This is a genomic window from Saezia sanguinis (assembly GCF_003991585.1).
Lineage (GTDB): Bacteria > Pseudomonadota > Gammaproteobacteria > Burkholderiales > Burkholderiaceae_C > Saezia > Saezia sanguinis.
This window is the reverse complement of sequence record NZ_PQSP01000006.1, coordinates 55,867-113,537: the sequence shown is the minus strand read 5'-3', so window position 1 is coordinate 113,537 and position 57,671 is coordinate 55,867. Positions and strand designations below refer to the sequence as shown.

The window sequence follows — 57,671 nt, the reverse complement described above, 5'->3', positions numbered from 1 at the left end:
AGCGCCATCCAGATGGAGGACATGTAACTCAGGGTGGTGGCGGTGGCCAGCGGCAGGATCGCGATACCGTAAAACCAGCAGGTCATCGACATGGTGCCGATGAAGGAGCGCCACATCTGCATGCCCAGATAGGGCGTTTTCATGGCGGTGATGCCGTGCCCGTGTGCAATCTGCTGGTAGATCAGCAGACATGCCACACCGATAAAACCGCGAAATGAAATGATCTCAAAATTGCTGTAATAGCGTGAAGCCATTTTCACGCACAGCACCATGACAGAAAATAAGAACACCGACATGATCATCAGGAACGCCGGGCTTCGAATGATGCCGATCAGCAGATTCGGGCTGTCAGTGGCAGCTGCTTGCTCTGATGCTGTCGGGAGCACCGTATTGTCATTGGCCGCGCTGGCCTGCGGGGTGCTGGCTGAGTCTGGGAGGCCGTGGGACGAGGCTGGTAGGTCAGCCTCCGGATCGCTGGCGGCATTGCTGTTTTCTGCCGTCGCAATGGATGCATCGACTGATGCATCCACCGTGTTGCTGGAAATGTGTTGGTTCATTCTGCCGCCAGTCTGGGAGTCTGCTGTTGTGCCGGCTCTTTCATGATTTTGCGATACCACAGATGGAACTGTTCCATGCCATTTTCCATCGGGTTCTGGTAAGGGCCTACTTCACTGACGCCGCGCTCCATCAGTGCACGGCGGCCAATGTCCATGCGCTCGCCGATTTCATCGTCTTCGATGCATGTTTCCATATAAGCCGCGCGTTCGGCTTCAATAAAGTCACGCTCAAAAGCGGCGATTTCTTCCGGGTAGTAGAACTCCACGGTGTTGAGGGTTTTCTGCGTACCCATTGGGTACAGGTTGGAAACCACCAGCACATGCGGGTACCATTCGATCATCAGCGTTGGGTAGTACAGCAGCCAGATAGCCCCATGGGGTGGGACTTCAGGCAAGCCGGCGTTGCGGCGGTAGTTGCGTACCACTTCCTGCCACTTTTTGTAGACAGCAGAGCCGGATTTGGTCAGCCCGTTGGCAATACCCACGCGCTGCACCGAATATTCTTCACCATACTCCCAGGTCAGGTCGTCACAGGTGACGAAATTGCCCAGGCCCGGGTGAAACGGCCCGACATGGTAGTCTTCCAGGTAGACTTCAATAAAGGTTTTCCAGTTGTAGTTGCAGACGTGCTGTTCCACATGGTCCAGCACATAGCCGGAGAAGTCCAGGTCGGCGCGTGGGCCGAGCTTTTCAAAGTCTTTGGAAATGTTGCGGCCATGGTTTTCAAACAGCAGGCCATTCCACTCACTGACCGGGAAACGCTGCAGGTTCATGCAGGGGTTCTGGTCAAAGTGCGGTGCACCAATCAACTGCCCATCGGTTTTGTAGGTCCAGCGGTGCAGCGGGCAGACAATGTTTTCACCAGTGGTGCCGCGGCCCCTGAGCATGATGGCCTGGCGATGCCGGCAGACGTTGGAAATCAGTTCAATGCCATTTTTGTTGTGAACCAGCGCCCGGCCTTCGTTTTCCTGCGGCAATGCATAATAATTTCCTACCTCCGGAACGGCAAGGCGGTGTCCCAGGTACAGCGGTGTGTGCTGAAAGATAAGCTCCATTTCTTTTTGATAGAGTTCTTCGCTGAAGTAACTGGAAACTGGCAGCTGCGGGCCAGGGCCGTCTTGATGGAGATAAGTTTTCAGATCCGACATGATTCCTGAGGTATCCCTTTAAAAAAGACATCAGGCTACCGGCCGATATGGCGTAGCGTGGGTGGCTAAAGAGAGCCGTACTCCTGTTGATGTAGGGTGAGGCGAATGATAAAAATACCCTGACTTCTATCTAGAGCATAAGTAGGTAGCAGACAGGGGCATATGGCAAAAGCGCCATACTCCTTATTTTACCCCGATCTTGCTGGTATTCGCCCATCATAAGGGTAAAATGTGGAAAGTTTGAAGAAAATCTGAATCATATAGGTAACAGTATCATGGCATCTCCCCGCAAAGCGGCCGCGCGGCCGGTTCCGGATAATTTTGAAAATGCGCTGGATGAGCTTGAGCAACTGGTGGCGCGCATGGAATCAGGCGAGCTGGCACTGGATGCGCTGCTGGAAAATTACCAGCGCGGTGCGCAACTGATTTCTTTTTGCCGTGACAAGCTCAAAACGGTTGAACAGCAGGTGCAGGTGCTCGAAGGCGGTGAGTTGAAGCCGCTCATCTCCGGGGATGCACAGTGAGTGGTGTTCAGACGCCATATGCTGTAAACGCCGAAGGTCAGCAGCAGACCTTTGACTATGAGCGCTGGGCAGCGCAGCAGCTTGAACGGATTGAGGCAGCGCTTGACCAGCATGTCAGCGCCAGCGCGCCGGCAGAGCTGGGGCAGGCGATGCGTTATGCAGCCTTGAATGGGGGCAAGCGGTTGCGCCCGCTGCTGGTGCTGGCAACCGCGCAGGCGGTGGGGGCTCAGGAAACGCCGGCAGCGCTCAGAGCGGCCTGCGCCGTTGAGCTGATTCATGCCTATTCGCTGGTGCATGATGATTTGCCCTGCATGGATAATGATGTGCTGCGCCGCGGGCAGCCTACCGTGCATGTGAAGTTTGGTGAGGCGCTGGCATTGTTGGCCGGCGATGCGTTGCAGGCACTGGCTTTTGAGGTGCTGACCCCGGCCGATGAAACACAGCTTCCGCTGGTGGCTCAGGCGCGGCTGGTGGCCGTATTGGCGCGTGCGGCAGGTGCCATGGGCATGGCTGGCGGGCAGGCGATTGATCTCACGCACGTCGGGCTGAGTATGGATGAGCAGCACCTGCAGGAGATGCATCAGCTCAAGACCGGTGCATTGCTCAGCGGTTGCATATCGCTGGGAATGGCATGCAGTACACAAAGCGTCAGCCGGCAGGCACGCGATGCGCTGAACACATATGGGCATGCGCTGGGGCTGGCGTTTCAGGTGGTTGATGATATTTTGGACGCAACAGCCGAGAGTGCGGTGATTGGTAAAACGGCCGGTAAAGATGCGCAGGCAGGCAAACCGACTTATGTATCGTTACTGGGATTGGCTGCGGCCAGGCAGCGGGCGCAGGCGCTGTATACGCAGGCCAGGCAGGCACTGTTGCACAGCGGGCTGACGCAGATTGCCCCGTTGCAGGCATTGGCCGACAAAATGGTGGCCAGGAGTTATTAGTGTGAGTGACTTATTGAATCAAATCCAAAGCCCGGCCGATTTACGCCAGCTCAGTTTAGAGCAGTTGCCCCAGGTGGCAGATGAGTTAAGGGCTTATGTGCTGGAAAGCGTGGCACAGACCGGCGGGCATCTTTCGTCCAACCTGGGCACCATTGAACTGACGGTTGCGTTGCACTATGTGTTCAATACGCCTGAAGACCGGCTGGTGTGGGATGTTGGCCACCAGACATATGCCCACAAGGTTCTGACCGGGCGGCGCGACCGCATGCCAACGCTGCGGCAATACCAGGGGATGAGCGGTTTTCCCAAACGGGATGAAAGTGAGTATGACACATTCGGTGTGGGGCACTCCTCCACATCGGTGTCGGCTGCGCTGGGCATGGCGCTGGCAGCACGCCAGAAGGGTGAGCGCCGGCATACGGTGGCGATCATTGGTGATGGCTCCATGAGTGCCGGCATGGCATTTGAGGCCATGAACAATGCCGGCGTCAGCGATGCTGATCTGCTGGTGATTCTCAATGACAATGAGATGTCCATTTCTCCGCCAGTGGGGGCTCTGAACCGGCATCTGGCCAAGCTGATCAGTATCTACAATACCGCTAAAGATACCGCGAAAAGCGTCTTGGGGCCGATGCCTGTGCTGCTGGAAATGGTCAAGCGTCTGGAGGAGCATGCCAAAGGCGTGCTGGTGCCCGGAACCCTGTTTGAAGAACTCGGGTTTAACTATGTGGGGCCGATTGATGGGCACGATCTGGAGTCTTTGGTACATGCGCTGGAGCGCATCCGCAATGCCAAAGGGCCGCAGTTTCTGCATGTGATCACCAAAAAAGGCTGTGGTTATAAACTGGCCGAAGCAGACCCCATTGCCTACCATGGGCCGGGCAAGTTTGACGTGGCCAAAGGCCTGCAAAAAGGGCCTGCATCCAGCGGCAAAACATTCACGCAGATATTTGGCGACTGGGTTTGCGACATGGCCGAGCAGGATGAACGGCTGGTTGCCATTACACCGGCCATGCGGGAAGGTTCTGGCCTGGTGGAATTTGAGCGCCGCTTTCCGCGCCGTTATTATGATGTTGGTATTGCAGAGCAGCATGCGGTGACTTTTGCAGCCGGTTTGGCATGTGAAGGGCTTAAGCCGGTGGTTGCGATTTATTCCACATTTTTGCAGCGGGCCTATGACCAGTTGATTCACGATGTAGCTTTGCAGAATCTGCCGGTGGTGTTTGCGGTGGATCGGGCCGGCATTGTGGGGGCCGATGGCGCCACACACATGGGTTTGTTTGATATTGCCTATCTGCGCTGCATTCCCAATATGGGCATACTGACGCCGGCGGATGAAAATGAATGCCGCCGTTTGTTGAGTACGGCATATGCGCAGCCCGGCCCGGTGGCGGTGCGTTATCCGCGTGGCAATGGCGCAGGCGTGGCAATCGAGCCGGGGTTGGAGCCGCTGCCGTATGGCAAAGGTGAAATCCGGCGCGAGGGGAAGAACGTGGCGATTCTGGCATTTGGTACGTTGCTGTACCCGGCGCTGGAGGCCGCGGAGCAACTGGATGCAACGGTTGTGAACATGCGCAGCGTTAAACCATTGGATATCGAATTGCTGGAGCAGATTGCGCGCGCGCATGAAACGATTGTGACCATTGAAGAAGGCTGTATTGCGGGTGGTGCCGGCAGTGCTGTGATGGAGGCATTGCAGCGGCTTAAGCTGGCGCGCCCTGTGCTGCAATTGGGTCTGCCGGACCAGTTTATTGAGCATGGAGATTCTCAAAAATTGAAAAATATGCATGGCCTGGATGCGGCTGGAATTGCCAGGTCGGTTCAGGCATTTCTGGCCTGAATGCGGCGCATGTAGGCTGGGTAAATTGCTGTGTTGACAGGAGGTCGGCAGGCAGTATGGGTAGGCTTCTATTAGAATCTGCTGATTCGATTTGATTTTGAAAGGGACATGATGTCAGATGCTTCAGAAGGAGATGGGCAAAGTGCTGCCTTGGTCGCCATTGGTGCAATGGCTGCTGTAGCGATTGGTATTGCATTGTGGATTGGTATTGCGCAGCCTCATAAAACAGCGGCTGTGACAACGGCATCATCATCGCCGGCCACAGTTGCGCAGCAAGCTGCAGGAAATCATAATGCGTCTCTTGCATCGCCTGAGAGCTCGGTAGAAGCTGTGGCTGCTGAACAGGTTGCCAGCGTGACCATCGTCAATGGCAATGTGCATTTTTATTTTGCACCGGGTAAAGCTGATCTGGCCGATGGCGCCAAGGCGGCGCTGGCAGATGCTGTGGCCGCAGCCAAGCGTGGCCGGTTTCTGGTGATTTCAGGCTTCCATGATCCGACAGGCGATCCGGCTGCCAATGAAGAACTGGCAAAACAGCGGGCGCTGAATGTCAGGGCAGCACTGGTTGCCATGGGTGTCCCGCAGGCGCAGTTGTATTTGTTGCGTCCAACTGAAACGACCGGAGATGGTTCGTACGCACAGGCACGCCGGGTGGAGGTTGTGATTGTGGAGAAGGCAGATTTCTCTGCGGATGCTTTGCTGGAGGTTGTGCAACAGCCCGAGGAGTCTGGCAGCGCCAATTGATGACCGGATAACCGTTGTAAGGCCAGACGCAATCGCGTTTGATGCACAGGCTGTAATTGCTGTAATTAATGACAGGCCGCTCTGATACCGTCAGAGCGGCTTTTGGTTTTCTGGTTTTCGTAAAGGCTGTAGACATACGGTAGGTTCTTTTGCAAACGGGCTTTTTAAGAGCCCGTTTTTTTATGCCTGCGTCAAGCCGGCGTGTGTCTGCCAACATGATGAGAAGGCCTGCAAATAGGGCTGACACGGTGTTTTCATGCGTATTTCAGCCTATCGCTTGGTGTCAAATGACAACACCAGGCCCTTTTTGATACCCCGAAAGTGTGAACTTTCGCACAGAGATGCCAAGAAACGAGTGCCATGCGGTTTTTAAAGCAGGGAATAAAAACTATATTTAATGCATAAAACCAGAATTACGATAAGAAAAAAAAGATCAGTAGCTACTCACTCGGGCTTTACTAGCTATACAGGATAACAAGCGATGAACTCAACCTACCGGATTGTATGGAACCGTGCTCTGTCTCAATTTGTTGTTGCTTCGGAGCTGGCTAAAAGCCAGACCCAAGGAGGCAGCACAACACGCCTGATTCTTAAGACAAGGCGAAAAGAGCATGCGCCAGCCGTGGCTGTGCAGAAAACACCCAGCCGGATGTGGCAAGCCTGCCTTGCTTTTTTAGGAACGTTCGCGCTGACAGCGCCGATTCAGGCGCAGACAACGGTCAATATCCAAAACATGACGCCCGATGGCTCCAGCTATGGCTATCAGTACACGGTACCGACAGACGGAACACCGCTGACAATCACCGGCAATCTCAATGGTGTCATTGTTCCTGGTGGTTTTGCGTCTTCCGGATCGCCCAGTTCAGGTGATTTGCAGATCCAGGACAAGTTTGAGTGGACCAATGCGCCGCCTGCCGATGTGACCGATTATTTCCAGAAAATCGGCACACCGTCTCAGAACGAAGTGGTTAATGTGTTTGACCCCAAAACCGGCGGGGTGCTTGCAATCCCGACTTATGACTCTGACGCATTGGAAAACGGCGGCTATTTCAAGGACTTTTCAACCGAGCAGTTACCGGTTTTTAACCCGGATGTCGATTTGGTGAACAGTTCCATTTACATTGGTACCGGGCTGGGCCAGGTCACGTCAGCCGGCGGACAGATCAATGTGGATTTGGGCGATGACACCAAGAATGTGCGGGAAGCAGACAACACCATTTCGATGTCGGCCAAACAATCGACATTGCTGTATGCAGATGGTACGGCCGGCAATGACAGCAGCATTGTCTGGCAGTCTGACAACTACATTGACTTCAAAGTAACGCCCGTTATTGCCACGGAAGTGCAGGGCGGCTCTGCCGAACTGTTGCAGTTTCAGGATGTCACGACCACCGAGTACAGTTGGGTGGATCCTAATGACCACAGCTTAGGGGTGCAGTCAACATCTAAAACGTTTACCATTTCCAACCCGACCGAACTGGCTGCCTATAACAACTGGTTGCAGGACCAGTTTCAGTATTGGGTGGTTTCCGCTGCGGATGGCGGGCTGGCCTTGTCTGAAAACCAGGTGAAAAGCCAGTATCGCACGCAACTGGATGCCGCGTATGGCGACTCCAGCACAGTGTCGTGGTCCTACAAGGTATGGGATGATGGCGCGGCGCACGATAACAAAGCCACCGAAGGCATCGGTGAACTGCACGCGATACATGTGACCGGCTCCAACGCCAGCGGACAGATCGAATCGGATGCGCGGCTGGCTGTTTCCGGCAGTTCCGGCGGGGCCCTGTATGCAGGCAGCGGCGCAACACTGGTGAATGACGGGCAGCTCGATCATTGGCGCACATCCATATATACCAATGTTTCGCAGGGCATGGTCATGGTGGATTCCACCGGTATCAATAACGGGGTGCTGAATTCGGGCCTGTTTGTTGACAAAGACGGGCGCCAGGATGTCACGAACTGGGGCTCTTTTGGCATGCATGGTGCCGGTGACAGCGTTGTGGTGAACAATGGTGTGATCAACCAGGCCTTGACGACCAATGACTATTCGTCTCCAACCGGTGTTTCGGATGGTATTGATTCAGAGCCTTTGCCTGAAGACGGCTGGGTGCTGGGCCGCGGCATGTGGATAGAAGGAAACTCACAGGGCTACAACTCTGGCTCCATCAACCTGGTGGATGGCCGGGATGGTTCGGGTAACTCCTTCGGAGACGGAACGGCCTATGGCGTCATTGTGACGGGCAACGGGTCGTTTACCAATGAGGATACCGGCCAGATTTATATTGGTCGCGAAGCGCAGTCAAGCATTGATGAAGATACGGCCGATGTCAATATGGGCGGCGGCGCAAATCTGTCTGCCGGGGTTTATGTTGAAACCGCAGGCAATGTGCAAAATAAAGGCGACATTACATTAGGCACGGGCGTGCGCAACGCCGCTGGGATTTTGGTGGTGGACTCCAGTGGCGATGTCAGCAACAGCGGCACCATCAACATCAATGGTGATCAGGCCGGGCGTGTCAATTATGGTATGACGGTCAGAAACTCCGGGGCGTCTGGCTCTACCATAGAAAATACCGGGCAGATCAATGTTTCCGGCAAAAATAATGTGGGCCTGCATGTGCTGAGCAGTACGGCTGATGCAGAAGTGACGACAACCAGCACAGGGGCCATTACGGTGATTGACGGGCAGGACCCGTCTACCGGCTACCGGAACTATGCGGTGGTGGTTGAGGGCAGCCTGGCTGATACGTATCGGGCTACGGCCAATATTCAATCGAACATTATTCTGGATGGGCAGGGCGCTATTGGCATTTATGTGCAAAACCATGGAACGGTTAATGTAGCAGCGCAGTCCAGCCCGGTCATCAATAATACCGATCAGATCGGTTATCTGCTTTCTGGCGTCGGGGCTAAAGCCAATATTGAAACCATCACAACGGCGGATAATGGCCATGCACGTACCACGCTGTTTCGCGTCGCTGATGGTGCGGAGTTTGACGGTACCAATGGCGATTCTGGCCTGCCGATGGAAATGACGGTTACCGGACAGGATTCCATCGCGATTGTGGGTTCCGGCAGCTCCTCTGTGATCGATACGGGGAATGCAACGCTGAATGTCGGCGGAGAAAACTCCATTGGCGTGCGCATTGAGGGCGGTGCCGTTGGTCATATTGATGCCGATACCGTGATTAATCTGACCGGCTCTGGCGCTACCGCCGGTGTGGTGGATGGGCAGAAATACAATGTGGTGAACCAGAAGCAGGGTGTCTATTACACCAATCTGGACTCGAGCGGACGCATCACTTCCTCAGCCGATGATGTTGTTGCCTATGTGGCAAGAACCTATGGGACGATCACGCTCAACAGCGACGCCACAGTGAACCTGCAAGGCACAGACAATACGGGTGTGCGCATTGAAGACTACGGGCAACTGATCAATAACGCCGATGAAGCTTTGTATGTGGCTCACGGTGTCGGGGTTCAGGCTACCGGCAGCAATGCGGTTATCGGCAAGCTCGGGCATGTTCAGACCGACGATGGCACGGCTGCAGTTCAACTGCTAGATGGCGCAGGCCTGGTGGCAGATGGCAGCGATGGTATTGTTGCCGATGGTACTGCCGATGGCATTTTGCTGGATACGGGCGCTGCCGGGCTGACCGCGACAGACCTGACCGTGGATGTTCGAGGCAGCGGGACAGGGGTTGAAAATAAAGCGGAAACCTCTTTGATCACGCTGACCGGTGTTACCATCAATGCGCATGATGGCGCAGGGATTCGCACGGCAGTGGATCTGAACTCTGGCAACTCGGGCAATACCATCAATGTCACAGGTGCCGGTACCGGCTATGTGCTGGATAACTATGATACGAGCGCATCGCAACTGAGTTCAAGCTTCCTGTTCAGTGATGGTTATACCGTCAATGTAGGCAACGCCAGTGGCACCGCAACCGGTTCCGGCGTATATGCCAACACCACAGGCGCAGTGCAGACCGACGGGGTGATCAATGTGCTCGATAGCACCGGTGGTTCTGCGCTGATTGCGCGGGACGCGCAAAGTATCCTGAATACAGGCGAGATACGCTCTGCCAGCGTAGCCGGTCTGGCGGTAGTGGATGCCAGCGGCTCGAACGACAAAATCATTCAAAATGATTATGTGCTTGAAGCGGCTGATGCAACGCAGAGGGTCATTCAGTCTGGTGCAGGAAATGACCTGGTGAACCTGATTACTGCTGGGGCCTCCACGGTCGGGGTGATCAATACCGGGGCGGGCGAAGACGCTTTCCGGTGGACCGCCGGATCATTCCGCGGTGCCGTGGAATTTGAAGGCACGGGCGGGAACAACTTTGCGCTGATCCAGCAGGGAGATCTGGGCGGTGTTTCACACATCATGACACCGGCAGCAGACGGTAATGTGCTGCAGCTTTCCGGTGTATCGGGGGCCAATGCCAAAGTCGGCACTTTGCCCGCAGATGATTTGTCACGTGGCACCAATATCGGCTCAGGCTGGAATGTGATCAATGTGCTTGACAGCAGTGACGTTCGCATTGTGGGTGATCTGCAGATGGCCGGAACCGCACCGGTGCTTCAGGTGCTGAGCGATTCGGTGGCGCGCGTCGGTGGTCATGACCTGAGCAGCGGCAGCCTGGGAAATCAAAACGTTTATCTGGGAGACCGTACGTCAGCCTTAATCGGTACGGGGACGCTGGTGTTTGACAATGTCAGTGGCAGCCAGACGTATGGCGGTGTTATTTCCGGCGATGGCAACGTGTTGCGTGATGCTGGTGGCACAACCGTGCTGACCAATCAGAACCTGTACACCGGCTCCACCACGATCCGTTCCGGCGCTACATTGCAAGGCGGCATGGCATTTGCCTTCAGTGCGGCATCTAACCATACGGTGGATGCAGGGGCAACGCTGGATACGGGCGGACACAATCAGCAGGTGGCTGACCTGGTGAACGCTGGCACGGTTACACTTGCCAGCCGGAGTGCAGACAGCTACCTGATCGCCAATAATTATGTGGGCCAGAACGGCACCATGAAGCTTTCTCTGGATGGGATGAAGCAGGTGGCCGACAAGCTGGTGATTGACGGCGGCACCGCCAGCGGTCAGACCACATTGGTGGTACAGCCGATCAACTCAGGCGGGTTTGCAACCACGGGGGATGGCATCATTGTGGTGGAAGCGCTCAACGGTGCACAAACCACCGCACAGACCACCAAGGATGCTTTCAACCTGCAACGTGAATACGTGCTGGCCGGTGCATATGAATACCGTCTGTATGCCGGTGATGCACAGGGCCAGGGGGAAAACTGGTATCTGCGCTCCGAGTTCCGGCCTGATGTGCCTTTGTACTCCGCTTTGCCCAACGTGTTGCGGGGTGATACGCTGATGATGCTGGGAACACTGCATCAGCGCATGGGGGACGAAGTTCATGATGGCCGTGCAGGATCGACGTTGTCGGTTGATGGCCCCCGTCTGTGGACGCGCGTTCTGGGCCGTTCCGGCGATATTGAACAGCACAGCGATGTTTATTCACGTGCCAGCGTCAGTTCCAAAGGTTTCCAGGGCGGTGTTGACCTGATGACCAATGAGAGCTGGAACCTCGGTGTGTATGCCGGCATGCTGGACAACAAGGCCGGGGTGGATACATCGTCTGATTTCGGCTGGATCAAGGCTGGGGATATCAAGGCGCAATCCTATTTCTTTGGCGGCTACGGAACCTATACCGCTGAAAACGGGTTTTACGCCGATGGCGTGCTGCAGGTCGGCTGGCATGATGTCAAGCTTGATCCCTCGCAGGACAATGCATTCCGCAAGGCCAGTTTTGATGCCAAGAGCATCACGGCTTCGCTGGAAGTGGGGCGGCCATTTACCATCGGTGACAGCCGGGCGTTCATTGAGCCACAGGCACAACTGATTTACATGCACACCAGCATTGATGACAGTACCACCGGCCTGACCACGCAGGTCAGCATGGATACCAAAGATGCCGTTATCGGCCGGGTGGGCGCGCGGATCGTTTTACCCACGAAAACCTCGTGGGGCGACTTTACGCCATATGCCCGCTTTAACCTGTGGCATACCTTCTCGGGCAGCGACTATGTGACGTTTACCGATACCCTGTCGAACCGGTTTGGCTCATCGGTCAGCTATACCAGCCCTGAACTGGCTTTGGGCTTTACGCTGGATATCACATCCAGTCTGCGGCTGTATGGTGAAATCGGCCACCAGTTCAGAGCAGGTTCGGGTGAAACGCGGATCAAGTCGATGAACTCAGGGTCGCTGGGGTTGAAGTTCATCTTCTAACTTAGGGGACGTGCCTGAAAAGCGTTTGGGCACAAGTAGTCACCAAGGCAAAGGCAGAGCATCCAAGCCAATACCAATAGGCAAGGGTGCTCTGTTTTGTTTGCGGTATTTTGCAGTATTACAGGTCTTCGGTCTGCGTGTCCGCGCCCTGTTCACTATCGGGCATAGGGGCCATGTCACCCAGTACGATGGTATAGCTCAGCGATGCAGGTGCCGGCAGCCCTTCTTGGCGTTTTCGGAACAGGACTGCACGTGCCAATACCACAGTGGTAATCGGAATCGTAATGGCCAGCATGACGACAATCAGCCAGGCATATAAAGCCGGACGCGCCTGCGTGGCGGTAAAAAAGATCAGCACCGCAATACAAACACACCAGGCCCCCAGTGTAAAAACAATGGCTGTAGGGTGCATGCGCAGGTAAAAATTATCAAACCGCAGCAACCCCAAAGCGCCCAGTATGGTGAAAACAGCGCTGATCAGCAGCGGGCAGGCAACGGCAATTTGAATCCACAGAGGTATAACGATTTCCTGGCTCATTCGATCACCTCGCCGCGCAACAGGAATTTGGCCATGGCCGTGGAGCTGACAAAACCAAAAATGGCAATCAGCAATGCCACTTCAAAATACATGGCGCTGCTGTAACGAATGCCTAACACCAGAATCACCAGCATGGCAATGTTATAGATGAAGTCTGCCGCCAAAATCCGGTCCTGCGATGAAGGGCCGACAAACAGCCGGAACAGGCTGATTACCATGGCTGCGGCGTAACAGCCCAGTGTGATGTGAACGACCCAGCTCAAAAATTCAGGAAGAACAATCGACGTCATTGAAATATCTCCATTAACGGCTTTTCATAGCGGTTTTTGAAACGGATGATTTCAGCCTGCGGATTTTTTAAATCAAAAACATGAATCAGTACGGCACTGCGGTCCAGCGCCAGTTCAGACCAGATGGTGCCGGGAATAACGGTGCAAATGGCCGCCAGGGCAGTGAGCCCGTTGGGATCACTCAATTCAAGCGGCACCCGGATAAAGTCTCCGGAAGGTTTTCTTTTTCCGAATTTTGCAGCCGCTGTGGCGACCACGATGTTGGAGACAATCACGTCATAGCCTACCGTCAGAAACAGTTTCAATGCCACCAGCGGGTGTTGGATGGTAATCGGTGTGGGGCGCAAAGAGGCAGTGAAAACCGGCACAAACCAGCCCAGAATAATCGCCAGTGCAATATGGCCCCGGCTCAGCGAGTGGTTCAATACCAGCCACATCAGTGCCAGCGCAACGGAAAGCCAGGGGGCCGGGAACAGGGTGTGAATAACCTTTTTCATGGCGCAACCTCCGCAGCAGGCGTTGCTGGCGCCGTCAGGCGCTCCTGATTGGTTGGGCTGGGAATCGGCCGGGTGGACATGACCGCCCGAATGTAATCTGCAGGCTGGTACAGTGCGGCAGATGTCGCATAGGTATAGCGCAGGCTGATCTCTGCACGCATGGTCAGCAGCACACACGCAGCAAGCAAAATCACAATGGGAATGCTTTCGATGATACGCAGGCGTGGCGCAGTGCGGTTAACCGGAGACCAGAAGTAGCGGATACCGGCACGGGAAAAGCTGATCAATGCGAACAGGCCTGAGACGATAATCAGCGCCAGCGCCACCCAGCGGACACTGTCCGTGGCGATCACATTCAGGCTGCCGGCTCCTGACGGATTGATCAGGGCATTGAGCATGGCAAACTTGGCAATGAACCCGGCCAAGGGTGGCAGGCCGGCAATCAGCAATGCACAGCAGGCAAAAGTGACACCTAAAAATGCAATGGCTGCAGGGATAGCCCGGCCAATGATGGCCTCTTCACGTTCATCGAGGTTGGCATTCTGCTTTTCTTCCAGCTCAAGCTCTGCCAAGTTAAAGACCAGGCGGTCCTCTTCGTCTTCCGCTGCGCGCTGTTCAGCATCTTCTGGGGAGCGGGAGCGTTCAATGAGCTCTGCAATCAAAAAGAATGCAGCCACAGCCAGCGTAGAGCCGGGCAAATAATACAGTGCAGCGCTGGTCAGCGACAACTGTCCAAAGCTGATGGCCATCATGATGGTGCCCGAAGAAACCAGCGTGGCATAAGCCGCCAGGCGGGACGGGCGTATAGTGGAAAGAATACCGACCATGCCGAAAACCAATGTCATCATGCCGCCATAGGTCAGCCAGGTACTGCCAAACCACTGATCCTCCCCAACAGCCGGGGATGAGAAAAACAGCGAGGACAGCCGCAAAATCACATACAGGCCGACCTTGGTCAAAATAGCGAAGACCGCGCTGGACGGTGCGCTGGCGCTGCTGTATGCCGATACCAGCCAGAAGTTCAATGGCCACATCGCAGCCTTGGCCAGAAAAGCCACCGCCAGAACACCGAAACCAATATACAGCAGCTCGTGCCCTGCACGGTTGACCACCTGCAGGCGCTGGGCAATTTCGGCAAAGCTGAGGGTGCCGGTGACGTTGTAAATCAGTGCCACACCAATCAGAAAGAAAAAGGATGCGACCAGGTTGATGGCAATGTAGTGCAGCCCGGCGCGTACCCTGTTGGGGCCTGATCCATGCAGAACCAGGCCATAAGAGGCAGCCAGCAGGATTTCAAAAAATACGAACAGGTTAAACAGGTCGGCAGTTAAAAAAGCGCCATTGATGCCCATGAGCTGTACTTGAAACAGCGTCTGGAAATGCACACCGGCACGGTCCCAGCGGGCAACGGCATACAGTGCCGTACTCAGGCCGATGATGCTGGCAACCAGCAGCATCATGGCGGAAAAACGGTCTACCAGCAATGAAATGCCAAAGGGGACATCCCAGTTGGATGGCAGATACACGCCATAAGCGCTGGAGGCATCGCGCTCTTTGACCCAGTAAACCAGCGCGCAGGCAACCAGCACGTTGAGCAGGCAGGCCAGAATGTTGATGAATGAACGGGCGCTTCTGTGCTTTTCGCGTACAGCCACCAGTACGGCTGCCGTGAACATCGGCAACAGTATCGGGGCCACAATCAGGTGTGGCATGCTGTACTCAAGCCATGCAATCATTGGCTGCGCTCCTGTGTTTTGTCGCGCTGTTCAGGTTCTTGCAGTGTATCGGTTCCATCCACATGGTCGTTGCCGTTGAAGCCGCGGGCTGCCATCAGGACAACCAGGAAAAGAGCGGTGGTGGCAAATCCGATCACAATGGCGGTCAGCACGAGCGCCTGTGGAATCGGGTCGGTATAGTATTCCAGCGTTTGCGGTACATCTTCCAGTAGCACCGGTGCACGGTTCAGAATCAGGCGCCCGGAACTGAATAAGAACAAATTGACGGCATATGAAATCAGCGACAGCCCGATAATGACCTGATAGGTACGCGGGCGCAGGATCAGCCAGACGCCCGAAGCGGTTAGCATGCCAATGGCCAGGGACAGGGTGATTTCCATCAGGCGGTTTCCTTCAGTTCAGAGTCGGGTGTGGCCAGCATGCTGTCTGGCACCAGTTTGCTGTCCGTGCTTTCCGCGTCACGGGCCAGGCGTTCTTCCACCTCGGTTTCGCGTGCCCGGCGACCACGCACAGACTGGTGAGACAACGCCGTCAGGATCAAAATGGTGGCACCAATCACCAGCAGATAGACACCAATGTCAAAAAACATCGCGCTGGGCACATGAATATCGCCAATCAGTGGAATATGGAAATGCGGGGCATGTGTGGTCAGGAAAGGATAGCCGACCGCAATGGCTCCCAAACCTGTCAGCAACGCCAGCAGAATGCCCAAACTGATCAACTGCTGGGGATAGAGTTTCATCCGTGCTTCCACCCACTGGGTGCCTGCAATCATGTACTGCATGATGAAAGCTGCCGCAAAAATCAAACCACCAATGAAACCGCCGCCGGGTTCGTTGTGGCCGCGCAGCAGGAAGTACACGGATACCACCGTGGCAATCGGCAATACCAGTCGCACCAGAACCGCAGGAACCATCAGGTAGCCCAATGCGGTATCCTTGGCCTGGGCCGGGTTCTCTACATCCGATGAAATATCTGCAGGGGCCGTGCTTTGCTGTGCCGGAATGTATGTGCTTTCTTTGGCGGGCCGGAAGCGCCGCAGCAGCGCATATACGGTCAAAGCCACAATGCCCAGCACCACAATTTCTCCCATGGTGTCAAAGCCGCGGAAATCAACCAGCATGACATTGACGACGTTGGTGCCGCCTCCTTCAGGCAACGCATGTTGCAAGAAGAAATTGGCAGCCAGCGGATCACTGGAAGAGTGCGTCATCATGGCAAACGCCAGAACTGTCACGCATGCACCAACCAGCAAAGAAACAATCAGGTCGCGGGTTCGCCTGGCACGAACAAAAATGTTGCTCATGTGGTCGGGGTCAGCCACCTGCTTGGGCAGCCAGCGTAACCCCAGCAAAATCAGAATGGTTGTGACCACTTCCACGGTTAACTGGGTCAATGCCAGGTCTGGTGCGGAAAACCAGACAAATGTCAGACAGGTAACCAGCCCGGTCATGCCGAGCATAGCCAGCGATGCCAGGCGATGGAATTTGGCTTGCCAGGCAGCCCCCAGTGCACACGAGACGCCCACCACCCACAGCATGGCAAAGACAAATGAAAACGGCTGCTGCTCCCGCTCACCCAAAGTCAGGCGCAAGCCTTCCCCGTTGATCCAAAGAGGCGACAGGCCGGCGGCCAGCACCACAAACAGCATCAGGGCAATTTGGGCCTGCAGCCTTTTGGTACTGAGCATCAGCGTCATTTGTTTGCCCATGTAAGTCAGCGATGCCAGCAACCTGGTAAATAAGCGCTGTCCGTTCACCCATCCGATCAGGGGAACACCGGCAAACACCCCCAGTTTGATTTGCCGGTGCAATATCAGGTAGAAATAAATACCGCCTGCCATCGCGACCAGGCTCATGGTCAATGGGACATTGAAACCATGCCAGATGGCCAGGCTGTAGGCTGGCAGTGTGCCCCCGACCACCGGTGCGGCCGCCGTTGCCAGAACCGGCCCGATCGACAGCGAAGGTGCAATACCGATGATCAGACACAGACACACCAGGAATTCAATCGGCACACGCATCCAGCGGGTAGGTTCATGCGGCTCATGCGGCAGCCCCATGGGGGCCGGACCAAAAAATACGTCAACGGTAAAGCGCAAGGAATATGCCACGCTGAAAACGCTGGCCACGGTGGCAATGAGCGGCATGCCCCATGACAGCCAGGGCGAGGCGTCCAGGTAAGCCGTTTCGGCAAAAAACATTTCTTTGGACAGAAAACCGTTGAGCAGCGGCACACCTGCCATGGCCGCGCTGGCAACCAGCGAAAGCGCACCGGTAATCGGCATGGCTTTGATCAGGCCGTTGAGTTTACGCATATCGCGTGTACCGGTTTCATGGTCGATGATGCCGGCTGCCATGAACAAAGAGGCTTTGAAAATGGCGTGGTTGATGGTATGAAATACCGCCGCAACAGCAGCCATGTTGCTGTTAAGGCCCAGCAGCAGCGTGATCAGGCCCAGGTGGGAAATGGTGGAGTATGCCAGCAAGCCTTTCAGGTCATTTTGGAATGTGGCGGCATAGCCTCCCAGCAGCAGCGTGAATGCCCCGGTGCCAGCCACCAGCCAGAACCATTCATCCGTGCCGGAAAGTACCGGCCACAGGCGCGCCATCAGGTAAATTCCGGCTTTGACCATGGTGGCTGAGTGCAGGTAGGCCGATACAGGCGTGGGCGCGGCCATGGCACGGGGCAGCCAGAACTGGAATGGAAACTGGGCGCTCTTGGTGAATGCACCCAGCAGGATCAGCACCAGCATGGGTGTATAAAGAGGATGTTTGCGTATGATGTTACCGGCGGCCAGCACCGTATCCATATCAAAGCTGCCAACAATCTGCCCCAGAATCAGAACACCTGCCAGCAGGCAGAAGCCCCCCAGCCCGGTCACAGTCAGTGCCATGCGGGCACCGTTGCGGGCGTCACGCCGGTGGTACCAGTAACCAATCAGCAGAAATGAAAACAGACTGGTGAGCTCCCAGAACAACACCAGCTGAATCAGGTTGCCGGACAGCACAACCCCGGACATGGCACCCATGAAAGCCAGGAAGAAAGAGAAAAAACGCGCCACCGGGTCTTGTGGTGACATGTAGTAGCGGGCATACAATGTCACCAAAGCGCCAATGCCAAAAATCAGCATGGCAAACAGCCAGGTGAAGCCATCCATCCGGAATGTCAGGTTGATGCCAAGTGAGGGAATCCAGAGGATTTCCTGCCGCAACACCGTTCCTGAAGACACGTCAGGGAAAAACAGAGCCACCTGCACCACGCATATCAGCGCAATCATCCCGGACAGGAATGCTTCCATATTGCGGGAATTGGTTGGCAGCAACGCTGCAACCAGACTTCCAGCAAACGGGAGGATAATGAGGGTGGCCAGGGAGGTTAGCATAACCCTATGATTCTAAAAGAAAAAGAGGTCTATTTGTCGAGGTTTTATGAAAAGACCTTAAAAACCTGCGCGCAATATTCAGTATTGTAGGCTCAGCGGGGCAGGAAATGCAGTGCAAACCGGAATTTTACGAAAGCGAGGCCTGGCAGCGGGTTGCCGGTATTTTTTGAAATGAATGTGGGGCATGTTTTTATTTGAGTTCAGATAGCCGCATGTTATTTTGAGTTAAAAACAGTTAGCCGCTGAGCCGCAAAGGGATTCTGGTTATGGACAACAGAAATTGGATTCAGCGGTAACAGATGAGAGTCAATTTGTACAGTCTATCATGCGTGTGGTTGCGATCCAACAAGTGCGCATATTTTATGGGCCCTGAACATGTATTGGCACTGTATGGTTATGACGTGATCAGTTTGCCACTCAGGGCCTTGATCAAAACCGTCAGATTGCTGCGCATCATGCCGATGTAGCTGTCGGCTGCCGTGCCTGGTGCTGAAAGCGCATCGGAATACAGTGTGCCGCCAACGGCCGCGCCTGTTTCCTGTGCAATGCGCTGAATCATTTTAGGGTTGCTGACATTTTCCAGAAATACGGCACAAACCTGCTGTGATCGGATCTGCTCGATCAGCCGTGCGATATCGGCAGCCGAAGGTTCTGTACTGGTGGAAAACCCCATGGGTGAAATCAGCGTCAGTCCATAGGCTTGTGCAAAGTAGCCTAAAGAATCGTGTGTGGTGACCAGCGTGCGGTGTGTGGGCGATAAGGTTGCCAGTGCATCGCGAATATCACGCTCCAACTGATGCAGCTCTTTGATGTAGTTCTGGGCGCGTTGCGCATAAATGGCAGCATGTGCAGGGTCGGCTTGGCTCAGTGCGGCTTCAATGTTACGAACATAGATGATCGCATTGGCCACGTTCTGCCATGCATGCGGATCAAACTCCCCATGGTCGTGCGCATCGTGGTCATGGTCATGGTCATGATCGTCATGGTTGTGAGCGTGGGCATCGTCATGTTCGTCATTCAACCTGCGCGGTATTACGCCCTGGGAGACAACGACTTCCGTTCCGGCAAAGCCCGCAGCATTTCGCAGGCGGGGCAGCCAGGGCTCGAACCCCAGGCCGTTGACAAACAGGATATCGGCCTGAGACAACAGGCGTGCATCCTGTGCGGTGGGTTCGTACATGTGGGCGTCGCTGTCGGGTTTAACCAGGGTGCTGATCTGCACCTGCTCGCCGCCAATCTGTTGCACCAGATCTGACAGGATAGAAAAACTGGCAACCACTTTCAACGGCTCGGCATGTGCTTTTGTCAACGGCGCCATGACCAGAACAGACAGGCAGAGCAGCAGTATCAGGCGCAAGCGTAAAGAAAGTGTATGCATATGAGTTTCCTTGCAAAAATTAACGGCGAGGGCATCAACACGCCCTCATGTCTTGAAACCATGGTTTTATGTTTGGCCTGGTTGTATTTTTGGTGGCCGTATCAGCAAACCACTGTGCAACCCCAGGAACATGGAAATAATGTAAATACCGCCCAGCGTCAGCACGATGGCAGGGGAAGCCGGGGTTGCAAAATGGTAAGAAATCAGCAGCCCGATATAGCCTGCTGCCACGCCTGCAGCGGCAGCAACCAGCATCTGTTTGGCAACGGTGGCCGCCCAGAAGCGTGCCGCAGCAGCAGGCAGCACCATGAAGGCAACAGCCATTAACGTGCCCAGGGTGTGAAAGCCGCCGACCAGATTCAGCACCAGCAACAGCAAAAATGCACCATAGGCCAGGGCATTCCACCACCCTTTGGTGATTAAAAAGTTCGGGTCAAAACTCTGAATGATCAGAGGGCGGTACAACAATGCCAGCAGCAGCAGTGAAAGCGTCGCAATGCCTGCGGCCAGAAACAAGGTAGCGTTATCCAGTGATAAAACGGTACCGAACAGGACATGCAGCAGGTCGACACTGGTACCGCGCAGCGAGATGATCAGCACGCCCAGTGCCAGTGAAATCAGGTAAAACGTCGCAAAGCTGGCATCTTCTTTCAGAACTGTGTAGCGGGTGACCACACCGGCCAGGCAGGCAACCAGCAAACCGGCGGCAATGCCGCCAATCGTCATGGCAGGCAGCGACAGGCCGAACAGCAGATAACCCACTGCAGCGCCGGGCAAAATGGCGTGCGACATGGCGTCTCCCATCAGGCTCATGCGGCGCAGCAACAACAGCACACCCAGCGGGCTGCTGCCCAGGCTGAGTGCGACACAGCCGGTAAGCGCCCGGCGCATGAAACTGAAGTCGGCAAAGGGGGAAACCAACCATTCCAGCATGTTCATGCATGCTCCTGTATGCCGGTTTTATTTTTGGCGCCGGGATGTGCCGCTGCATATGTGTTGAGGCAGGTGGCGGCATCGCCCTGGCGCAGAATGCTTTGCTGCCCCAGTAACCATACGTTGGGGAATTGCTGGCGCACCAGTTCCAGGTCATGCAAAACCACCAGCAGGGTTGCTCCCTGGCGGTGCCAATGGTGCAGCAGGCGCATCAGGTCGCGCATGGTGAACTCATCAATGCCGGTAAACGGTTCGTCAAGCAAAAAAAGCTGGGCTTCCTGTAAGACCAGTTGGGCAAAACGGATGCGTTGAAATTGCCCGCCGGAAAGCTCTCCAATCAGTTTGTCTGCACTTTCCCGCATGCCCACGGCTTCCAATGCGATAAGGATGCGTGTTTCCAGTTCGGCGCTGATGGCTTTGAATGCGCCTGCTTTTTTCCACAGGCCGGATGCGACAAAGTCAAAAACAGAAATCGGAAAGCTGCGATCGATTTCACTGACCTGCGCCAGATACGCCACATTGTGTATGTCCGGCGCAATGGTAATTTGCCCCGTGAGCGGCTTGATCAGGCCTGCAACGGCTTTGAGCAGCGTCGATTTTCCGCACCCGTTGGCACCAACCACCGCCGTGAGTGTGCCGTGATCAATGTGGGCGTTGATACGGCTGAGCACCGGCTGTTGCCGGTAAGCCAGTGTCACGTCGTTGAGAACCATTGCGGTGGTTGCTTGGGTCATGATTCAGGGCAGTGCTCAGGTTCGGACCGACCAGTAAACCATCAGCCATAAAAATGCAGCGCCTGTGGCGGCAAGCAGTAAACGCTGCCAGGCCGCAGCACAAAATACGGTGGTTCTTCTGGAGATACGCGAATGCCGGCTCATATGATTGGGAGGAGTAATTTTTGATATTCAGTTTTAATATTCAGCCAAAGCGCTTGTCAGGGGCATGCTGCACATGCTGGCAGAATTCCCTGCTGTTCTGGTGCTTATTCTAATTGATAATAAAATATCAATATCAATTAAAGGGAAATCAAAAAGTCGGGTATTGGATGTTCAGGAGAATCAGCCATTGGGGGATACCTGCGGTGCATGACTCCTGAAGCCGGAACGAAGCCAGAACAAAGAGATGTATAGGAAACGATGAGAATGGAGCAGAAACGCTCAACCAAACAACGCACAGCCATGCTGGCGGTGCTGCAGGATGCTAAAAGGCCGCTGACGCCGCAGGAAGTGCTTATGCTCGCGCAGCAGGATGTTCCGGCTCTTGGCATTGCCACGGTATACCGCAACTTGAAAGTGCTGATCGAAGAAGGCAGCATCCGCATGGTTGAACTGCCGGGTGAAGCGGCGCGCTATGAAGCCATTCACCATGAACATGACGACCATCACCACCATTTTTTATGTACCCAGTGTACACGTGCTTTTGACGTGCATGGTTGTGCAGAAGACTTTGCCAGCCTGCTGCCCCCTGGTTTTAAGGTGAAAAGCCATGAGATCACTTTGTACGGTTTGTGTGCAGACTGTGTCAAAGCAGAAAAAAAGAAAAAGCATTAAAACAGAATTGTATTGAAAGATTAGGGTTGCAAAAATGAAAAAAATTGTGGTGCTGACCGGGGCCGGTATTTCTGCTGAGTCGGGGATCGCAACATTCCGTGCCAGTGACGGTTTATGGGAAAAACACCGGGTTGAAGACGTGGCAACGCCGCAGGCATATCAGCGCGATCCGCAACTGGTGCAGACTTTTTACAATGCCAGGCGGCGCCAGCTTTTGGACGCCGAGGTGAAGCCCAATGCGGCGCACCTGGTGCTGGCCAGGCTGGAGCAGGAATTTAACGGTGATTTTTTGCTGGTAACACAGAATGTGGATAACCTGCATGAGCGGGCCGGAACAAAAAATCTGATTCACATGCACGGCGAACTGCAAAAGGTGCGCTGCGTACGCTCCGGCCAGGTGGTTGAGTGGACTGGTGATGTCACAAAAGAAGATGGCTGCACATGCTGCCAGCCGTCACAGCGCCTGCGTCCCCATATTGTCTGGTTTGGCGAAATGCCCTTGCTGATGGATGAAATCTACGAGGCGCTCATGTACGCGGATTGCTTTATTTCCATCGGCACTTCCGGGCATGTATACCCGGCGGCCGGCTTTGTGCAGGTGGCCAATGAAGCCGGGGCGCAGACGGTTGAACTGAACCTGGAACCCAGCCAGGGTGAGAGCCTGTTTCAAACCCGGATTTATGGGCCTGCGACGGAAGTGGTGCCGCAGTTTGTGGAAACGTTGTTGCGCAAACTTTGATAAAACTTTGATGGTAGCGGCCTGTTGCAGATGCATGCAGGCTTTTGCAGCCGCAACTGCTTCATCTGCAGGCCAGCGCTGACGCAGATTGCTATGCTTTGCGTTGACGCAAAACGCTTACGCTTTCTCCGCCTATGCCCCAGTTGTCTTGGTTGACTTCGTCAATGGTCACAATGGTGGTGGCCGGGTTTTTATTCAATACATTAGCAAGCAGTTGCGTAACACCTTTGATCAATTCGGCTTTTTGTTCAGTTGAAGGGGCTTCGGTGCCGCCGGTAACTTTGATGTTGACGTAAGGCATCAATCATTTCTCCTTGATCAGTTACAAATTAATAGAATGTGGGGCTTGAAATTCACTGGCGTTGCATCATGTCGTGAATGGCCAGCAGCGTAGCGGCCAGAAACAGGATAAATGCAGCCAGAATGAATGCCGGTGCGAATCCGTGGCTGTTAACGGTGACCCCGGCAACTATGGGGCCCAGAATTTGCCCAACGCCGTATACGGTTGTGAGCATGGCGATGGTGTAGGCGCTTGAACTGGTACGCACAACCACGCCGTACTGTAATGACAGTGCGGTAATGCCCATGAATGTTCCGCCCAGCAAAAGGCCACCAGTCAAAATCACCACAGGATGATTGGAGAATACCGGCAAGAGTACACCTAGACCTTGCAGTAAAAAAGCCAGAACCAGCATGCGCAGATAACTTTTCTGTGCCGTATAGCGCCATAAAGGGGTGCTGAGGGCGGCCGCGCATCCGGTAACGATCCATGCGGCATTAGCCAGTTCTGCCGAATGGGTGCGGGTCTGTGTCAGGCTGACTAGAAATGTTGTGCCGATGATGTAACCAAAGCCTTCTAAAAAGTAAGTCAGCAGCAAGACAGGGTATGTCCATTGCGTTGCAGGGGTTCGGTTGTTTGCAGGCATTGCTTTTGCAGCATACGCAGGAGCTGCAGATGGTGGATTGAAGCGGGGCCGCAGACACAGCAGGGCTGCGCATGCGAGGGGAATACACAGAATAGCCAGCCCGATCCATGTACCATCTGAACCAAACAGGGCCTCAAACGGGCGCACTGCAATGGCGCTGAGTACAATGCCAATGCCCACGCCGCTGTACATCAGGCCAGACAGGGAGGGACGCCCAATTGTGATCAATGCATCTAAAACAAGGGCTGAACACAGTACAAAACAAGCCCCAGAAGCAAATCCGGCGATCAGGCGGGTGGTGTACCAAAGCAAAGAACCGTGTACCAGTCCCATGGCTGCGGTGCTGAGAATGCTGAGCAGCAGAAAGAACTGCAGCTTGGCGTATTGGCTCTGGCCTGCTGTTTCTTTGCGCATAGCCAGCACCCCGGCCAGATAGCCTGCGTAATTCCATGCAGCCATGGAGGCAGTGGCTTTTTCACCCAATGCATGTGCATGCATCATGCTTGGCAGCAATGCTGTGTATGCAAAGCGGCCAACACCCATGGCAATGACCAAAACGGCTAATCCGCCTAAGGCAGGCAGTAATCCTGTGTTGTATAAGCGTTTTATCATGCAGGCGGTTGGTATGTCTTGGATAAAGGGAATGAATTGTCGTTGGCAGGCTTTATTTTTTACCAGATCATAAGTAGAATATATATTCTGTACAAATGAATATATTTGAAAATAATATTCAATTTATAAGAATATATGGAGATTGCAGATCTTAAAACATTGATTGCTGTGGTGGAAAAAGGCGGAATCACGCGTGCGGCAGAGGCTTTGCATCGTGTGCCCTCCGGCATAACGACGCGAATACGCCAGCTTGAGGAAACGTTAGGCGTCAAGCTGTTTTTGCGCGAAGGTAAGCGCTTACTGCCGACGGCGCAAGGACAAATACTATATCGCGATGCTTTGCGGGTTGTGGCACTGATGCAAGAGGCGGAAAACCGGGTTAGAGATGTTCAGCCGGGGGGTCGGTTTCGGGTGGGAGCCATGGAAAGTACGGCAGCAGCCAGACTCCCCGAGCCTTTGTCTGTGTTGTACGCCCGGTATCCCCTCCTGGAGCTTGATCTTTGTACGGGTACCAGCCTGTTGCTGTATGAGATGTTACTGGCCAATGAGCTGGATGCGGTTCTGGTGGCTGATGCACCGGCGGATGCCAGGCTGGATCGGCAAAATGTGTTTACTGAGGAACTGGTGCTGGTGGCTCCTGCGGGGCATCCACCGATTCATGTGCCTCAAGATATTCAGAAAAAAAACGTTTTGGCCTTTAAGGAGGGGTGTTCGTATCGCCGTCGCCTGAATGATTGGTTTGCTATGCATGGTGCGGCGCCTGAACGTATTGCCGAGCTGGCCTCTTACCATGCGATTTTAGGTGGCATTGCCGCAGGTATGGGGGTGGGTGTAATGCCCGCACAGTTGTTGAATATGTTTCCTGACCGCAACGCATTGACGGTACACCGGCTAAATGCGCCCTTCAGTCGGGCGGTGACGGAACTGGTTTGGAGAAAAAATTTATTTTCAGCTAATATCTTGGCGCTTCAAACCTGTTTGCTGCCAGCGGAAACCCTAAGTTCAGTCTGAATGACATCCTATCATTTCCGGGATGACCACTGATCAAAATACATAAAATCATGGCTGGCAAGATAAAGGGATGGGCTTTTTGAATTTTGACTTAGAAAGATGTTTTTAACGGGGAGATACAGGAAGCCTGTTTTTCTTATTTCTTCGAGGATCAGTATATATACATAATCAGAGAATAGAATTTGATCCATATTTTTGCCAGTAAAGAGAGAGCAACCAGGCAAACAGGCAGCAATTGGCGATCACGGTGATCCAGAAGATGACCTGGAACGACAGCTTGCTGGATTTGTGCCGGAACAGGCGCTGTGCAATCAAGGCACCAGGCCAGCCGCCAAGCAGCGCCATCAAATGCAGGGTGTTTTCCTCGGTTCTCCAGCGGTCTTTCACCGCGGCCCGTTTGTCCCGGGCGTAGGTGATAAAGGCCAGTGAACTGAACAGGACATATGGGATGAGAAAAATAGTTGGCAGTTTGCCAAAATAATACATTCCAGCCAGTGTTGCCAGGAAGGCTGCAGCGATTAAAACAAGTGTCAACGAAAAGCGGCGGGAGCGTCTTTTTTGACGCGATGCGGCATTTTCTACAAAAGTAACGTTATAGGCCTGGGGACGTCCGTTGTCGTCTACACCGGATTCGTAGAATACCCGGTCATCTTGAGCCGGCCTTTTGCTGCGGTCGATAAATGCAGTGACATGGACAAATACTTGTTTACCACCTGAATCGGGTGTGATGAAGCCAAAACCCTGTTCATCTTTCCATTGGGTAATGCTGCCTTGTGCGCGTAAATTCATTTTCAATTTACTTTTGTCATGTTGAAGGTTGTGACCCAATCATGCCATGGCACAAACTTAACATGATTGCACCGGCCATTTTAGCTGGGCGGAAGTCATGCAATACGGTATACCCGATAAAAAATGGTCTGGCTCTGTTTTGAAACAACAGCCAGGCCATAACAGGGGAGGTTATTTGTTCAGCAGAATGGATGTGATAACGCCAGTGGCTGCGGCAATCAGGATGAAATCACCGCCGATTTGTACCCAGTGATGATTGCGGGGTGGCTGGCTCAGCCCGTATGCTTTCCAGTCATCTACCCGATAAGAGTAACCGCGATATTGCTGCGGTATGCGCTCACCCTGTCTGAAATCCATCGCGGGCCGTGATTCTGCATGTGGCCTGTTGTGGTTCTGTGCCTGTGCAGCAGGCCTGCCGGGTTGTTGCTGGTTTGGCCGGGCGTTAGTATTGTTGGGGCGTGAGTCTGCCTGGGGCCCTGCATGACCCTGATTGCGCGATGGGCCGTTTTGGGGCTGCTGTTGTTGTGATGGTGCGGGCTGTCTGTTTCTTTCATGTGATGCGGGTTGCGCGAAAGCGATTGAGCTGCCCAGAATGGAAAGTGCGGCCAAATGGCAGACGATGGTTTTCATTTTCATTTGCTAACTCCTTTTGATGCGGATAATGCATCATTCATTTTATATAGCTAAACCACATTTGTTTTTTGAAAACATGGGGCCAGTTTACGTGCCGGATGTGTATGGTTTATTTTGTTTTGTAAAGATTTGTATGCTTGCAGCACTCAGCCGCACAACAGACACAGCATGCAAAGGAGGGGCAGTTTTTTGAGAAATAAAAAGAGATACCTGTTTGCAGCGCAATGGCTGTGGCCGCTTGGTCAGGGTGATGTCCTCAGCGTTCAATAAGGGGCACAGAGAATCAATATCAACATGGTTTTGCCGGTGGCTGGTGCAATGACGGAAGAGCCGACTTTCAGCGCTTAGAGATCTTTTGAGATTGGCTCCCCGACCTGGGCTCGAACCAGGGACCTGCGGATTAACAGTCCGTCGCTCTACCGACTGAGCTATCGGGGAATAGAAAGGGGGATTATAGTTTGTTTAGAATAGGTTTTGCAAGTCACTTGTTTTTTAGTAAAGGAAATTGCATGTCTGGCGCAACACTGACCTATCCCCGGGTATTGACGATAGCCGGTTCTGACAGCGGTGGCGGGGCCGGTATTCAGGCTGATTTGAAGACCATTGCGGCGCTGGGCTGTTATGGGATGAGTGCCATTACCGCCATTACGGCACAGAATACGCTGGGGGTCAGCGCTATTCATGAAGTGCCGGTTGAAATTGTCAAGGCGCAGATTGATGCTGTGGTGGATGATATTGGCGCAGATGCGGTAAAAATCGGCATGCTGAGTTCACCGGAAATTATCCGTACGGTGGCGCAGGCGATTGATGAAAAGCACCTGCCCCATGTGGTGCTGGATCCGGTGATGGTTTCTGCCACCGGTGCCAAACTGATTGACGACGGCGCCATGGCTTGCCTTGTTGCCGAACTGTTTTCGCGTGCACAGGTCATTACGCCCAATCTGGATGAAGCCGGTTTGCTGCTTGGTCAGGCCATTACCGAAACCACGCAGCTGGTTGCGGCAGCCCGTGCGCTGTTGGGCCAGGGCGCGCAGGCGGTGCTGCTTAAAGGTGGGCATCTGGTCGGCGCGGAGGTTGTGGATGTGCTGGCAATTCGCCAGCAGGCAACGGGTGCTGTTGAGCTGCATGAGCTGCAGTCGCCCCGTATCCAGACGCATAACCTGCATGGCTCCGGTTGCACACTTTCGTCGGCAATTGCATCGTATCTGGCACTTGGGCTGGATCTGCCCGCTGCCGTACAGGCCGCGCGCGTGTATGTGCTGGCAGCCATTGAGGCGGGCATGCGGGTACAGATTGGCAAGGGCGTGGGGCCTTTGAACCATACCCATGCACCACAGGCGATGAAGGTGCGCTAAGCAGTCAGGTGCAGGGGCTGCCCTGCACCGGTTCAGTTGCAATGACAGGGTGTGTGCCTGGCTACCAAACCGAAATGCACCAGCCGATGACCTGAGGGACGGAACATCATGCGTGGCCTGCCTTCTGAGGGGCCAGTATGGCCTGCAACTCAGAGTTGGACGACGTGTAATACACCGGAATGGTTGCACCATCCTGCAGGTAGCTGGCTATGGCATAAGCCGCCAGTGTGGCCTCATGAAAACCACTGACAATGAGTTTGCGTTTGCCGGGGTAGGTGATGGCGTCGCCTATGGCGTAAATGCCCGGAGTGTTGGTCTGAAAGGTGCCCGGGTCTACCACCAGATGTTTGCGCTCCAACGCCAGCCCCCATTGTTCTATGGGGCCAAGCTGCGGGGCGAGCCCAAGCAGTATCAGGAATGTATCAGCCGGGGTTTGCAGTGTTTGCCTGTCGGTACTGCCCATGAGCTGTAATGCGGTGAGTTGGCCGGATGCTGCGTCGGTGACCAGGCCGGTAAACTGGCCGGCAATGAACTGCAGGCGCCCGGCCTGCCGCAGTTGCTGAATTTGGGCAATGAGTGCATCTTCAGCGCGGAATTTGTCTCTGCGGTGTACCAGCGTGACACTGGCCGGCCGGTTGTGTTCGGCACTGGCCAGTTGGCTGGCTGCCTGTAGCGCGATATCGGTATCGCCATTGATCACAACATGTTTGCCGGCATATGCGTCTGTATGGGCTGGCAGTTCGTAGAATACCTGTTGATTTTCCAGTGCCCGAATGCCTTCCAAAGGCAAGGTCCGTGGCAGAAATGCACCGTAACCGGAAGCGATAACTACACAGCGTGTCAGAAAGCATTGTCCGGTGGAGGTGTGCAGTTCAAAGCGTGGCGCCGGGTCGCTGGTTTTTTCGGGGGCATCCAGTGTTTTCAACTGTGTGACGGTCTGCTGCAGGTGCAGGCCGGCTTTGAAAGGTTTGATCTGTTCCAGCAGGCGCTCGGTAAGTTCGTTCCCGGTGCATTGCAGAATGGCCGGAATGTCATAAATGGGTTTGTCACCATACAGGTGCACACACTGTCCGCCGGCATGCGGCAGGGTTTCGACGATGTGCGAGCGCAACCCCATGATGCCCAGTTCAAACGCGGCAAACAGGCCGGCACAGCCTGCACCGATGATGACGGCATCGGTTGTGATGGGTTCCGGTGCAAAAGAGGGTTCAGTCATGGGCTATGGCTTTCTGCTTAAGTATGAATAGCAATGCCTTGCTGGCGTGACAGTACGCCGGCAAGGACAGTATTTTGGCAGGGAATGGGGGACTGAAAGTGTCTGATCAGCGGATCAGGTCAGAACGCTTGTCCGGTTTGCCGTTCCAGTCGTCGGCATCGGGCAGGGATGTTTTGCGTTTGGTAATGCTGGGCCATTCCGGTGCCAGTTCAGCATTGATTTTAATAAAGTCCTGCTGCTCTGCAGGAACATCCTCTTCAGCGTAGATGGCATTGGCCGGACATTCAGGAATGCATACGGCGCAATCAATGCACTCATCGGGGTCGATGACCAGAAAATTGGGGCCTTCACGAAAACAGTCTACCGGGCAAACATCCACACAATCGGTATATTTACACTTGATACAGTTTTCAGTTACAACGTGGGTCATGATTTCACTCAGTTTTACACACAAAGAGGGTTTGCAAAAACAGCCGGATTACAAACCTCAGGTTGAAACACTTTGAATAATAACGTTGTATTTTAAGGGCAGGAAGCCGTTTTAGGCTAGTCTGATGAATTGATCATTTGGGCATCAGGCGTCATTTTGTCGCGTTGTGACAGGCCAGATGACAAAAGCGGCTGTCAATACAGCCGCTTTTCGCCACAAACTGAGCACCTGCCGGGTGATCAGATGCCATCGGGCAAATTTATTTAACGTGTTTGCCGATGCCGCCACCAATTTCAAACATGGTGAACTGGTCTTTACCGAAAATAGCTTTCAGTTTTGCATCGGAATTGATGGCACGTTTGTTTTTCTTGTCTTGCAAGTCGTGCTTTTTGATGTATTCCCAAATCTTTTTCACGATTTCAGTGCGGGGCAGAGGAGCACTGCCAACCACTGCGGCCAGTTCAGCGCTGGGAGTCAATGGTTTCATGAAAGCGGCGTTGGGAGTGCGTTTTTTTGCTGGTGTTTTGCTGGTTGCCATAGGGTTCTTTTCCTTTAAGGATAAATACAAGCGCTTAAATGATGAGCATCTTATCAAAGAAAAGCCATCAGTGCACAAGATATGCGATGCTCTGACGGCTGCTTCTATTGAATGCTACTGTGAAAATAGGGCGTTTAACAAGAGTTAAAACTATTATTTATGCGGTTTGGGGCTTAGGAGCAACACTATACCGCTTAGGCAGATGCCCATTGCAAGCATTTCCACCGCCTGAACCTGCTCATGCCCCCAGATGACGCCAATGGCCAGTGCAATCACCGGGATGACGTAGTTGTAGCTGGTATAGACGGCCGGGGAGGCGTTTTTGATCAGATACATGTACGCACAGTAGGCGCCCAGCGATCCGGCCAGCACCAGGTAACCCCAGGCCAACCATGCTGAGTGTGTAGGTATTTGCGGTGTTTCTGCGCGAAAGTGCGAGAGGATCAGCAAAACAATGGCCCCGCACAGCATCTGGCTGGCCAGTCCGATGGCACCTGTTGCCGGGTGCAGGTAACGGGCCAGCAGTACACTGCCAACAGACCAGCATACGACCGAGCCCAGCATATACACCAGGCCCATGGGCTGTGCCTGGAGGCTGCCCTGGCAACTCAGCAGGATGACGCCGAAGATGCCAATGCCGATGCCCAGCAGCTCACGCCGGGTGGCACGCCAGCCCAGCGCAATGCTGAGCAGGCAGATCAGTAGCGGCTCCAGCGTGGTCATTGCTGCGGCCAGCGAACTGTGAATGTACTGTTCGGCACAGGCCAGCAGGCCCATGCCGCCGCCCAGCATCAGTGTTCCGGCAATGGCGGCATGTATCCATTGCTGCAACGTGGGCCAGCGGCTGCGCCGCCATAATGCCCAGGCAAACAGGATGGCACTTGCTGCCAGAAAACGGGTTCCCATCTGGAAAAAAGGCGGGAAGCTGTGCAGTGCCACCTGGACAGCATAAAAGGTAGAACCCCAGATCAGATAACAAGCCAATAAAGCGGGCAGCAGCCAGGGGTTGGTGTGGTTAACCAGCCAGGCAGGAATAAAACGGGGCAGTTGACGGACTTGCATAGTGGTCTGATGATAGACCGCCTATACGCGCATTTAAATATAAAAATTAAGGTTAAATTGAATTTAACTTTAAAATATTAAATAATTTTGAAGAGTTTTTAAATGATAAGGAAAGAGCGCGGTATGGCGACTGTGTTGAAACAGGAATTTGACCATTATGACCACCGGATTTTGACCGAACTGCAAAAGGATGCCCGTATCAGCATGGCTGAACTGGGGCGCCGGGTGCACATGAGCCAGCCGGCGGTGACGGAACGGGTGCGTAAACTGGAGGAGACCGGGGTGATTACTGGGTATCGTGCTGTGGTGGACCCGGAGGCGCTGGGCTACCAGATTCGTGCCGTGGTGCGTATTGGCGGGCAGGCTCCCAGCTTTGAGCGTGTGACGCGCCTGATCAGTGAAAGCCCGGAAATCATCACCGCTTACAACGTGACCGGGGAAGACTCCTGGGTCATGGAGATTGCGGTAGCGAATGTGCGGCACCTGGACGAGGTGGTGACCAAGTTCAACAATGTGGCTGCCGAAACGTCCACTTCCATCATTTTACGTGTGGTGAAATCGCAGGTGGTTTTGCAGCCGCCTTCAGGTGCCGGTAGCTGAACGGACGTGTTTTCCGTTTGCCAGCAGAGGGGACTATTGCGGCGTCAGCAGGGCCTGCCGGGTCAGCAGCAGCACCTGGTCTGCCCCGGCTGAGGTGGCTAACCACAAAGGTTGCAGTTGCGGAAACGCGGCTTCAAAGTAGTCGCGTTCATGGCCGATTTCAAGCACCAGAAACCCTTCTTCACTGAGCAGGGCCGGAACATGTTGGAGAAAGGGCCGGACAAAGTCCATGCCGTCTGCGCCGCCAGCCAGCGCCAGTTCGGGTTCTGCCCGGTATTCAGGCGGCAGCTCTTGCATGCTGCGGGCATTGACATATGGCGGGTTGCATAAAATCAGGTCATACGGTGCATGCTGTTTGATGGCAGGGGCGGAAAGGCCGTCGGACGCAAGCAGGCTGACACGCTGTTCAAGCTGGTGGCGTTGCAGGTTCATCTGTGCGACTGCCAGCGCGTCTGTGGAGATGTCGGTGGCGGTGACCACCGCATCGGGCCAGGCCAGTGCCGCGAGGATAGCCAGGCTGCCGTTGCCGGTGCACACGTCCAGAATATGGGGTACGGTATCGTCACGTGTTGTGACGGCAACTTCCAGCCACGGATCCGCCAGGCCCTCGGCCAGCACTTCGGCAATCAGGCTGCGTGGCACAATGGCGCGTTCATCAACGTAAAACGGCACCCCTTGCAGCCAGGCTTCGCGGGTGATGTAAGCGGCCGGCGTACGGGTTTCAATACGCTGCTGGATGGTGGCGTCCAGTTGCGCCAGTTGGGCCGGTGTCAACTGGCGGTCTTGCACACTGTCCAGGTCGTCCAGCGGCAGCCCAAGCCGCCACAGCACCAGCCAGACCGCTTCATCAAAAGCATTGGTGGTGCCGTGCCCATAACTTAAACCTGCTTGGGTAAAGCGTTCGCTGGTCTGCTGAATGTATTCACCGATGTGCATGCTTGATTCACGAAACAGGTCAGGCAATCAGCCGTTCCAGAACGCCCAGATAGATGTTTTTGAGGGGGTCGATATCGGCAACGGCCACATGCTCGTCAATTTTATGGATAGACGCGTTAACCGGCCCGAACTCAACCACCTGCGGGCAGATGGCTGCAATGAACCGGCCATCGCTGGTGCCGCCGGAAGTGGATAGCTCTGCATCAAGGCCAGTGTGTGTTTTGATGGAGGCCTGCATGGCTTCCACCAGAGCACCAGGTGGCGTGAGAAAGGGCATGCCGCTGAGCGTCCATTGCAAATCGTAGTCCAGCGCATGTTTTTCTAAAATGGCTGCCAGCCTTTCTTTCAGGCTCTCAGGCGTAGACTCGGTGGAAAAGCGGAAGTTGAAGTCCACTACCACGTCGCCCGGAATGACGTTGGAAGCGCCGGTACCGGCATGGATGTTGGAGACCTGCCAACTGGTGGGCGGGAAAAAGTCATTGCCCTGATCCCACTGTATTGTCACCAGTTCTGCCAGTGCAGGGGCCAGCAGGTGAATGGGGTTGCGTGCCAGATGCGGGTAGGCAATGTGCCCTTGGATGCCGTGCACCGTCAGAATGCCGCCCAGTGAACCACGGCGCCCGTTCTTGATCATATCCCCCAGTTGCGAGGTGCTTGACGGTTCTCCGACAATGCAATAGTCCAGCCGCTGTCCACGTTGTTTGAGTGCTTCGCAGACTTTCACGGTGCCATCAGTCGCGGGGCCTTCTTCGTCGCTGGTAATCAGCAGTGCGATGCTGCCGGCAGGGCGGGGGTGTTTGGCCAGAAATTCTTCACAGGCGACGGTAAACGCCGCAATGGAGGTTTTCATGTCGGCAGCACCACGGCCGTACAAATTGCCATTGCGCTCTGTGGGCGTGAAAGGGGGCGATGTCCAATGGTCAACGGGGCCTGTAGGCACCACATCGGTATGCCCGGCAAACACCAGCACCGGTGCATCTTGTTGCACGCCGGGGCGGATGGCCCACAGGTTGGAGACTTGTGAATGCGCGGGGCCGAATGGCATGGGCTCGCAGTTGAACCCTAAAGGCGCAAGCCGCCGGGCCAGCATGTGCTGGGCACCTTGGTCATCGGGGGTGGTAGACGGGCAGGAAATCAGCGCCCTGGTCAAAGCCAGGGCTGCATGGTCGGCGGAATGTGTCATGAATGGTTGATATTCAGTTCAATATCAGAGAAAACAGGCCCATCGTCTTCGGTGAAGGTGGGCATTTTTTTATCTTCTTTTTTGACACCGCGTTTGGGGTCGTTCTGCAAACGCCACAGCAGGTTGGATGGCGAATCGGCGTTTTCAATGCCTTCGGCCTGGGTGATCAGTTTTTCCCTGATCAGATAAGCCAGGTCTTCTTCAAAGGTCTGGCTGCCTTCGGCCAGCGATTTTTCCATGGCATCACGGATTTCGTGGAAGCTGCCTTTGGTGATCAGCTCGCTGATCAGGCGTGTATTTTCCATGATTTCCACAGCCGGGCGCAGTGCGCCTTCGCTGGTGCGCAGCAGCCGTTGGGAGACGATGGCTTTCAGCGCTGCGGCCATGTCGTTAAGCAGGATCGGGCGCACATCTTCAGAGTAGAAGCTCATGATGCGGTTCAGCGCTTCATACGAGTTGCTGGCGTGCAGTGTGGAAACGCACATGTGGCCTGAGTGTGCGTAGGCCAGTGCGGCGCTCATGGTTTCAGCGTCGCGGATTTCGCCGATGAAAATGCAGTCAGGCATCTGACGCAGTGCGTTTTTCAGCCCCGTGTTCAGCGATACCGTGTCTTTGCCGATTTCGCGCTGGTTGATGATGCTGCGCTTGTTGGTAAAGAAGTATTCAATCGGGTCTTCAATGGTCAGAATGTGTCCGGCAAGGTGGGTGTTGCGCAGGTCGAGCAAAGACGCAATGCTGGTGCTCTTACCGCAACCGGTGGCGCCCACAAACAGGATCAGCCCGCGTTTGGTCAATGCCAGGTCGGCCAGTGCTGGCGGCAGATTCAGGCTTTCAAATGCCGGCACGCTTGGAGGGATGTAGCGGATAACGGCTGCCAGTGAGCCTCTTTGGCGGAAACAACTGTAGCGGAAGTTGCCCACCGAGTCACGGTGGATACCGACATTGAGCTCGCCTGTCGTGTCCAGTTCATTCACCTGTTCGGCAGACAGTACGCTGACCAGCATTTCGCGCACTTTGTCGGCGGTCAGTTGCTGCTCTCCATTGACAGGAACCATGTTGCCATGGAGCCGGATCATAATGGGTGCATTGGCCGTGAGGTACAAGTCTGACGCAGATTTTTGCGCCATCAGTACCATCAAGCGTTCCATTTTAGGTGATGTCATGGTTTTTCCCTCCTACTCAATAACTTCTGTTCGCTATCACCGCCATTGGTCGTGTATTCAGCGTGCGGTGATAGGGTACCATGGATTATTCCCGCAATAAATCGTTCAAACTGGTTTTTGCACGTGTTTTGGCGTCGACGTGTTTGACAATGATCGCCGCGTACAACTGGCATTTGCCATCAGCAGATGGCAGTGTACCGGGGACGACCACCGAGCCTGCCGGAATGCGGCCATAAGAGATCTCTCCGGTCGTGCGATCATAAATTTTGGTGCTCTGGCTTAAGAATACGCCCATTGAAAGCACACTGTTTTCTTCCACAATCACGCCTTCAACCACCTCGGAACGCGCGCCAATAAAACAGTTGTCTTCAATGATAGTGGGGTTGGCCTGCAAAGGCTCCAGTACCCCACCAATGCCCACGCCGCCGGACAGGTGAACGTTTTTGCCGATTTGCGCGCAGGAGCCGACCGTGGCCCAGGTATCTACCATGGTTCCTTCATCCACATAGGCGCCAATATTGACAAAAGAGGGCATCAGTACCACATTTTTACCTAAAAAGCTGCCGCGCCTGGCAGTAGCCGGCGGCACCACGCGCACGCCCGAACTGGCCAGTTCAGCCAGAGGGTTGGCGGAGAATTTCTGCGGCACTTTGTCAAAAAAGCTCAAAGCGCCGGATTGCATGATCTCATTATCCTGCAACCTAAATGAGAGCAGGACAGATTTTTTGATCCATTGGTGTGTAACCCATTGACCATTCAGCTTTTCAGCCACACGCAGTTTGCCATGGTCGAGTTCGTTGATGACGTAGTTGACTGCATCCACCACTTCTTTCGGGGCAGAAACGGGAGAGATACTGGAGCGGTTTTCCCAGGCGGAATCGATAATGGTTTGTAATTGTTGGGTCATAACTATGGTAATGAGTGAAATAGGTTCAAAATCAATGATCAAACACAGATTTTACAGATTGCCGGAAGAAACGAGTATTTGCGGTGATTTGTCGCATAAAAGTAACATAATACTGTAGTTCATGCTTGGGTGCCATGTTTTCCCGCAAGCAACAGGCGCTGCATGCGCAGTGCCGGAGCGCATCAAGATGCAGAGATGCGGTTCAATCAGCGGTAAAGCTGTAACGGCTTTTCATTGTGGCATGGTTGCATGTCTATGCCCGCGCACTTTTTTCGGTGAAATATCCAAGCTGGGGCAACGATGCTAACTCCATACCAGTGCGCAGCGGGCGTGTGTTGGATATACGTTGGATGCCGGGTGGCATAAAAGTGTTATGAATTAGGCGGTTTTTTGTTTCTCTCTACATGCCGCTAAATAACAGGCAATGGCACGCATTTGCCTGCATTGGTGTTCAACCACAGGTATAGCGCTTACAATGAAACGGAGACAGTGCCTTATGAAGGTAAGGGCGCAACCCAATGCAGAACAATGAAAGTGATCGAGTATGGCGTTTCCTGTTAAAAAGCTGATTCCTGCGGCCATTGTTGCAGTTGTGGTAGTTGCCGGATACTTCATGTGGTCGGAAATGCGCAACAAAGGCCCGGGAGAGGGTTTTATCAGTGGCAATGGCCGTATTGAAGCTACAGAAATCAATATTTCTGCCAAGCTGGCCGGGCGCATCGAGCAGATTCTGGTGCAGGAAGGTGACTTTGTTGAGGCCGGGCAGGCATTGGTCATTATGCAGACCGATACGTTGCAGGCCCAGTTGAACGAGGCCAAAGCACAATTGCAGCAGGCTATCAGCAATGAAGTCAATGCCAGGGCGCAGGTGGCGCAGCGCGTCAGTGATAAAGCCGCAGCGCAGGCGGTGCTGCTGCAGCGTGAAAGCGATGTGAACATTGCCAACAAGCGTGCGGCACGTTCTTCTGCTTTGCATCTTCAGGGGGCGGTGCCGGTTCAGCAGTACGATGACGACCAGGCCGAAGTGAAAAGTGCGCAGGCTGCGGTGACTTCGGCCAAAGCGCAGGTTGCGGTGGCTCAGGCGGCGATTGAGTCGGCACAGGCCAATCTGGACAGTACAACTTCAGCGATCAAAGCGGCGCAGGCAACGGTGGCACGGATTGAAGCCGATATTGCCGACAGTACCCTGGCCGCACCGGTGGGCGGGCGTATCCAGTACCGTATTTCACAGCCGGGTGAGGTGATGGGGGCTGGCGGCAAGGTGTTGAATTTGGTTGACCTGTCAGATGTGTACCTGACATTTTTTCTGCCGGAAACGGCTGTTGGCAAAGTGGCGCTAGGGCAGGAAGTGCGTCTGGTTCTGGACGCGGCGCCGGACCATGTCATTCCGGCGTATGTGTCTTATGTGGCCAGTGTGGCGCAGTTCACGCCGAAAACGGTGGAAACAGAAAGTGAACGCCAGAAGCTGATGTTCCGGGTCAAGGCGCAGGTCAGTCCGGAGCTGATGCAGTGTTTCATGACGCAGGTGAAAACCGGTTTGCCGGGCGTGGCCTGGGTGCGATTGGATCCTGAAAAAGAATGGCCCAGCCAACTGAGCAATCTGGTGCAGCTCTGTCAGAGTAACTGAAGCCAGGCCGGATGATGTCTGTTGCACCAGCCTCCAACGAACCGGCCAATGAGCCTGTGGTTCGTATTGCAGATGTGAGTCTGCATTACGGCAAAACGCTGGCGCTGGCCCATGTGAGCCTGGATGTGCCTTCCAACTGCATGGTCGGGCTGATTGGCCCGGATGGTGTGGGCAAGTCCAGCCTGCTGTCGCTGGTTTCGGGTGCGCGCGCCATACAGGAGGGTTCTGTTGTGGCGCTGGGTGCGGATATGCGCGATAAAGAGCAGCGCAATCTGGTGTGCTCGCGCATTGCCTACATGCCGCAGGGCTTGGGGAAAAACCTGTATCCGACGTTGTCGGTAGAAGAAAACCTGCAGTTTTTTGCCCGGCTGTTTGGGCACGATGCCGCAGAGCGCAGGCGCCGCATTGACGAACTGACGCGCAGCACCGGCTTGTTCCCCTTTCTGGACCGGCCTGCAGGCAAGCTGTCTGGCGGGATGAAGCAAAAGCTGGGCCTGTGCTCGGCGCTGATTCATGACCCCGACCTGCTGATTCTGGATGAACCAACCACCGGTGTTGACCCGCTGTCACGCTCTCAGTTCTGGGACCTGATCAACCGCATTCGCGATGAGCGCCCGCAGATGAGCGTGATTGTCGCCACTGCCTATATGGATGAAGCGCAGCGCTTTGACTGGCTGGTGGCAATGGATGCCGGCAAATTACTCGCAACCGGAACACCGGCTGAAATGCTGGCACAAACACAGCGGGATAATCTGGAGGAAGCTTTCATCCAACTGATGCCGGAAGAAAAACGTGCCGGTTATCAGCCAGTCGAAATTCCGCCGCTGCAAATAACCGACCAGACCCCGATCGCCATTGAAGCCAAAGACCTGACCCGGCGCTTTGGCAAATTTGTCGCGGTGGACCATGTCAACTTCCGTATTCCGCAGGGTGAGATTTTTGGTTTTCTCGGCTCGAACGGTTGCGGCAAATCGACCACCATGAAAATGCTGACGGGTTTGCTGCCGGTTTCGGAAGGCAAGGCGTGGCTGTTCGGGCAGGAGATTGACGCGCAGGATATCAATACGCGCAAACGCCTGGGCTACATGTCACAGGCCTTTTCGCTGTACAGTGAACTGTCTGTGCACCAGAATCTGGTGTTGCATGCGCGTCTGTTTGGTGTGTCGCAGGCCAAGATTCCTGCGCGTGTGGATGAAATGCTCAAACGTTTTGGGCTGGAGCAGGTGGCGGACAGCATGCCGGACAACCTGCCACTGGGGGTGCGCCAGCGGCTGTCATTGGCCGTGGCGGTGGTGCATAACCCTGAAATTCTGATTTTGGATGAGCCGACATCGGGCGTGGACCCGATTGCGCGTGACGATTTCTGGCGCCTGCTGATTGAGCTGTCGCGCAAAGACAATGTCACGGTGTTTATTACCACGCACTTCATGAACGAGGCCCAGCGCTGTGACCGCATTTCGCTGATGCACGCCGGCAAGGTGCTGGCCAGCGATACGCCGGATAACCTGGTACAGGCGCGGCAGGCGCAAACGCTGGAGCAGGCGTTTATCGACTACCTGATTGATGCCGGAGCAGGTACCAACGATGAGGTGCAGGACAAGAAGGATGCGAAAACAGATGAGAAAACAGAAGCGCCGCCGGTACCGACCGAATCCAAGGCATCTGTACACCAGCACCCTGGCATGTTCAGTTGGAACCGATTGGTTGGCTGCATGTGGCGTGAGGCGCTGGAGCTGTACCGCGATCCGATCCGGCTGACGCTGGCCCTGCTGGGCGCTGCCATTTTGATGCTGGTGATGGGGTACGGCATCAGCATGGATGTGGAAGACCTGCGGTTTGCCGTGCTGGACCGGGACCAGTCGGGGCTGAGCCAGAACTACACGCTGAACATCGCGGGATCGCGCTACTTCATTGAACAACCGCCTTTGCAAAGTTATCAAGAGCTTGACCAACGCATGCAAAACGGCGATATCACGCTGGCTATTGAGATTCCTCCCGGCTTTGGACGCGACATTGAACGCGGAGATCCGGTTGAGGTTGGCGTGTGGGTGGATGGCGCCATGCCCATGCGTGCAGAAACCATTCGGGGTTACATTCAGGGCATGCATCAGGGCTGGCTGGTGGAAAAGGCCACCGAGCGTATGGGGGTGGGCACAACCAGTACCGCCACCGTGGAAACGCGCTTCCGCTATAACCCCGATGTGAAAAGCCTGCCGGCGATGGTGCCTGCGGTGATTCCCATTCTGCTGCTGATGCTGCCTGCCATGCTGGCGGCACTTTCTGTGGTGCGGGAAAAGGAACTTGGCTCCATCATCAATCTGTATGTAACGCCGGTGACTCGCTCCGAGTTTTTAATCGGCAAACAACTGCCTTACATTGTGCTGTCGATGCTGAGCTTCATGCTGCTGATCTTCATGGCGCTGACCATTTTTGCCGTGCCGATCAAAGGCAGTTTTCTGACGCTGTTTCTGGCAACATTCCTGTACTGTGTGATTGCCACCGGCATTGGCCTGCTGGCCTCCACAGTGACACGCAGCCAGATTGCCGTGCTGTTCCTGACCATGGTAGGCACCATGCTGCCCGCGATTCAGTTTGCCGGGGTGATCAACCCGGTGTCCACGCTGGAAGGTGGCGGGCGGCTGATTGGCGAGATATATCCGACCACCTATATGCTGATCATCAGCAGGGGCGTGTTTAACAAGGCGTTGGAGTTTTCTGACCTGTATGCCTCTATTGGGGCATTGCTGGTGATGATTCCGGTGATTCTGGTCGTCAGCATTTTGCTGCTCAAGAAACAGGATAAATGAGTATGCAGGCACTGACCAATATTTTCCGGCTGGGTGTCAAAGAACTCTGGGGGCTGCTCAGAGACCCGGTCATGCTGGTGCTGATTGTCTATTGCTTCACCCTGGCGATTTACGTGGCAGCCACCGCCGCGCCTGACTCGCTGAGCAAGGCCAGCATTGCGATTGTCGATGAAGATGACTCACCCCTTTCCAGGCAGATTGCCTCGGCGTTTTATCCGCCCATGTTCATTGCGCCGGTGCGGGTGACGCTGGAAGAAGTGGACCCAGGCATGGACAAAGACAGCTTTACCTTTGCGTTGAATATTCCGCCGGATTTTCAGCGTGATGTGCTCAGGGGCGACAACCCCCAGATTCAGCTCAACGTGGATGCCACCCGCATGACGCAGGCATTTACCGGCAACGGCTATATCCAGCAGATTGTGCTCAGTGAGATCGCCGAGTTTGTTCAGCGCTACCGCAGCGCGGATACGATGAGCGTGGACCTGACCATGCGCTCGCGTTTTAATCCGAACCTGACGCAGTCCTGGTTTGGATCGGTCAATGAAGTGATCAACATGGTCACCATGCTATCCATCATCCTGACCGGGGCGGCCCTGATGCGCGAGCGCGAGCACGGCACGATCGAGCACTTACTGGCCATGCCGGTGACGCCGTTCCAGATCATGCTCTCCAAGGTCTGGTCAATGGGGCTGGTGGTGCTGGTGGCGACCGGGTGTGCGCTGGTGCTGGTGGTGCGGGGCGCAATCCATGTTCCGATAGAGGGCTCTATCGGCCTGTTTCTGCTGGGTGCAACGCTGCACCTGTTTGCAACCACGTCAATGGGTATTTTCATGGCAACGGTGGCGCGTAGCATGGCGCAGTTTGGCATGTTGCTGATTCTGGTGCTGCTGCCCATGCAGATGCTCTCCGGCGGTACCACGCCCAGGGAAAGCATGCCGGAGTTTGTGCAAAACATCATGCTGGTGGCGCCGACCACCCATTTCATCGAACTGGGGCAGGCCATACTGTTCCGCGGCGCGGGGATTGATGTGGTGTGGAAATCGTTCCTGTTTCTGGTAGTGATCGGGGGCGTTTTCTTTACAGTGGCGCTGACGCGCTTTCGCAAAACCATCACGCAGATGGCTTAGGCCTAAGCCGTTGTCCTTCTTCCTTGCTTCTCACCTATCCTTTTTCTTGGTTTGAACGCTAGCATATTTTTTTATGCTCCATAGCCGTGCCTGATATGGGCGAGGCGCGTATTCGGCCAAGATGACAGCGTTTCAAATGGGGGTGTGCATTCTGTACATAATAACGGTTTGTGCTGTAAGAAAATAAAACAAGGAAGTATGAAGTCATGAGCGTCATCAAAGAGATTCAACAGCAGGAGCAGGTATTTACTGCAATCCGGCGTGATATTCATGCGCATCCGGAAGTGGCCTACGAAGAAGTGCGCACTTCAGATCTGGTTGCCAAACTGCTTGAGCAGTGGCACATCAAGGTGCACAGGGGGTTCGGTAAAACCGGGCTGGTCGGTGTGCTGCATGGCGCCAAGGGGGCAGGGCAGAAGACCATCGGCATCCGGGCTGATATGGATGCGCTGCCCATGCCGGAATATAACCGCTTTGCCCATGTGTCCACGATTCCGGGGCGCATGCATGGCTGCGGGCACGATGGCCACACCACGATTTTGCTGGCCGCCGCACATTACCTGTCTGAGCACCGGGATTTTGCCGGCACCGTGAATTTCATTTTTCAACCGGCGGAGGAGGGGTTTGCCGGCGCCAAAGCGATGATGGATGACGGATTGTTTGACAAATTCCCATGTGATGAAATTTATGGCCTGCATAATCTGCCCGGGGTTCCTACAGGCAAGCTGGCTTTTGTCAAAGGTGCGGCGATGGCCTCGTCCAATACCTTTGAAATCACCATCAAGGGTGTTGGCGGACACGCTGCCATGCCGCACAAAACCGTGGACCCGATTGTGATTGCCAGTGAAGTGGTGGGTGCGTTGCAGACGGTGATTTCCCGCCACAAAAATCCCGATGCCGGTGGTGTGCTGTCCGTCACGCAGTTTCATGCGGGCGATGCATTCAATGTGATTCCGGATGAAGCGCGGCTCAGCGGAACGGTACGGACATTTGATGACAAGGTACTGGACGACATTGAAAACAATATGCGCCGTATTGTTGAAACCCTGCCGCAGATGCACGGCGGCAGCGGGGTGCTTGATTTCAGGCGGATTTACCCGACGCTGGTGAACTGGGATGCGCCGCTGGCATTTGCGATGGAGGTGGCGGAAAACACATTCGGAAAAGACCATGTGATTCCTGATTTCCAGCGCCTGAGCGGTTCTGAAGACTTTGCATTTTTCCTGCAGAAAGTGCCCGGGGCTTATCTGTGGCTGGGCAATGGCGATGGTTCCCACCGCGAGGCGCAGTATGAAGGCATTGGCCCGTGTGAGCTGCATAACCCCAACTACGATTTCAACGACACGCTGCTGCCGGTCGGGGCGACATACTGGGTGCGGCTGGTGGAGGCGTTTTTCCGGCGTGCTTAAGCCGGGTGAAATGAATTTTGAAGTCCGGTTGTGTTGCGTCAACAGATCCGGGCCATACGCTGTTTTAATCAGGCATTGGAATTGCGGCAGCAATAGCAAGGCGGCGCACACAGGTGTGCTATCCACAGAAAAGGGGTTATTGACATGAGTCTGATTGATGAGATCAAGGCTTCACATGCAGAGTTCACCAGAATCCGGCGTGATATCCATGCGCATCCGGAATTGTCGTATGAAGAGATACGCACATCGGACCTGGTCGCCAGCCTGCTGACGCAGTGGGGTATTGAAGTGCACCGCGGTCTTGGTAAAACCGGCCTGGTCGGTGTGCTGCGCGGAACCGCAGGCAGCAGCAAGCGTGCCATTGGCATCCGGGCCGATATGGATGCGCTGCCGATGCCCGAGCACAACCGCTTTGCGCATGTCTCCACGATTCCGGGCCGCATGCATGGTTGCGGTCACGACGGGCATACCGCCATTTTGCTGACAGCGGCACATTATCTGTCCAAGCACCGCGATTTTGATGGGACGATCAACTTCATCTTTCAGCCGGCGGAAGAAGGCGGTGCCGGAGCCAAAGCGATGATGGATGACGGTTTGTTTGAGCGTTTCCCGTGCGATGAGATTTATGGTCTGCATAATCGGCCGGCTTTTCCCACCGGGCATTTTGGCTTTCGCAAAGGCGTGGCAATGGCTTCGGCCAGCGAGTTTGAAATTGTCATCAAAGGTGTTGGCGGACACGCCGCCATGCCGCACAAAACAGTTGATCCTGTGGTGATTGCCGCCGAGATGATCATGGCGCTGCAGACGGTGGTTTCGCGCCATAAACATCCTGACGAGGCGGTGGTGCTTTCGGTCACCCAGGTGCATGCGGGAGATGCGTTCAATGTCATCCCGGACCAGGCGGTGCTGCGCGGAACGGTGCGCACGTTTAATATGCAGGCGCTTGATGACACGGAAAATGCCATGCGCCGTATTGTTGAAGCGCTGCCCAAAATTCATGGCGGCAGTGGTGAGCTGAAGTTTGACCGGGGTTATCCGGCACTTTCCAACTGGGATGGCCCGACGGATTTTGCCGCCTCTGTGGCAGAGGAGGTGTTTGGCAAAGACCGGGTGCAGCGTGATTTTCCGCGCCGCAGCGGCGGGGAGGATTTTGCTTTTTACCTGCAAAAGATTCCGGGCTGCTACTTGTTTTTGGGCAATGGCAGCGGCGAGCACCTGGACTACCATTACGAAGGCATGGGGCCGTGCGAAGTGCATAACCCCAACTACGATTTCAATGATGCGCTGCTGCCTATCGGCGCGACTTACTGGGTGCGGCTGGCACAGGCATTTTTTGCACGGAAGGCATAACGATTCCCGGGCCATTGAATTGGCTTACAGATTTTGTTTTTATTCGGTTGCTGGCCGGTTATTTTGTGGTATGGTTCAAAACTGAACTTCCCTGGATATATTCAACATGTTCGTTTTGTGAAAGGAATGCTATGCAGTCTCCGAAATCACGTTTCTTGCGCATGGTGCTGGCGGCCTCGGTCGCAACCGCAGCCATGCTGTCCGGCACACAGGTACTGGCCAAAGACCTGGTGATCGCGCTGCGGTCTGAGCCGACTTCGATGGACCCGCACTACCATGCGCTGACCTCCAACATTCAGGTTACCCAAACGCTGTTTGATCCGCTGGTGTGCCGTGATGCCGTCATGGCACCGAAACCCTGCCTGGCAGAGTCATGGAGTGTGGATGGCAATGTCTGGACGTTTAAACTGCGCCCGGATGTGAAGTTTTCCGACGGCTCGCCTTTGACCGCCGAAGACGTGGTGTTTTCGCTCAAGCGGGTGCCGCTGGTGCCTAACAGCCCGTCACCGCTGACGATTTATCTGCAGCAGGTGGTCAATGTGGAAGCGGTTGACCCGCTGACCGTGCGCATCACCACCGCAGAACCCTACCCGCTGGTACCCAACAACATGGCAGGGCTGCCGATCATGTCGGCCAAGGCCGCAGCAGGCCCGGCTCCTGAAGGCAAGACTACAACGCAGTTGAATTCTGGCGATGGTCTGGTGGGTACCGGCCCGTACCGCTTTGTATCGTGGCGGCGCGGCTCGGAACTGGTTTTTGAGCGCAACCCGTATTACTGGGGTGAAAAGCCGGCATGGGACCGGGTGATCTACCGTCCGATCAACAATCCGGCATCGCGTATTGCCGCATTGCAGGCAGGCGATGTGGATTTTGTTGAAGACCCACCGGTGGAAGATTTGAAACGCCTGCAGGATAACCCGAACATGCGTGTGGTGGTGCAGGGGCCCAGTTACCGGCTGGTGTATATCGGGCTGGATTCAGACCGTGACAACCCGCCCGGCATTACCGGCACCAATGGTGTGAACCCGCTCAAAGACCATCGCGTGCGTGAAGCGATGTCGCTGGCGATTGACCGCAAGGCACTGGTCGAGCGCGTGATGAACGGCATGGCCACGCCGGCGGCACAGTTGTCGCCGTACCCGATGTTTGGCGCCAGCAAAGAAATGATGGAAGTGCCTGCGGCCAATGTGGAGCGCGCCAAAGCCCTGCTGGCGGAAGCCGGCTTCCCGAACGGTTTTACGCTGGTGCTGGGTTCGCCGAACGGCCGTTATATGAACGATGTGAAAGTTGCGCAGACACTGGCTGCCATGTGGGCGCGCATCGGTATCAAGACATCGGTGGATGCTTCGGCACCATCGGTCTTTTTCTCCAAGGCGCAGAATCTGTCTTACAGCGCCTACCTGATTGGCTGGGGTGCGGGGTCGGGTGAAATGTCCAACCCGCTCACGGCGCTGGTCATGACGGTGGATAAGGAGCGTGGGCAGGGGACCACCAACTATGCGCACTATTCCAACCCCGAGATCGACAAGATTGTGATGCAGGCGCGCTCTGAGCTGGATGATGAAAAACGCCTGGCTTTGCTGCAACAGGGCAATAAAATGGCGATGGCAGACTTTGCATTGCTGCCGATTCATTTTGAGCACTCGGTCTGGGCCATGAAGCGCGATATTGACTACAAGGGCCGTATGGACCAGATGACCATGGCGCTGGAAATTACGCCAGCCAAATAAAGCCTTTTGTGAAATAGAAGACGCCATGTGAAACCAGAAGCACATTGTGTGTTTCTGGTTTTTTCATGCGGACGATGCAGGAAGTGAGGGTGGTATGAGTCTGATTGATGAGATCAGGGTGTTTCACGACGAGTTCACACAGATCAGGCGTGACCTTCACGCACACCCGGAGCCGGCATTTCAGGAAACGCGCACAGCCAAAATCATTACTGAGCTGCTGGCGGCGTGGGGGCTTGAGGTGCACACAGGTGTCGGGCAGACCGGTGTGGTCGGTGTTCTGCGCGGCAGCGCTGGCAAAAGCCGGCGAGCCATCGGATTGCGGGCGGATATAGATGCATTGCCGATGCAGGAAAAAACCGGGCTGGCACATGCGTCAACGGTACCCGGCGCCATGCATGGTTGCGGGCATGACGGGCATACCACCATCTTGCTGTATGCGGCAAAATGGCTGTCGCAGCAGCGCGATTTTGCCGGGACGGTGAATTTCATTTTTCAGCCGGCGGAGGAGTTGCCGCCGGGCGGTGCCAAAGCGATGCTGGACGATGGTTTGTTCGAGCGTTTTCCGTGTGATGAAATCTATGGCCTGCATAACCGGCCCGGCTTGCCGTTAGGGCACATCGGGTTGACTGCGGGGGCGTCTTCGGCGTCGTCCAATTCATTTGAAATCACCCTCAAGGGTGTTGGCGGGCACGCGGCCATGCCGCATAAAACGGTAGACCCGGTGGTCATTGGCGCCGAGGTGGTGCTGGCGTTGCAAACGCTGATTTCACGCCATAAAAATCCGGATACGGCCGCGGTGCTGTCGGTAACGCAGTTTCATGCGGGTGATGCGTACAATGTGATCCCGGACGAAGCGGTGCTTAAAGGCACCATGCGTACCTTTGATATGCAGTTGATTGACGATATAGAGGCCGGTATGCGCTGCATGGTGGAAATGCTGCCGGCCATGCACGGCGGCAGCGGTACACTGAATTTTGAGCGGGGCTACCCGGTGCTGCTTAACCATGAGCCGCAGCGCCAGTTTGCCATTGCCGTGGCGGAAACGCTGTTTGGCAAAGACCATGTGGATACGCACTTTCCGCGCCGCAGCGGCTCAGAAGATTTTGCCTACTACCTGCAGAAAGTGCCGGGCTGCTTTGCGCAACTGGGTATTGGCAACAATACCGATGGCGGGCAGGGCGTGCGTGAGGTGCATCACCCGTGTTACGACTTTAACGATGAAGCCTTGCCTTACGGCGCGGCGTTCTGGGTCAGCCTGGTACAGGCGTTTTTTGCACGCAGATAAAACCGCGAGGGCAACGGAGATTTGCCCCCAGACTGACAGGCTGTTTTTACCGTCTTTGTTGCTGCGGTTTTAATCACACACCATCCGGCGGACAGTCTGGTACATCTGCCTGCCCTGCGGATGGACCCGCACCATTTCCTGTTTATTCCCAGGAGCGTTTACCTGTTGCCAGTGCGAAAATAGTGCAGGTATCTGCGCATATGCGCTCACCATGAACGATCAGCCGGCAATGAATAACGGCAGTGGTTTCATACAGGTTTTTCCTTGCGTTGGGCGTGTTAGGCGCATTGGGCGTTATGGTTTCCTTTTCGCGGCAAACTCGGCAATGCGGTGCGCGGCTTCCAGACACTCCTCCACATCGGCCACCAGTGCCAGTCGCAGGCGCGATGTGCCGGGGTTGAAGCCGTTCATGTCACGCGCCATGTAGCTGCCCGGCATGACGGTGATGTTGTACTGCGCCATCAGGTCCCGGGCGAATTCGGCATCGCTGCCGGGCACTTTGGGCCACAGGTAGAAGCTGGCGTCAGGCATGGGGACTTCCAGTACTTTTTGCAGTACGGGGACCACCTGGGCAAATTTTTGCCGGTACAGCTCGCGGTTGGCGTTGACGTGCGCTTCATCGCTCCAGGCGGCAATACTGGCGTGTTGCACAGTCAGGCCCATCATCATGCCCTGGTGCAGGCGGTAGGTGAGGTAGGGCTTGATGATTTGCTCATCGCCGCTGACAAAGCCCGAGCGCAGTCCGGGCGCGTTGGAGCGTTTGGACAGGCTGGTCACTGCCACTAGGCGGCGGAAGTCGGTACGGCCAAGTTGGGCGGCGGCTTCCAGCGCACCCAGTGGGGCTGTGTCGCCAAACCAGATTTCGCTGTAGCATTCGTCCGAAATGATGGTAAAACCATAACGGTCGCTGAGCTCAAACAACTGCTTCCACTGTTCCAGCGGTATGACGGCACCGGTGGGGTTATCGGGCGAGCAGACGATCAGCACCTGCGTTTTCTGCCAGACGTTTGCAGGCACTTTGCCCCAGTCCACCAGAAAGTGGTTGTTTTCTTCGCCGTAAACAAAATGCATGTTGACACCGGCGAGCGCAGCAGCAGATTCATACACCTGAAAAAACGGGTTTGGGAAAACGACCGTGGCGTCAGGGGCTGTGGTATCGGTCAGAAAATGCACCAGTGAAAACAGCGCCTCTTTGGAGCCGCTGACAGGCAACGCCTGTGTGGCCGGATTCAGGGTCACGCCATAGCGGCGCTGAGTCCAGCCGGCAAATGCCTCGCGCAGCGCTGGCAGTCCGACCATGGCCGGGTAGTGCGAGATGCCATCCAGATGGCTGATGATGGCATCTTTGATCAGCTTGGGCGTGGGGTGCTGGGGTTCGCCCAGCCCCAGGTTGATATGGCGGTATGCCGGGTTCGGGGGAATGCCTGTATAAAGCTCGCGCAACCGCACAAAAGGAGAAGGCTGCAAACGTGACATGTAAGAATTCATGATAAGGTAAACTCAGTCTGTAAAGGGTTTTGGCCTTTTGGGCCCGAGGGCAGGTTATCATCGTAGCGGTAAGCGCCAGGGATGATGCATATGTGTGGTCTTGCCTGACCAATAGGCTTATTATCCGTTTTATAGGAAAATAAGGCGTATTTTTTGACGTTATCGTAAGAGCATTTCTGTGCGGCTGACATCTATCAAATTATCAGGATTTAAATCATTTGCTGAACCGACCCAGTTCCAGGTGCCTGGACAACTGGTCGCCGTTGTAGGGCCCAACGGGTGCGGCAAGTCCAATATCATCGACGCTGTGCGCTGGGTGCTGGGGGAGTCGCGTGCTTCGGAGCTGCGCGGCGAATCGATGCAGGATGTGATTTTCAGCGGCACGACGACACGCAAGCCGTCCAGCCGCGCCAGCGTTGAACTGGTGTTTGACAACTCGGAACACCGCGCAGGCGGGCAGTGGAACCAGTATGCCGAAATTTCCGTGCGCCGGGTGCTGACACGCGATGGCAATTCCAGCTACATGATCAACGGGCAGACGGTGCGCCGGCGCGATATTCAGGACGTGTTTCTGGGTACCGGGCTGGGGCCGCGTGCATATGCCATTATTGGGCAGGGTACGATCAGCCGGATCATTGAATCGCGGCCGGAAGACATGCGCCTGTTTCTGGAAGAGGCTGCAGGCGTGTCCAAATACAAGGAACGCCGGCGCGAAACGGAAAACCGCCTGCATGATACACACGAGAATCTGACGCGTGTGCAGGATATTTTGCGCGAGTTGAACGCCAATCTGGACAAACTGGAAAAGCAGGCGGAAGTGGCGGGCCGTTACCACGATTTGCAGAACGAAGCCACGCTCAAGCAGCATCAGTTGTGGTGGCTCAAGCAGCAGGAGGCCAAGGCCGAGCAGCAGCATATCGGGGCCCGCATTGAACAGGCGCAGGCGGCGCTGGAAGGCCGCATGAGCGACCTGCGCAAAACGGAAAGCGAGCTCGAGACCATACGCCAGGCGCATTATGCGTCAGGCGATGCGGTGAACCAGGCTCAGGGTAAGTTGTATGAAGCCAGCGCTGAAGTGGGCAAGCTGGAAGCCGAGATCCGTTTTGTGGTGGATGGGCGCAACCGCGCGCAGCAGCGCATGACAGAATTGAAGGCGCAGGTGGAATCCTGGAGCGGGCGCAGACAGCAGGCGCTTGACGAACTGGAAACCATCAGTGCCCAGATGCTGGAGGCTGAAGAGCAGGCGGCTTTGCTGCAGGCCCAAAGCGAAGAAGAAGGCGGGCGCACGCCCGAGCTGGAAGAAGCGCTGCGGCGCAAACAGCAGGAGGCTTCGCAGCAGCGTAATGCTGTACTGCAGGTACAGCAGCAGATTCAACTGCTTTCTACCGAGCAGGGGCTGGTGGATGACCAGTTGCGTGCGTTGACACAGCGCCATGAGCGGCTGACGTCTGAAAAATCGCAATTGACATTGCCGGACCAGGAGCGTCTGGACAAATTGCGGGCACAACTGGTACAGGACGAGCAGAGCCAGGAAGTGCTCAATGCGCAGCTTGAGGAACTGGCTGCCACCTTGCCGGACCTGGCAGAAAAAAGCCGTAACGAGCGCGAGCTGGTGCGCACCGAACAGGCCAAGCAGACCGAGCTGGACGCCCGTTTGCAGGCACTGCGCGCCTTGCAGGAAAAAGTGCAGACCGATGGCAAGCTGCAACCCTGGCTGGAAAAGCACGGGCTGCAAAGCCTGACCGCACTGTGGCACCGCCTGCATGTGGATACCGGCTGGGAAGCTGCGCTGGAAGGCGCTTTGCGTGAACGGCTGGCGGCGCTGGAAGTGGGCCAGTTGGAACGCCTGCAGGGGTTTGCCAAGGATACACCACCGACCCGACTGACTTTCTATACCCAGGCACAGGTGGCTGCACCGGCGGTTGCCGCAGCTGGCAAGCGTGCACTGGTGGACAAGGTAAAGATCAATGATCCGGCGCTCAAGGCATTGCTGGCTGATTGGCTGCACGGCTGCTGGGCGATAGATTCGCTCAGCGATGCACTGGCACAGCGCCAGACGCTGGGCGCCGGTGAGGCGTTTTATGTGGCGGATGGCCATGCGATCACGCAGCATTCGGTCAGTTTTTATGCGGCCGATTCCGAGCAGTCCGGCATGCTGGCTCGCCAGCAGGAAATGGAGAACCTGGAAAAGCAGATCAGGGCACAGGCTTTGATTGTGGAGCAGGTGAAAGCCGCATCCATGCGTGCCGATATGGCGCATGGCCAGGCAGAGCAGAAACTGGGCAGTTTGCAGCAGCAGTCTAAGCAGCAACAGCAGCAGGTGCACCAGTTGCAGGTGGAGGTGTTGCGGCTTTCGCAGCAGGCGGAGTCTGCCCAGGCACGGCACGCCCAACTGGGTGACGACCTGGCAGAAACACAGGCGCGCATGGAAGACCTGCAGGAGCGCAGGGTTGCTGCGGAAGCGCGTTTTGAAGAACTGGATCTGGCGCTGGCGAACGAGCAGGAGCGCCAGGCGCGGCTGGATGAGGCGGTGATGGCTGCCGAGCGCGTGTTGTCACAGGGGCGTGAGCAGGGCCGTGCGCTGGAAAACCGTGCGCAGGAAGCCCGGTTTTCGGTACGGACGTTGCAGGCCCGCCAGCAGGAATTGCAGCGGGGCATTCAAACGGCGGAGCAGCAGGCGCAGTCATTGCAGACAGAAGACGAGCGCTTGCGCACGGAGTTGTCGCAGTATGACGATGCGGCAGCGCAGACCGGCTTGCAAGATGCGCTGGAAGTCAAGGTGGCGTGCGAAGAAAAACTGTCGCTGTTGCGTTCGGAATATGATGATTTGACGCAGCGTTTGCGTGCAGCAGATGAGCAGCGCATGCAAATGTCGCATGAGCTTGATCCGCTGCGCCAGCGGGTGACAGAACTGCAACTGAAAGCGCAGGCTGCGGAAATTGGCTTTGACCAATATGCCGAGCATCTGGCACAGGCGGAAGTGGACCTGGAAGCGCTGGCGCAAAGTGTTGAAAACGATGGCGTCAAGCTCAGCGGGCTGCAATCGGAAATTGACCGCTTGCAGCGTGCCATTGCAGCGCTGGGTGCGGTGAACCTGGCCGCGCTGGAAGAGCTGAGCGCCGCACGTGAGCGCAAGACTTTCCTGGATGCGCAGGTGGGCGATTTGAACGAAGCGATCACGACACTGGAAAATGCCATCCAGAAAATTGATGCACAGACGCGCGAGTTGCTCACGCATACGTTCAATACCGTCAATGACCATTTTGGCCGCATGTTCCCGGAACTTTTCGGTGGCGGACATGCCAAACTGGTGATGACGGGTGACGAGATTCTGGATTCAGGTGTGCAGGTGATGGCACAGCCGCCGGGCAAGCGTAACAGCACGATTCACCTGCTTTCGGGGGGTGAAAAAGCGCTGACAGCGATTGCGCTGGTGTTTGCGATTTTCCAGCTCAATCCGGCGCCATTCTGTCTGCTGGATGAGGTGGACGCACCACTGGATGATGCCAACACCGAGCGATATGCCAAGCTGGTGACCAGTATGTCCAAGGAAACGCAGTTCCTGTTTATTTCACATAACAAGATTGCGATGGAAATGGCTGAGCAACTGGTTGGGGTGACGATGCAGGAGCAGGGTGTATCGCGCATTGTGGCGGTGGATATGGCCGCTGCCATGACCATGGCAGAAGTCTGAGCGAAAGAGCTGTCCCTGCAAGCAGTGGATGCGGCGAAAAATGTATATACTGAGTGTATGCATTGGCGTACAACAGAAATGGATATAGAGATGAAGGTTTTGGCATGAATGATCTGTATATGCTGTTAGCAGGTGCCGGCGGGCTGATCCTGGTCGGTGTGATCGTTCAGGGGCTGTGGCAGATGCATAAGGCACGTCAGATGTTGCAGGTCAAGCCCGATGGCAATGCCACCAAAGGTTCACAGGTGGAACCGGTGCTGGAAAAAGATGGCACTGCATCTGCGAAGACACAACAGCCTGAGGCGGTGGAGCCTTCACACATCGCAGCCGCTATTCCGGATGACCTCGTTGGGCTGCCCACGATTTCATCTTATACTGTCGCGTCGATTGACCCGCTGATTGATGCCGTGGTGACCATTCACCTGGAACACCCGATTACCGGCGACACGGCGCTGATGGCAGCACCCTCTTCACGCCGGGCCGGCAGCAAGCCCATGTATTTTGAAGGGCTGAATGCAAAAAGCCGCGTGTGGGAATCGCTGCAGGCAGGCCAGCAGTATCAGGAACTGATGGTGGGCCTGCAACTGGCCAACCGCATGGGTGCGCTCAATGAGATTGAGTATTCTGACTTCATCATGAAAATGCAGAGTTACGCCGATGCGCTGGGCGCGGCGTTTGATGCGCCTGACATGATTGAAACCGTGGGGCATGCACGCGAGCTGGATCAGTTTGCCAATGACCACGATGCGCAGATCATCATGCATCTGGTTGCCAACAAGTCGGCCTGGTCGCCGTCTTATGTGCAGCAGCAGGCCGCCGGTATGGGGTTTGTTGCGGGAACCTTGCCCGGCCGGCTGGTGATTCCGGCCATGCAGGCCGGTGCGCCGCCGATCCTGACGCTGCAATACGATATGCAGGCAGCCATGGCCGATGACCCGAATATGATGCCCATTACCCATGTGACGCTGACACTGGATGTGCCGCAGACCGACCGGCTGGAACAGCCGTTCAAGCTGCTGTACAAGGTGGCTGCAACGCTGTCTAAAAATATGGATGCATCGGTGGTGGACGAGCAGGGCACGCCGCTGGGCGTGGAAGCGTTTGACGCCATCCATCAGATGCTGGAAAAACTGTATGACCAGTTGGAACAGCGTGGCCTGTCGGCCGGCAGTGCCGCAGCCAGAAGGCTGTTCAGCTAGCCTGGTATGGCGGGTGGTGCCGAATTGCTGACGGCAGAAATCATCAGGCCGGCTGCGCCAGCGCTTGAGCCACTTCTTTCACCAGTGCGGGGCCGCGATAGATCAGCCCGGTATACAACTGCACCAGATTGGCGCCTGCATTGATTTTTTCCTGCGCGTCGTAACCTGACATGATGCCACCCACGCCGATGATCGGATAGTCCGCACCTAATGCCTGCCTGAGCTGGCGGATGACCTGTGTGCTGGCCTGACGCAGCGGTGCGCCTGAAAGGCCGCCGGTTTCCGCGCCGTGCGACAGGTGTGACACCATGGTGCGTGAAATGGTGGTGTTGGTGGCAATCACGCCGTCAATGCCATGTTGCTGCAAAGCCTGGGCAATCAGCGCAATCTGCTGTTCATCGAGATCGGGGGCAATTTTGACAAACAGCGGGACTTTGTGCCCGTGCTCATGCGCCAGCTCACTGCGTTTGGCCGTCAGCGCTGCCAGCAGGCTGTCCAGTGCAGCGTCGCTTTGCAGCTCGCGCAAATTCTGGGTATTGGGGCTGGAGATGTTGATGGTAATGTAGTCTGCATCGGCATATACTGCCTGCAACGCCGTCAGATAGTCGTCATTGGCGCGCTCTATCGGCGTGTCTTTGTTTTTGCCGATGTTGATGCCCAGAATACCGCCCGTTGAACGAAAGCGTGCACCGCGGACGTTGCGGACAAATGTTTCAACGCCTTCGTTATTAAAGCCAAAACGGTTGATCAGCGCATTGGCTTCTGGCAGGCGGAAAATGCGGGGCTTGGGGTTGCCCGGCTGCGGACGTGGTGTGACGGTGCCTACTTCAATAAAACCAAAACCCAGTTGGGCAAACCCGTCAATGCAGCAGGCATTTTTGTCAAGCCCTGCGGCCAGTCCGACCGGGTTCGGAAAGGTCAGGCCGGCAAGGGTGACCGGGTTCAGAGCGCGCGGCTGCTGGTACAGGCGGGCTAGCCCTGTGTGCTGTGTATTGGAAAGCAGGCTGATGGTCAGGTCGTGTGCACGTTCGGGGTCAAGACAGAACAGCCAGGGGCGCGCCAGATCATAAGAGGAAAAATGCATAGAGAGACTTTCGCGAATTGACTGAAAAGAACGCTAAAATAGCACCACCCAGTCTGTGAACACGAGATCAGTATAAACAGACCCCCATTGTCTCACTCTTGAAAGAATTTGACAGTTATGACACAGGATGAACTCAAAACGCTGGCAGGTAAAGCTGCTTTGGATTATGTGGTGGAAGGCAGTATTGTCGGCGTAGGCACCGGCTCCACAGTGAACAAGTTCATTGATGCGCTGGGCGGTATCAAACACCGCATCCGGGGGGCGGTGTCCAGCTCTGAAGCCAGCACGGTGCGTTTACGCAGCTACGGTATTGAGGTGTTTGACCCCAATGAGGTGGAAGATATTCCGGTTTATATTGACGGTGCGGACGAAATCAACAAATCGGGCTGCATGATCAAAGGCGGTGGCGGTGCGCTGACGCGCGAAAAGATTCTGGCGGCGCAGGCCCATCAGTTTATCTGTGTGGCCGATGAAAGCAAGCTGGTGGATGTGCTGGGTTTTTTCCCGTTGCCGGTGGAAGTGATTCCGATGGCAAGGGCCCAGATTGAGCGCCGGTTGCAGAAGATGGGGGCAACGCCGCAATGGCGCAAAGGGTTTGTAACGGATAACGGCAACCACATCATTGATGCCCGGGGCCTGAAGATTGTCGATCCGGCAGATATGGAAGCGATCATCAGCCAGTGGGTGGGGGTTGTCACTGTGGGCATTTTTGCGGCACAGCGTGCGTCTGTGTGTTTGCTGGCCCGCTCTCACGGGCTGGAAGTGCTGCGCTTTGACTGATTGAAATTGATCATTCAGCTTTAAGCCCGTTTAGCTACCAGTGTGAGCTGAAACGGGCTTTGTTCTTTTTACGGCATTTTGTTTTCAGTGGCTTCTGCCGGTGCAGGTTGGGCTTTATGCACTTGTACTTCTTTGTCTTTAAAGCGGCGGAAGATGGTGGCGGCAATCGGGCCTGATATGTTGTGCCAGACGCTGAAAATGGCGCTTGGAACTGCGGCCAGTGGCGAAAAATGGGCAGTTGCCAGCGCCGCACCCAGGCCGGAGTTCTGCATGCCAACCTCAATGGCAAGCGCTTTGCGTTTGGGCAGCGACATTCTGAATATTTTTCCGAGCAGGTAGCCTAGAATCAGTCCCAGGCCGTTGTGCAGTACCACCACCAGGAAAATCAGCGGCCCCATGGTAGCGATTTTGGCCTGGCTGCCTGCCACAACGGCGGCCACAATCGCAACGATTGCGATCACGGAAATCAGCGGCAATACCTGAACAAAGGGTTTAACCCGCAGGCCCAGAAAGTATTGCACAACCAGCCCAGCCACAATGGGCAGAATGACCACCTGAACAATAGACCAGAACATGGCGGTTGCGCTGACCTCAATCCACTGGCTTGCCAGCAGGTAGATCAGCGCAGGCGTGACCACCGGGGCCAGCAGTGTGCTGACAGAGGTGATGGTCACAGACAGCGCCAGGTCGCCCCGGGCCAAAAAGGTCATGACGTTGGAGGCGGTTCCTCCGGGGCAGCAGCCGACTAATATGACGCCCAGCGCCACTTCGGGGGGCAGGTCAATGGTTTTGACCAGCAGCCATGCCAGTCCGGGCATGATGGTGAATTGGCCCAGAACGCCAAGCAGAACGTCTTTCGGGCGGGTGAATACATCCTGAAAGTCTTTTTGGGACAGTGTCAGGCCCATGCCGAACATGATGATGCCCAGCAGCGGCACCACATACTTGAGCAGCCATTTGAATGAATCCGGCAGGAAGTACGCCAGAATGGCAAACAGGAGGACCCAGACGGCAAATGTATTGCCGACAAAGCGACTGATGCGGGCCAGAAACTGCATGTGCAAAATTCCTTAAAAACAAAAAAGCCAAATGGTGTATGGCTGGTACAGGCACTGTGCCTTGGTTGTTGTGGGCATATGGGGTTAACTTGCCGGTGTGTCGGCAGGTCAGGGCCGGGTAGATAGTATAGTAGGCTGTAATAGGCCAGCCAGTTTTGCCAGGTGGGTAAATGGCAGTTCAGTTGATGGCAGCCGGGGTGGTGCTGCCTGTAGCAACAGGGTTGCTGGTAAGCGCCCTGTTATACATTGGTCATCTGTCTGATTTTATGCTGTAAGGCTTGTGCGGTGGTTGAGCAGGGGCACTTGGCGTGTGATATGTTTGTTCCCGGTCAAACCGGGTGTGGCTCTTTGAGGACATATCTGAACTGGTATTGAGCCACACCGCAGGGTTGTTTTAGAAGTCGGTACGTAAGGGGTAGGGCAGCGGCTTTATGTTGACATCAGCCCCGGAAGCGGTTTTCAGCGGCGGTTGTGCATCATCGGTGCGCAGTACGGCCAGCGCACTCCAGCCGTGATCGGGGCCGGGCGCTGCTGCAATGATTGCGCCGGCCGGCTGGGC

At 55.3% G+C, this 57,671-nt stretch carries 47 protein-coding genes and 1 tRNA gene (2 of these 48 only partly in view); 20 read left to right on the top strand and 28 right to left on the bottom strand.

All coding sequences use genetic code 11. The annotated features are described in order from the left end of the window. Together CUZ56_RS10985 and CUZ56_RS10980 are read right to left on the bottom strand one after the other, a co-directional pair. On the bottom strand, window positions 1–557 hold the 5' end (the start) of the coding sequence (locus CUZ56_RS10985; RefSeq protein ID WP_126980441.1) for a DMT family transporter. 592 nt of this gene lie to the left of the window's left edge; the window shows 557 of its 1,149 coding nt (coding positions 1–557); its start codon is at window positions 555–557; its stop codon lies beyond the left edge, outside the window. Beyond that, window positions 554–1,705 carry an aromatic ring-hydroxylating oxygenase subunit alpha gene (locus CUZ56_RS10980; RefSeq protein WP_126980440.1) on the bottom strand — a complete coding sequence of 384 codons (1,152 nt, stop codon included), beginning with the start codon at window positions 1,703–1,705 and terminating at the stop codon, window positions 554–556. The genes CUZ56_RS10985 and CUZ56_RS10980 overlap by 4 nt, the downstream gene beginning before the upstream one ends. A 275-nt stretch (window positions 1,706–1,980) precedes the next feature. Here CUZ56_RS10980 and CUZ56_RS10975 point away from each other — a divergent pair, with 275 nt between their 5' ends. From CUZ56_RS10975 to CUZ56_RS10955, 5 genes are all read left to right on the top strand, one after another. Further along, window positions 1,981–2,229 (top strand): exodeoxyribonuclease VII small subunit, encoded by a 249-nt coding sequence (locus CUZ56_RS10975; RefSeq protein ID WP_126980439.1) that lies wholly within the window; start codon window positions 1,981–1,983, stop codon window positions 2,227–2,229. After that, a complete protein-coding gene (locus tag CUZ56_RS10970) occupies window positions 2,226–3,173 on the top strand; it encodes a polyprenyl synthetase family protein (RefSeq protein ID WP_404948040.1) in 948 nt (315 codons plus the stop codon). The genes CUZ56_RS10975 and CUZ56_RS10970 overlap by 4 nt, the downstream gene beginning before the upstream one ends. 1 nt (window position 3,174) lies before the next feature. Beyond that, on the top strand, window positions 3,175–5,013 hold the full coding sequence (dxs, locus tag CUZ56_RS10965; protein ID WP_126980438.1) for a 1-deoxy-D-xylulose-5-phosphate synthase: 1,839 nt from the start codon (window positions 3,175–3,177) through the stop codon (window positions 5,011–5,013). 108 nt (window positions 5,014–5,121) lie between these two features. Continuing rightward, the gene (locus tag CUZ56_RS10960) at window positions 5,122–5,757 is read left to right on the top strand and encodes an OmpA family protein (protein ID WP_126980437.1); all 636 of its coding nucleotides are present in this window, start codon (window positions 5,122–5,124) and stop codon (window positions 5,755–5,757) included. Between the two features lie 481 nt (window positions 5,758–6,238). After that, on the top strand, window positions 6,239–12,067 hold the full coding sequence (locus CUZ56_RS10955) for an autotransporter outer membrane beta-barrel domain-containing protein (RefSeq protein ID WP_126980436.1): 5,829 nt from the start codon (window positions 6,239–6,241) through the stop codon (window positions 12,065–12,067). Window positions 12,068–12,185: 118 nt separating this feature from the next. On the opposite strand, the gene mnhG is transcribed toward CUZ56_RS10955, so the two are convergent. The 9 genes from mnhG to CUZ56_RS10910 form a co-directional block, all read right to left on the bottom strand. Then, window positions 12,186–12,605 carry a monovalent cation/H(+) antiporter subunit G gene (gene mnhG / locus CUZ56_RS10950; protein WP_126980435.1) on the bottom strand — a complete coding sequence of 140 codons (420 nt, stop codon included), beginning with the start codon at window positions 12,603–12,605 and terminating at the stop codon, window positions 12,186–12,188. Further along, complete coding sequence (locus CUZ56_RS10945) at window positions 12,602–12,895, bottom strand: K+/H+ antiporter subunit F (protein ID WP_126980434.1); 294 nt, start codon at window positions 12,893–12,895, stop codon at window positions 12,602–12,604. Before CUZ56_RS10945 ends, mnhG begins: the two co-directional genes overlap by 4 nt. Beyond that, entirely contained in the window at window positions 12,892–13,392 is a 501-nt protein-coding gene (locus tag CUZ56_RS10940) for a Na+/H+ antiporter subunit E (protein WP_204250884.1), read from the bottom strand. The genes CUZ56_RS10945 and CUZ56_RS10940 overlap by 4 nt, the downstream gene beginning before the upstream one ends. Then, entirely contained in the window at window positions 13,389–15,128 is a 1,740-nt protein-coding gene (locus tag CUZ56_RS10935; RefSeq protein WP_126980433.1) for a monovalent cation/H+ antiporter subunit D, read from the bottom strand. The genes CUZ56_RS10940 and CUZ56_RS10935 overlap by 4 nt, the downstream gene beginning before the upstream one ends. Beyond that, window positions 15,125–15,508 carry a Na+/H+ antiporter subunit C gene (locus tag CUZ56_RS10930; protein ID WP_126980432.1) on the bottom strand — a complete coding sequence of 128 codons (384 nt, stop codon included), beginning with the start codon at window positions 15,506–15,508 and terminating at the stop codon, window positions 15,125–15,127. The genes CUZ56_RS10935 and CUZ56_RS10930 overlap by 4 nt, the downstream gene beginning before the upstream one ends. Further along, the gene (locus CUZ56_RS10925; RefSeq protein ID WP_126980431.1) at window positions 15,508–18,513 is read right to left on the bottom strand and encodes a monovalent cation/H+ antiporter subunit A; all 3,006 of its coding nucleotides are present in this window, start codon (window positions 18,511–18,513) and stop codon (window positions 15,508–15,510) included. Before CUZ56_RS10925 ends, CUZ56_RS10930 begins: the two co-directional genes overlap by 1 nt. Window positions 18,514–18,907: 394 nt before the next feature. Then, window positions 18,908–19,891 (bottom strand): metal ABC transporter solute-binding protein, Zn/Mn family, encoded by a 984-nt coding sequence (locus CUZ56_RS10920; protein ID WP_126980430.1) that lies wholly within the window; start codon window positions 19,889–19,891, stop codon window positions 18,908–18,910. A 66-nt stretch (window positions 19,892–19,957) separates the two neighbouring features. Next, a complete protein-coding gene (locus tag CUZ56_RS10915) occupies window positions 19,958–20,830 on the bottom strand; it encodes a metal ABC transporter permease (protein WP_126980429.1) in 873 nt (290 codons plus the stop codon). Next, window positions 20,827–21,558 carry a metal ABC transporter ATP-binding protein gene (locus tag CUZ56_RS10910; RefSeq protein ID WP_126980428.1) on the bottom strand — a complete coding sequence of 244 codons (732 nt, stop codon included), beginning with the start codon at window positions 21,556–21,558 and terminating at the stop codon, window positions 20,827–20,829. Before CUZ56_RS10910 ends, CUZ56_RS10915 begins: the two co-directional genes overlap by 4 nt. Before the next feature lie 408 nt (window positions 21,559–21,966). Here CUZ56_RS10910 and CUZ56_RS10905 point away from each other — a divergent pair, with 408 nt between their 5' ends. Then, a complete protein-coding gene (locus CUZ56_RS10905; RefSeq protein ID WP_404948039.1) occupies window positions 21,967–22,374 on the top strand; it encodes a Fur family transcriptional regulator in 408 nt (135 codons plus the stop codon). A gap of 34 nt (window positions 22,375–22,408) precedes the next feature. Continuing rightward, window positions 22,409–23,113, top strand: coding sequence for a Sir2 family NAD+-dependent deacetylase (gene cobB / locus CUZ56_RS10900; protein ID WP_126980426.1), 705 nt, complete (start codon window positions 22,409–22,411; stop codon window positions 23,111–23,113). Between the two features lie 91 nt (window positions 23,114–23,204). Here cobB and CUZ56_RS10895 read toward each other — a convergent pair whose 3' ends face one another. Both CUZ56_RS10895 and CUZ56_RS10890 read right to left on the bottom strand, forming a co-directional pair. Further along, window positions 23,205–23,414, bottom strand: coding sequence for a tautomerase family protein (locus CUZ56_RS10895; protein WP_126980425.1), 210 nt, complete (start codon window positions 23,412–23,414; stop codon window positions 23,205–23,207). A gap of 52 nt (window positions 23,415–23,466) precedes the next feature. Further along, window positions 23,467–24,651: a YbfB/YjiJ family MFS transporter gene (locus CUZ56_RS10890; RefSeq protein ID WP_126980424.1), complete on the bottom strand. Its 1,185-nt coding sequence runs from the start codon at window positions 24,649–24,651 to the stop codon at window positions 23,467–23,469. Between the two features lie 135 nt (window positions 24,652–24,786). Between CUZ56_RS10890 and CUZ56_RS10885 the strand changes: the two genes are divergently transcribed. Then, on the top strand, window positions 24,787–25,662 hold the full coding sequence (locus CUZ56_RS10885) for a LysR family transcriptional regulator (protein WP_126980423.1): 876 nt from the start codon (window positions 24,787–24,789) through the stop codon (window positions 25,660–25,662). 168 nt (window positions 25,663–25,830) lie between these two features. Here the strand turns inward: CUZ56_RS10885 and CUZ56_RS10880 are convergent, their stop codons facing one another. From CUZ56_RS10880 to CUZ56_RS10870, 3 genes are all read right to left on the bottom strand, one after another. After that, entirely contained in the window at window positions 25,831–26,451 is a 621-nt protein-coding gene (locus tag CUZ56_RS10880; RefSeq protein ID WP_126980422.1) for a DUF1294 domain-containing protein, read from the bottom strand. A 171-nt stretch (window positions 26,452–26,622) separates the two neighbouring features. Further along, window positions 26,623–27,087 carry an RcnB family protein gene (locus CUZ56_RS10875; protein WP_126980421.1) on the bottom strand — a complete coding sequence of 155 codons (465 nt, stop codon included), beginning with the start codon at window positions 27,085–27,087 and terminating at the stop codon, window positions 26,623–26,625. Between the two features lie 359 nt (window positions 27,088–27,446). Then, window positions 27,447–27,522 (bottom strand) — tRNA-Asn (locus CUZ56_RS10870). 71 nt (window positions 27,523–27,593) lie between these two features. On the opposite strand from CUZ56_RS10870, the gene thiD reads away from it, so the two are divergent. Then, window positions 27,594–28,439, top strand: a complete 846-nt coding sequence (thiD, locus tag CUZ56_RS10865) for a bifunctional hydroxymethylpyrimidine kinase/phosphomethylpyrimidine kinase (protein ID WP_126980420.1) — start codon at window positions 27,594–27,596, stop codon at window positions 28,437–28,439. A 106-nt stretch (window positions 28,440–28,545) separates the two neighbouring features. On the opposite strand, the gene CUZ56_RS10860 is transcribed toward thiD, so the two are convergent. The 4 genes from CUZ56_RS10860 to CUZ56_RS10845 all read right to left on the bottom strand — a co-directional run bounded on the left by CUZ56_RS10860 (window position 28,546) and on the right by CUZ56_RS10845 (window position 31,685). Beyond that, window positions 28,546–29,655 (bottom strand): NAD(P)/FAD-dependent oxidoreductase, encoded by a 1,110-nt coding sequence (locus CUZ56_RS10860; protein ID WP_126980419.1) that lies wholly within the window; start codon window positions 29,653–29,655, stop codon window positions 28,546–28,548. A 106-nt stretch (window positions 29,656–29,761) separates the two neighbouring features. Then, entirely contained in the window at window positions 29,762–30,085 is a 324-nt protein-coding gene (fdxA, locus tag CUZ56_RS10855) for a ferredoxin FdxA (protein WP_126980418.1), read from the bottom strand. 259 nt (window positions 30,086–30,344) lie between these two features. Beyond that, complete coding sequence (locus tag CUZ56_RS10850; protein ID WP_126980417.1) at window positions 30,345–30,623, bottom strand: SWIB/MDM2 domain-containing protein; 279 nt, start codon at window positions 30,621–30,623, stop codon at window positions 30,345–30,347. Between the two features lie 153 nt (window positions 30,624–30,776). Beyond that, window positions 30,777–31,685 (bottom strand): EamA family transporter, encoded by a 909-nt coding sequence (locus CUZ56_RS10845; RefSeq protein ID WP_126980416.1) that lies wholly within the window; start codon window positions 31,683–31,685, stop codon window positions 30,777–30,779. Between the two features lie 123 nt (window positions 31,686–31,808). Between CUZ56_RS10845 and CUZ56_RS10840 the strand changes: the two genes are divergently transcribed. Further along, window positions 31,809–32,285 carry an Lrp/AsnC family transcriptional regulator gene (locus CUZ56_RS10840; RefSeq protein WP_126980415.1) on the top strand — a complete coding sequence of 159 codons (477 nt, stop codon included), beginning with the start codon at window positions 31,809–31,811 and terminating at the stop codon, window positions 32,283–32,285. 33 nt (window positions 32,286–32,318) lie between these two features. Here CUZ56_RS10840 and prmB read toward each other — a convergent pair whose 3' ends face one another. The 4 genes from prmB to dapD all read right to left on the bottom strand — a co-directional run bounded on the left by prmB (window position 32,319) and on the right by dapD (window position 36,474). Further along, on the bottom strand, window positions 32,319–33,221 hold the full coding sequence (gene prmB / locus CUZ56_RS10835) for a 50S ribosomal protein L3 N(5)-glutamine methyltransferase (RefSeq protein ID WP_126980414.1): 903 nt from the start codon (window positions 33,219–33,221) through the stop codon (window positions 32,319–32,321). A 19-nt stretch (window positions 33,222–33,240) separates the two neighbouring features. Next, a complete protein-coding gene (dapE, locus tag CUZ56_RS10830) occupies window positions 33,241–34,404 on the bottom strand; it encodes a succinyl-diaminopimelate desuccinylase (protein ID WP_126980413.1) in 1,164 nt (387 codons plus the stop codon). Then, on the bottom strand, window positions 34,401–35,567 hold the full coding sequence (locus CUZ56_RS10825; RefSeq protein ID WP_126980412.1) for a PilT/PilU family type 4a pilus ATPase: 1,167 nt from the start codon (window positions 35,565–35,567) through the stop codon (window positions 34,401–34,403). The genes dapE and CUZ56_RS10825 overlap by 4 nt, the downstream gene beginning before the upstream one ends. 85 nt (window positions 35,568–35,652) lie before the next feature. After that, window positions 35,653–36,474, bottom strand: a complete 822-nt coding sequence (gene dapD, locus CUZ56_RS10820) for a 2,3,4,5-tetrahydropyridine-2,6-dicarboxylate N-succinyltransferase (RefSeq protein ID WP_126980411.1) — start codon at window positions 36,472–36,474, stop codon at window positions 35,653–35,655. Window positions 36,475–37,018: 544 nt separating this feature from the next. On the opposite strand from dapD, the gene CUZ56_RS10815 reads away from it, so the two are divergent. From CUZ56_RS10815 to CUZ56_RS10785, 7 genes are all read left to right on the top strand, one after another. Beyond that, a complete protein-coding gene (locus tag CUZ56_RS10815; RefSeq protein ID WP_126980410.1) occupies window positions 37,019–38,101 on the top strand; it encodes an HlyD family secretion protein in 1,083 nt (360 codons plus the stop codon). Window positions 38,102–38,112: 11 nt separating this feature from the next. Next, window positions 38,113–40,908 carry a ribosome-associated ATPase/putative transporter RbbA gene (rbbA, locus tag CUZ56_RS10810; RefSeq protein ID WP_404948038.1) on the top strand — a complete coding sequence of 932 codons (2,796 nt, stop codon included), beginning with the start codon at window positions 38,113–38,115 and terminating at the stop codon, window positions 40,906–40,908. A 2-nt stretch (window positions 40,909–40,910) separates the two neighbouring features. Beyond that, a complete protein-coding gene (locus tag CUZ56_RS10805; RefSeq protein ID WP_126980501.1) occupies window positions 40,911–42,035 on the top strand; it encodes an ABC transporter permease in 1,125 nt (374 codons plus the stop codon). Window positions 42,036–42,241: 206 nt separating this feature from the next. Beyond that, entirely contained in the window at window positions 42,242–43,444 is a 1,203-nt protein-coding gene (locus CUZ56_RS10800) for a M20 aminoacylase family protein (RefSeq protein WP_126980409.1), read from the top strand. A 144-nt stretch (window positions 43,445–43,588) separates the two neighbouring features. After that, the gene (locus tag CUZ56_RS10795; RefSeq protein ID WP_126980408.1) at window positions 43,589–44,794 is read left to right on the top strand and encodes a M20 aminoacylase family protein; all 1,206 of its coding nucleotides are present in this window, start codon (window positions 43,589–43,591) and stop codon (window positions 44,792–44,794) included. Window positions 44,795–44,925: 131 nt separating this feature from the next. After that, the gene (locus CUZ56_RS10790; RefSeq protein WP_404948037.1) at window positions 44,926–46,524 is read left to right on the top strand and encodes an ABC transporter substrate-binding protein; all 1,599 of its coding nucleotides are present in this window, start codon (window positions 44,926–44,928) and stop codon (window positions 46,522–46,524) included. Window positions 46,525–46,618: 94 nt separating this feature from the next. Continuing rightward, on the top strand, window positions 46,619–47,809 hold the full coding sequence (locus CUZ56_RS10785; RefSeq protein WP_126980407.1) for a M20 aminoacylase family protein: 1,191 nt from the start codon (window positions 46,619–46,621) through the stop codon (window positions 47,807–47,809). Window positions 47,810–48,103: 294 nt separating this feature from the next. Here CUZ56_RS10785 and dapC read toward each other — a convergent pair whose 3' ends face one another. Continuing rightward, window positions 48,104–49,297 carry a succinyldiaminopimelate transaminase gene (gene dapC, locus CUZ56_RS10780; protein WP_126980406.1) on the bottom strand — a complete coding sequence of 398 codons (1,194 nt, stop codon included), beginning with the start codon at window positions 49,295–49,297 and terminating at the stop codon, window positions 48,104–48,106. A gap of 178 nt (window positions 49,298–49,475) precedes the next feature. On the opposite strand from dapC, the gene smc reads away from it, so the two are divergent. Further along, window positions 49,476–52,991: a chromosome segregation protein SMC gene (gene smc / locus CUZ56_RS10775; RefSeq protein WP_126980405.1), complete on the top strand. Its 3,516-nt coding sequence runs from the start codon at window positions 49,476–49,478 to the stop codon at window positions 52,989–52,991. A gap of 104 nt (window positions 52,992–53,095) precedes the next feature. Then, window positions 53,096–54,190 (top strand): cell division protein ZipA C-terminal FtsZ-binding domain-containing protein, encoded by a 1,095-nt coding sequence (locus CUZ56_RS10770; protein ID WP_239442414.1) that lies wholly within the window; start codon window positions 53,096–53,098, stop codon window positions 54,188–54,190. A 43-nt stretch (window positions 54,191–54,233) separates the two neighbouring features. Here CUZ56_RS10770 and CUZ56_RS10765 read toward each other — a convergent pair whose 3' ends face one another. Beyond that, the gene (locus CUZ56_RS10765; RefSeq protein ID WP_126980404.1) at window positions 54,234–55,274 is read right to left on the bottom strand and encodes a quinone-dependent dihydroorotate dehydrogenase; all 1,041 of its coding nucleotides are present in this window, start codon (window positions 55,272–55,274) and stop codon (window positions 54,234–54,236) included. Between the two features lie 117 nt (window positions 55,275–55,391). On the opposite strand from CUZ56_RS10765, the gene rpiA reads away from it, so the two are divergent. Then, window positions 55,392–56,054: a ribose-5-phosphate isomerase RpiA gene (rpiA, locus tag CUZ56_RS10760; RefSeq protein WP_126980403.1), complete on the top strand. Its 663-nt coding sequence runs from the start codon at window positions 55,392–55,394 to the stop codon at window positions 56,052–56,054. A gap of 68 nt (window positions 56,055–56,122) precedes the next feature. Here the strand turns inward: rpiA and CUZ56_RS10755 are convergent, their stop codons facing one another. Both CUZ56_RS10755 and ygfZ read right to left on the bottom strand, forming a co-directional pair. After that, window positions 56,123–57,112: a bile acid:sodium symporter family protein gene (locus CUZ56_RS10755; protein WP_126980402.1), complete on the bottom strand. Its 990-nt coding sequence runs from the start codon at window positions 57,110–57,112 to the stop codon at window positions 56,123–56,125. 394 nt (window positions 57,113–57,506) lie between these two features. Next, window positions 57,507–57,671, bottom strand: partial view of a CAF17-like 4Fe-4S cluster assembly/insertion protein YgfZ gene (gene ygfZ, locus CUZ56_RS10750; protein ID WP_126980401.1) — the 3' end only. It continues 744 nt past the right edge of the window; 165 of the gene's 909 nt are visible here — the last part of the coding sequence; the start codon falls outside the window, past its right edge; its stop codon occupies window positions 57,507–57,509.

What these genes read in the sequence shown, in the direction of transcription:
- CUZ56_RS10980 (WP_126980440.1), bottom strand. Translation starts at nt 1,705, where the DNA reads ATGTCGGATCTGAAAACTTATCTCCATCAAGACGGCCCTGGCCCGCAG.
- CUZ56_RS10975 (WP_126980439.1), top strand. Translation starts at nt 1,981, where the DNA reads ATGGCATCTCCCCGCAAAGCGGCCGCGCGGCCGGTTCCGGATAATTTT.
- CUZ56_RS10960 (WP_126980437.1), top strand. Translation starts at nt 5,122, where the DNA reads ATGATGTCAGATGCTTCAGAAGGAGATGGGCAAAGTGCTGCCTTGGTC.
- CUZ56_RS10955 (WP_126980436.1), top strand. Translation starts at nt 6,239, where the DNA reads ATGAACTCAACCTACCGGATTGTATGGAACCGTGCTCTGTCTCAATTT.
- mnhG (WP_126980435.1), bottom strand. Translation starts at nt 12,605, where the DNA reads ATGAGCCAGGAAATCGTTATACCTCTGTGGATTCAAATTGCCGTTGCC.
- CUZ56_RS10945 (WP_126980434.1), bottom strand. Translation starts at nt 12,895, where the DNA reads ATGACGTCGATTGTTCTTCCTGAATTTTTGAGCTGGGTCGTTCACATC.
- CUZ56_RS10940 (WP_204250884.1), bottom strand. Translation starts at nt 13,392, where the DNA reads ATGAAAAAGGTTATTCACACCCTGTTCCCGGCCCCCTGGCTTTCCGTT.
- CUZ56_RS10935 (WP_126980433.1), bottom strand. Translation starts at nt 15,128, where the DNA reads ATGATTGCATGGCTTGAGTACAGCATGCCACACCTGATTGTGGCCCCG.
- CUZ56_RS10930 (WP_126980432.1), bottom strand. Translation starts at nt 15,508, where the DNA reads ATGGAAATCACCCTGTCCCTGGCCATTGGCATGCTAACCGCTTCGGGC.
- CUZ56_RS10925 (WP_126980431.1), bottom strand. Translation starts at nt 18,513, where the DNA reads ATGCTAACCTCCCTGGCCACCCTCATTATCCTCCCGTTTGCTGGAAGT.
- CUZ56_RS10920 (WP_126980430.1), bottom strand. Translation starts at nt 19,891, where the DNA reads ATGCATACACTTTCTTTACGCTTGCGCCTGATACTGCTGCTCTGCCTG.
- CUZ56_RS10915 (WP_126980429.1), bottom strand. Translation starts at nt 20,830, where the DNA reads ATGAACATGCTGGAATGGTTGGTTTCCCCCTTTGCCGACTTCAGTTTC.
- CUZ56_RS10910 (WP_126980428.1), bottom strand. Translation starts at nt 21,558, where the DNA reads ATGACCCAAGCAACCACCGCAATGGTTCTCAACGACGTGACACTGGCT.
- CUZ56_RS10905 (WP_404948039.1), top strand. Translation starts at nt 21,967, where the DNA reads ATGGAGCAGAAACGCTCAACCAAACAACGCACAGCCATGCTGGCGGTG.
- cobB (WP_126980426.1), top strand. Translation starts at nt 22,409, where the DNA reads ATGAAAAAAATTGTGGTGCTGACCGGGGCCGGTATTTCTGCTGAGTCG.
- CUZ56_RS10895 (WP_126980425.1), bottom strand. Translation starts at nt 23,414, where the DNA reads ATGCCTTACGTCAACATCAAAGTTACCGGCGGCACCGAAGCCCCTTCA.
- CUZ56_RS10890 (WP_126980424.1), bottom strand. Translation starts at nt 24,651, where the DNA reads ATGATAAAACGCTTATACAACACAGGATTACTGCCTGCCTTAGGCGGA.
- CUZ56_RS10885 (WP_126980423.1), top strand. Translation starts at nt 24,787, where the DNA reads ATGGAGATTGCAGATCTTAAAACATTGATTGCTGTGGTGGAAAAAGGC.
- CUZ56_RS10880 (WP_126980422.1), bottom strand. Translation starts at nt 26,451, where the DNA reads ATGAATTTACGCGCACAAGGCAGCATTACCCAATGGAAAGATGAACAG.
- CUZ56_RS10875 (WP_126980421.1), bottom strand. Translation starts at nt 27,087, where the DNA reads ATGAAAATGAAAACCATCGTCTGCCATTTGGCCGCACTTTCCATTCTG.
- thiD (WP_126980420.1), top strand. Translation starts at nt 27,594, where the DNA reads ATGTCTGGCGCAACACTGACCTATCCCCGGGTATTGACGATAGCCGGT.
- CUZ56_RS10860 (WP_126980419.1), bottom strand. Translation starts at nt 29,655, where the DNA reads ATGACTGAACCCTCTTTTGCACCGGAACCCATCACAACCGATGCCGTC.
- fdxA (WP_126980418.1), bottom strand. Translation starts at nt 30,085, where the DNA reads ATGACCCACGTTGTAACTGAAAACTGTATCAAGTGTAAATATACCGAT.
- CUZ56_RS10850 (WP_126980417.1), bottom strand. Translation starts at nt 30,623, where the DNA reads ATGGCAACCAGCAAAACACCAGCAAAAAAACGCACTCCCAACGCCGCT.
- CUZ56_RS10845 (WP_126980416.1), bottom strand. Translation starts at nt 31,685, where the DNA reads ATGCAAGTCCGTCAACTGCCCCGTTTTATTCCTGCCTGGCTGGTTAAC.
- CUZ56_RS10840 (WP_126980415.1), top strand. Translation starts at nt 31,809, where the DNA reads ATGGCGACTGTGTTGAAACAGGAATTTGACCATTATGACCACCGGATT.
- prmB (WP_126980414.1), bottom strand. Translation starts at nt 33,221, where the DNA reads ATGCACATCGGTGAATACATTCAGCAGACCAGCGAACGCTTTACCCAA.
- dapE (WP_126980413.1), bottom strand. Translation starts at nt 34,404, where the DNA reads ATGACACATTCCGCCGACCATGCAGCCCTGGCTTTGACCAGGGCGCTG.
- CUZ56_RS10825 (WP_126980412.1), bottom strand. Translation starts at nt 35,567, where the DNA reads ATGACATCACCTAAAATGGAACGCTTGATGGTACTGATGGCGCAAAAA.
- dapD (WP_126980411.1), bottom strand. Translation starts at nt 36,474, where the DNA reads ATGACCCAACAATTACAAACCATTATCGATTCCGCCTGGGAAAACCGC.
- CUZ56_RS10815 (WP_126980410.1), top strand. Translation starts at nt 37,019, where the DNA reads ATGGCGTTTCCTGTTAAAAAGCTGATTCCTGCGGCCATTGTTGCAGTT.
- rbbA (WP_404948038.1), top strand. Translation starts at nt 38,113, where the DNA reads ATGATGTCTGTTGCACCAGCCTCCAACGAACCGGCCAATGAGCCTGTG.
- CUZ56_RS10805 (WP_126980501.1), top strand. Translation starts at nt 40,911, where the DNA reads ATGCAGGCACTGACCAATATTTTCCGGCTGGGTGTCAAAGAACTCTGG.
- CUZ56_RS10800 (WP_126980409.1), top strand. Translation starts at nt 42,242, where the DNA reads ATGAGCGTCATCAAAGAGATTCAACAGCAGGAGCAGGTATTTACTGCA.
- CUZ56_RS10795 (WP_126980408.1), top strand. Translation starts at nt 43,589, where the DNA reads ATGAGTCTGATTGATGAGATCAAGGCTTCACATGCAGAGTTCACCAGA.
- CUZ56_RS10790 (WP_404948037.1), top strand. Translation starts at nt 44,926, where the DNA reads ATGCAGTCTCCGAAATCACGTTTCTTGCGCATGGTGCTGGCGGCCTCG.
- CUZ56_RS10785 (WP_126980407.1), top strand. Translation starts at nt 46,619, where the DNA reads ATGAGTCTGATTGATGAGATCAGGGTGTTTCACGACGAGTTCACACAG.
- dapC (WP_126980406.1), bottom strand. Translation starts at nt 49,297, where the DNA reads ATGAATTCTTACATGTCACGTTTGCAGCCTTCTCCTTTTGTGCGGTTG.
- CUZ56_RS10770 (WP_239442414.1), top strand. Translation starts at nt 53,096, where the DNA reads ATGAATGATCTGTATATGCTGTTAGCAGGTGCCGGCGGGCTGATCCTG.
- CUZ56_RS10765 (WP_126980404.1), bottom strand. Translation starts at nt 55,274, where the DNA reads ATGCATTTTTCCTCTTATGATCTGGCGCGCCCCTGGCTGTTCTGTCTT.
- rpiA (WP_126980403.1), top strand. Translation starts at nt 55,392, where the DNA reads ATGACACAGGATGAACTCAAAACGCTGGCAGGTAAAGCTGCTTTGGAT.
- CUZ56_RS10755 (WP_126980402.1), bottom strand. Translation starts at nt 57,112, where the DNA reads ATGCAGTTTCTGGCCCGCATCAGTCGCTTTGTCGGCAATACATTTGCC.